64 protein-coding genes and 1 pseudogene (1 of these 65 only partly in view) are annotated in these 53,901 nt (G+C 70.0%); 7 read left to right on the top strand and 58 right to left on the bottom strand.

Annotated features, from left to right (window positions below; translation table 11 throughout):
• The 3 genes in view from tsaD to tsaB are tightly spaced (at most 17 nt apart) and all read right to left on the bottom strand, a layout consistent with a single transcriptional unit that may run on beyond the window.
• Positions 1–717: the 5' portion of a tRNA (adenosine(37)-N6)-threonylcarbamoyltransferase complex transferase subunit TsaD gene (tsaD, locus tag IE217_RS32435; protein WP_190181521.1), read on the bottom strand. Its footprint begins 396 nt before the window's first position; only the first 717 of its 1,113 coding nucleotides appear in the window; its start codon is at positions 715–717; its stop codon lies off the left edge, out of view.
• The gene (rimI, locus tag IE217_RS32430) at positions 710–1,183 is read right to left on the bottom strand and encodes a ribosomal protein S18-alanine N-acetyltransferase (RefSeq protein WP_190181536.1); all 474 of its coding nucleotides are present in this window, start codon (positions 1,181–1,183) and stop codon (positions 710–712) included. The genes tsaD and rimI overlap by 8 nt, the downstream gene beginning before the upstream one ends.
• A 17-nt stretch (positions 1,184–1,200) precedes the next feature.
• A complete protein-coding gene (gene tsaB, locus IE217_RS32425) occupies positions 1,201–1,854 on the bottom strand; it encodes a tRNA (adenosine(37)-N6)-threonylcarbamoyltransferase complex dimerization subunit type 1 TsaB (protein WP_190181520.1) in 654 nt (217 codons plus the stop codon).
• Between the two features lie 362 nt (positions 1,855–2,216).
• On the opposite strand from tsaB, the gene IE217_RS32420 reads away from it, so the two are divergent.
• Entirely contained in the window at positions 2,217–2,780 is a 564-nt protein-coding gene (locus IE217_RS32420; protein ID WP_190181519.1) for a hypothetical protein, read from the top strand.
• 2 nt (positions 2,781–2,782) lie between these two features.
• Here IE217_RS32420 and IE217_RS32415 read toward each other — a convergent pair whose 3' ends face one another.
• The 5 genes from IE217_RS32415 to IE217_RS32395 form a co-directional block, all read right to left on the bottom strand.
• Entirely contained in the window at positions 2,783–2,998 is a 216-nt protein-coding gene (locus IE217_RS32415; protein ID WP_190181541.1) for a hypothetical protein, read from the bottom strand.
• Positions 2,999–3,116: 118 nt separating this feature from the next.
• Positions 3,117–3,638 carry a tRNA (adenosine(37)-N6)-threonylcarbamoyltransferase complex ATPase subunit type 1 TsaE gene (tsaE, locus tag IE217_RS32410; RefSeq protein WP_190181518.1) on the bottom strand — a complete coding sequence of 174 codons (522 nt, stop codon included), beginning with the start codon at positions 3,636–3,638 and terminating at the stop codon, positions 3,117–3,119.
• Positions 3,604–4,836: an alpha/beta fold hydrolase gene (locus IE217_RS32405; protein WP_190181517.1), complete on the bottom strand. Its 1,233-nt coding sequence runs from the start codon at positions 4,834–4,836 to the stop codon at positions 3,604–3,606. The genes tsaE and IE217_RS32405 overlap by 35 nt, the downstream gene beginning before the upstream one ends.
• A gap of 22 nt (positions 4,837–4,858) precedes the next feature.
• Complete coding sequence (gene alr / locus IE217_RS32400) at positions 4,859–6,091, bottom strand: alanine racemase (protein WP_229865784.1); 1,233 nt, start codon at positions 6,089–6,091, stop codon at positions 4,859–4,861.
• Positions 6,092–7,019: 928 nt separating this feature from the next.
• A complete protein-coding gene (locus IE217_RS32395; RefSeq protein WP_190181516.1) occupies positions 7,020–8,492 on the bottom strand; it encodes an NAD(P)H-hydrate dehydratase in 1,473 nt (490 codons plus the stop codon).
• 214 nt (positions 8,493–8,706) lie between these two features.
• On the opposite strand from IE217_RS32395, the gene IE217_RS32390 reads away from it, so the two are divergent.
• On the top strand, positions 8,707–10,509 hold the full coding sequence (locus IE217_RS32390; RefSeq protein WP_190181515.1) for a PP2C family protein-serine/threonine phosphatase: 1,803 nt from the start codon (positions 8,707–8,709) through the stop codon (positions 10,507–10,509).
• Positions 10,510–10,565: 56 nt separating this feature from the next.
• Here IE217_RS32390 and IE217_RS32385 read toward each other — a convergent pair whose 3' ends face one another.
• From IE217_RS32385 to IE217_RS32365, 5 genes and pseudogenes are all read right to left on the bottom strand, one after another.
• The gene (locus IE217_RS32385) at positions 10,566–10,937 is read right to left on the bottom strand and encodes a holo-ACP synthase (RefSeq protein WP_190181514.1); all 372 of its coding nucleotides are present in this window, start codon (positions 10,935–10,937) and stop codon (positions 10,566–10,568) included.
• 38 nt (positions 10,938–10,975) lie between these two features.
• Complete coding sequence (locus IE217_RS32380) at positions 10,976–11,632, bottom strand: contact-dependent growth inhibition system immunity protein (protein ID WP_190181513.1); 657 nt, start codon at positions 11,630–11,632, stop codon at positions 10,976–10,978.
• A gap of 74 nt (positions 11,633–11,706) precedes the next feature.
• Positions 11,707–12,195 carry a hypothetical protein gene (locus IE217_RS32375; RefSeq protein WP_190181512.1) on the bottom strand — a complete coding sequence of 163 codons (489 nt, stop codon included), beginning with the start codon at positions 12,193–12,195 and terminating at the stop codon, positions 11,707–11,709.
• Positions 12,196–12,201: 6 nt separating this feature from the next.
• Positions 12,202–14,292, bottom strand: coding sequence for a PrsW family intramembrane metalloprotease (locus IE217_RS35015; protein ID WP_229865794.1), 2,091 nt, complete (start codon positions 14,290–14,292; stop codon positions 12,202–12,204).
• A gap of 179 nt (positions 14,293–14,471) precedes the next feature.
• Positions 14,472–14,888: pseudogene (locus IE217_RS32365) on the bottom strand (ATP-binding protein); the annotation flags it as partial.
• Between the two features lie 213 nt (positions 14,889–15,101).
• On the opposite strand from IE217_RS32365, the gene IE217_RS32360 reads away from it, so the two are divergent.
• Positions 15,102–15,953 (top strand): helix-turn-helix domain-containing protein, encoded by an 852-nt coding sequence (locus tag IE217_RS32360; protein WP_189703419.1) that lies wholly within the window; start codon positions 15,102–15,104, stop codon positions 15,951–15,953.
• A gap of 8 nt (positions 15,954–15,961) precedes the next feature.
• The gene (locus IE217_RS32355; RefSeq protein WP_189703418.1) at positions 15,962–16,153 is read left to right on the top strand and encodes a DUF397 domain-containing protein; all 192 of its coding nucleotides are present in this window, start codon (positions 15,962–15,964) and stop codon (positions 16,151–16,153) included.
• On the opposite strand, the gene IE217_RS32350 is transcribed toward IE217_RS32355, so the two are convergent.
• From IE217_RS32350 to IE217_RS32340, 3 genes are all read right to left on the bottom strand, one after another.
• Positions 16,134–16,733, bottom strand: coding sequence for an ATP-binding protein (locus tag IE217_RS32350; RefSeq protein WP_190181511.1), 600 nt, complete (start codon positions 16,731–16,733; stop codon positions 16,134–16,136). The two genes, IE217_RS32355 and IE217_RS32350, sit on opposite strands and share 20 nt — an antisense overlap.
• 74 nt (positions 16,734–16,807) lie before the next feature.
• A complete protein-coding gene (gene glmS / locus IE217_RS32345; protein WP_190181510.1) occupies positions 16,808–18,655 on the bottom strand; it encodes a glutamine--fructose-6-phosphate transaminase (isomerizing) in 1,848 nt (615 codons plus the stop codon).
• Positions 18,656–18,760: 105 nt separating this feature from the next.
• Complete coding sequence (locus IE217_RS32340) at positions 18,761–19,543, bottom strand: hypothetical protein (RefSeq protein WP_190181509.1); 783 nt, start codon at positions 19,541–19,543, stop codon at positions 18,761–18,763.
• 267 nt (positions 19,544–19,810) lie between these two features.
• Here IE217_RS32340 and coaA point away from each other — a divergent pair, with 267 nt between their 5' ends.
• The gene (gene coaA / locus IE217_RS32335; RefSeq protein WP_190181534.1) at positions 19,811–20,779 is read left to right on the top strand and encodes a type I pantothenate kinase; all 969 of its coding nucleotides are present in this window, start codon (positions 19,811–19,813) and stop codon (positions 20,777–20,779) included.
• Between the two features lie 46 nt (positions 20,780–20,825).
• Positions 20,826–21,788: a DUF389 domain-containing protein gene (locus IE217_RS32330; protein WP_190181508.1), complete on the top strand. Its 963-nt coding sequence runs from the start codon at positions 20,826–20,828 to the stop codon at positions 21,786–21,788.
• On the opposite strand, the gene glmM is transcribed toward IE217_RS32330, so the two are convergent.
• The 3 genes from glmM to rplM all read right to left on the bottom strand — a co-directional run bounded on the left by glmM (position 21,785) and on the right by rplM (position 24,306).
• Positions 21,785–23,143: a phosphoglucosamine mutase gene (gene glmM / locus IE217_RS32325; RefSeq protein ID WP_190181507.1), complete on the bottom strand. Its 1,359-nt coding sequence runs from the start codon at positions 23,141–23,143 to the stop codon at positions 21,785–21,787. The genes IE217_RS32330 and glmM overlap by 4 nt on opposite strands.
• A 164-nt stretch (positions 23,144–23,307) precedes the next feature.
• The gene (gene rpsI, locus IE217_RS32320) at positions 23,308–23,820 is read right to left on the bottom strand and encodes a 30S ribosomal protein S9 (RefSeq protein WP_190181506.1); all 513 of its coding nucleotides are present in this window, start codon (positions 23,818–23,820) and stop codon (positions 23,308–23,310) included.
• Between the two features lie 42 nt (positions 23,821–23,862).
• Positions 23,863–24,306 (bottom strand): 50S ribosomal protein L13, encoded by a 444-nt coding sequence (gene rplM, locus IE217_RS32315; RefSeq protein WP_030173943.1) that lies wholly within the window; start codon positions 24,304–24,306, stop codon positions 23,863–23,865.
• Between the two features lie 345 nt (positions 24,307–24,651).
• Here rplM and IE217_RS32310 point away from each other — a divergent pair, with 345 nt between their 5' ends.
• Complete coding sequence (locus tag IE217_RS32310) at positions 24,652–25,527, top strand: hypothetical protein (RefSeq protein ID WP_190181505.1); 876 nt, start codon at positions 24,652–24,654, stop codon at positions 25,525–25,527.
• Positions 25,528–25,583: 56 nt separating this feature from the next.
• Here IE217_RS32310 and IE217_RS32305 read toward each other — a convergent pair whose 3' ends face one another.
• From IE217_RS32305 to mycP, 39 genes are all read right to left on the bottom strand, one after another.
• Positions 25,584–26,381, bottom strand: coding sequence for a polyprenol monophosphomannose synthase (locus IE217_RS32305; protein ID WP_190181504.1), 798 nt, complete (start codon positions 26,379–26,381; stop codon positions 25,584–25,586).
• Positions 26,382–26,385: 4 nt separating this feature from the next.
• A complete protein-coding gene (locus IE217_RS32300) occupies positions 26,386–27,714 on the bottom strand; it encodes a UDP-glucose dehydrogenase family protein (protein ID WP_190181503.1) in 1,329 nt (442 codons plus the stop codon).
• A 113-nt stretch (positions 27,715–27,827) separates the two neighbouring features.
• Positions 27,828–28,682, bottom strand: a complete 855-nt coding sequence (gene truA / locus IE217_RS32295; RefSeq protein ID WP_190181502.1) for a tRNA pseudouridine(38-40) synthase TruA — start codon at positions 28,680–28,682, stop codon at positions 27,828–27,830.
• Positions 28,683–28,773: 91 nt separating this feature from the next.
• Complete coding sequence (gene rplQ / locus IE217_RS32290) at positions 28,774–29,280, bottom strand: 50S ribosomal protein L17 (RefSeq protein ID WP_190181501.1); 507 nt, start codon at positions 29,278–29,280, stop codon at positions 28,774–28,776.
• 118 nt (positions 29,281–29,398) lie between these two features.
• The gene (locus IE217_RS32285) at positions 29,399–30,421 is read right to left on the bottom strand and encodes a DNA-directed RNA polymerase subunit alpha (protein WP_003966937.1); all 1,023 of its coding nucleotides are present in this window, start codon (positions 30,419–30,421) and stop codon (positions 29,399–29,401) included.
• Between the two features lie 152 nt (positions 30,422–30,573).
• Positions 30,574–30,978 (bottom strand): 30S ribosomal protein S11, encoded by a 405-nt coding sequence (gene rpsK, locus IE217_RS32280; protein ID WP_003956432.1) that lies wholly within the window; start codon positions 30,976–30,978, stop codon positions 30,574–30,576.
• A gap of 69 nt (positions 30,979–31,047) precedes the next feature.
• On the bottom strand, positions 31,048–31,428 hold the full coding sequence (gene rpsM, locus IE217_RS32275) for a 30S ribosomal protein S13 (RefSeq protein WP_189703407.1): 381 nt from the start codon (positions 31,426–31,428) through the stop codon (positions 31,048–31,050).
• Positions 31,429–31,628: 200 nt separating this feature from the next.
• Positions 31,629–31,742 carry a 50S ribosomal protein L36 gene (gene rpmJ, locus IE217_RS32270; RefSeq protein ID WP_003998809.1) on the bottom strand — a complete coding sequence of 38 codons (114 nt, stop codon included), beginning with the start codon at positions 31,740–31,742 and terminating at the stop codon, positions 31,629–31,631.
• A 79-nt stretch (positions 31,743–31,821) separates the two neighbouring features.
• Entirely contained in the window at positions 31,822–32,043 is a 222-nt protein-coding gene (gene infA / locus IE217_RS32265) for a translation initiation factor IF-1 (RefSeq protein ID WP_003948620.1), read from the bottom strand.
• Positions 32,044–32,204: 161 nt separating this feature from the next.
• The gene (gene map, locus IE217_RS32260; RefSeq protein WP_190181500.1) at positions 32,205–33,041 is read right to left on the bottom strand and encodes a type I methionyl aminopeptidase; all 837 of its coding nucleotides are present in this window, start codon (positions 33,039–33,041) and stop codon (positions 32,205–32,207) included.
• A 124-nt stretch (positions 33,042–33,165) separates the two neighbouring features.
• The gene (locus IE217_RS32255; protein WP_190181499.1) at positions 33,166–33,828 is read right to left on the bottom strand and encodes an adenylate kinase; all 663 of its coding nucleotides are present in this window, start codon (positions 33,826–33,828) and stop codon (positions 33,166–33,168) included.
• Positions 33,828–35,141: a preprotein translocase subunit SecY gene (gene secY, locus IE217_RS32250; RefSeq protein ID WP_190181498.1), complete on the bottom strand. Its 1,314-nt coding sequence runs from the start codon at positions 35,139–35,141 to the stop codon at positions 33,828–33,830. Before secY ends, IE217_RS32255 begins: the two co-directional genes overlap by 1 nt.
• Before the next feature lie 180 nt (positions 35,142–35,321).
• The gene (gene rplO / locus IE217_RS32245; RefSeq protein WP_018564817.1) at positions 35,322–35,777 is read right to left on the bottom strand and encodes a 50S ribosomal protein L15; all 456 of its coding nucleotides are present in this window, start codon (positions 35,775–35,777) and stop codon (positions 35,322–35,324) included.
• 2 nt (positions 35,778–35,779) lie between these two features.
• Entirely contained in the window at positions 35,780–35,962 is a 183-nt protein-coding gene (rpmD, locus tag IE217_RS32240) for a 50S ribosomal protein L30 (RefSeq protein WP_009190145.1), read from the bottom strand.
• Between the two features lie 2 nt (positions 35,963–35,964).
• A complete protein-coding gene (gene rpsE, locus IE217_RS32235; RefSeq protein WP_009190144.1) occupies positions 35,965–36,570 on the bottom strand; it encodes a 30S ribosomal protein S5 in 606 nt (201 codons plus the stop codon).
• 41 nt (positions 36,571–36,611) lie between these two features.
• Positions 36,612–36,995, bottom strand: coding sequence for a 50S ribosomal protein L18 (rplR, locus tag IE217_RS32230; protein ID WP_190181497.1), 384 nt, complete (start codon positions 36,993–36,995; stop codon positions 36,612–36,614).
• A gap of 3 nt (positions 36,996–36,998) precedes the next feature.
• Complete coding sequence (gene rplF, locus IE217_RS32225; protein ID WP_190181496.1) at positions 36,999–37,538, bottom strand: 50S ribosomal protein L6; 540 nt, start codon at positions 37,536–37,538, stop codon at positions 36,999–37,001.
• Positions 37,539–37,562: 24 nt separating this feature from the next.
• On the bottom strand, positions 37,563–37,961 hold the full coding sequence (gene rpsH, locus IE217_RS32220) for a 30S ribosomal protein S8 (protein ID WP_189703402.1): 399 nt from the start codon (positions 37,959–37,961) through the stop codon (positions 37,563–37,565).
• Positions 37,962–38,174: 213 nt separating this feature from the next.
• The gene (locus IE217_RS32215) at positions 38,175–38,360 is read right to left on the bottom strand and encodes a type Z 30S ribosomal protein S14 (protein WP_003948630.1); all 186 of its coding nucleotides are present in this window, start codon (positions 38,358–38,360) and stop codon (positions 38,175–38,177) included.
• A 5-nt stretch (positions 38,361–38,365) separates the two neighbouring features.
• Positions 38,366–38,923 carry a 50S ribosomal protein L5 gene (gene rplE / locus IE217_RS32210; RefSeq protein WP_190181495.1) on the bottom strand — a complete coding sequence of 186 codons (558 nt, stop codon included), beginning with the start codon at positions 38,921–38,923 and terminating at the stop codon, positions 38,366–38,368.
• A complete protein-coding gene (gene rplX / locus IE217_RS32205) occupies positions 38,923–39,246 on the bottom strand; it encodes a 50S ribosomal protein L24 (protein WP_190181494.1) in 324 nt (107 codons plus the stop codon). Before rplX ends, rplE begins: the two co-directional genes overlap by 1 nt.
• A gap of 2 nt (positions 39,247–39,248) precedes the next feature.
• The gene (gene rplN, locus IE217_RS32200; RefSeq protein WP_003998823.1) at positions 39,249–39,617 is read right to left on the bottom strand and encodes a 50S ribosomal protein L14; all 369 of its coding nucleotides are present in this window, start codon (positions 39,615–39,617) and stop codon (positions 39,249–39,251) included.
• A 101-nt stretch (positions 39,618–39,718) separates the two neighbouring features.
• A complete protein-coding gene (rpsQ, locus tag IE217_RS32195; RefSeq protein ID WP_039656223.1) occupies positions 39,719–40,003 on the bottom strand; it encodes a 30S ribosomal protein S17 in 285 nt (94 codons plus the stop codon).
• A complete protein-coding gene (gene rpmC / locus IE217_RS32190) occupies positions 40,003–40,227 on the bottom strand; it encodes a 50S ribosomal protein L29 (protein ID WP_190181493.1) in 225 nt (74 codons plus the stop codon). Before rpmC ends, rpsQ begins: the two co-directional genes overlap by 1 nt.
• Positions 40,227–40,646, bottom strand: a complete 420-nt coding sequence (rplP, locus tag IE217_RS32185) for a 50S ribosomal protein L16 (protein WP_030745246.1) — start codon at positions 40,644–40,646, stop codon at positions 40,227–40,229. Before rplP ends, rpmC begins: the two co-directional genes overlap by 1 nt.
• Positions 40,647–40,651: 5 nt before the next feature.
• A complete protein-coding gene (rpsC, locus tag IE217_RS32180; RefSeq protein WP_009190135.1) occupies positions 40,652–41,482 on the bottom strand; it encodes a 30S ribosomal protein S3 in 831 nt (276 codons plus the stop codon).
• The gene (rplV, locus tag IE217_RS32175; protein WP_189703399.1) at positions 41,482–41,829 is read right to left on the bottom strand and encodes a 50S ribosomal protein L22; all 348 of its coding nucleotides are present in this window, start codon (positions 41,827–41,829) and stop codon (positions 41,482–41,484) included. Before rplV ends, rpsC begins: the two co-directional genes overlap by 1 nt.
• Positions 41,830–41,870: 41 nt before the next feature.
• Complete coding sequence (rpsS, locus tag IE217_RS32170) at positions 41,871–42,152, bottom strand: 30S ribosomal protein S19 (RefSeq protein ID WP_108954814.1); 282 nt, start codon at positions 42,150–42,152, stop codon at positions 41,871–41,873.
• 12 nt (positions 42,153–42,164) lie between these two features.
• Positions 42,165–43,001 (bottom strand): 50S ribosomal protein L2, encoded by an 837-nt coding sequence (rplB, locus tag IE217_RS32165; RefSeq protein WP_190181492.1) that lies wholly within the window; start codon positions 42,999–43,001, stop codon positions 42,165–42,167.
• A gap of 40 nt (positions 43,002–43,041) precedes the next feature.
• A complete protein-coding gene (gene rplW, locus IE217_RS32160) occupies positions 43,042–43,461 on the bottom strand; it encodes a 50S ribosomal protein L23 (RefSeq protein WP_019980875.1) in 420 nt (139 codons plus the stop codon).
• Positions 43,461–44,117: a 50S ribosomal protein L4 gene (rplD, locus tag IE217_RS32155; protein ID WP_190181491.1), complete on the bottom strand. Its 657-nt coding sequence runs from the start codon at positions 44,115–44,117 to the stop codon at positions 43,461–43,463. Before rplD ends, rplW begins: the two co-directional genes overlap by 1 nt.
• Before the next feature lie 8 nt (positions 44,118–44,125).
• A complete protein-coding gene (rplC, locus tag IE217_RS32150) occupies positions 44,126–44,770 on the bottom strand; it encodes a 50S ribosomal protein L3 (protein ID WP_009190129.1) in 645 nt (214 codons plus the stop codon).
• Positions 44,771–44,788: 18 nt separating this feature from the next.
• The gene (rpsJ, locus tag IE217_RS32145; protein WP_003948644.1) at positions 44,789–45,097 is read right to left on the bottom strand and encodes a 30S ribosomal protein S10; all 309 of its coding nucleotides are present in this window, start codon (positions 45,095–45,097) and stop codon (positions 44,789–44,791) included.
• 577 nt (positions 45,098–45,674) lie between these two features.
• The gene (gdhA, locus tag IE217_RS32140) at positions 45,675–47,024 is read right to left on the bottom strand and encodes an NADP-specific glutamate dehydrogenase (protein ID WP_229865790.1); all 1,350 of its coding nucleotides are present in this window, start codon (positions 47,022–47,024) and stop codon (positions 45,675–45,677) included.
• Between the two features lie 296 nt (positions 47,025–47,320).
• Positions 47,321–47,998 carry a serine/arginine repetitive matrix protein 2 gene (locus IE217_RS32135; RefSeq protein WP_190181489.1) on the bottom strand — a complete coding sequence of 226 codons (678 nt, stop codon included), beginning with the start codon at positions 47,996–47,998 and terminating at the stop codon, positions 47,321–47,323.
• Between the two features lie 213 nt (positions 47,999–48,211).
• Positions 48,212–48,715, bottom strand: a complete 504-nt coding sequence (locus tag IE217_RS32130) for a hypothetical protein (RefSeq protein WP_190181488.1) — start codon at positions 48,713–48,715, stop codon at positions 48,212–48,214.
• Between the two features lie 20 nt (positions 48,716–48,735).
• Positions 48,736–50,991 (bottom strand): hypothetical protein, encoded by a 2,256-nt coding sequence (locus tag IE217_RS32125; RefSeq protein ID WP_190181487.1) that lies wholly within the window; start codon positions 50,989–50,991, stop codon positions 48,736–48,738.
• Between the two features lie 55 nt (positions 50,992–51,046).
• A complete protein-coding gene (locus IE217_RS32120) occupies positions 51,047–51,424 on the bottom strand; it encodes a hypothetical protein (protein ID WP_190181486.1) in 378 nt (125 codons plus the stop codon).
• 173 nt (positions 51,425–51,597) lie between these two features.
• A complete protein-coding gene (gene mycP, locus IE217_RS32115) occupies positions 51,598–52,812 on the bottom strand; it encodes a type VII secretion-associated serine protease mycosin (RefSeq protein ID WP_190181485.1) in 1,215 nt (404 codons plus the stop codon).
• Positions 52,813–53,901: the final 1,089 nt, after the last annotated feature.

Raw genomic sequence — 53,901 nt, 5'->3', positions numbered from 1 at the left:
CGGGACCTCCTCGCCGGCCGCCCGCTTCGCCTCGATCCAGCGGGCCACCGCCGTCTTCAGACCGGAGAAGGAGAAGTCGTACGCCGCGTCCCTGGGGCCGGTCAGGCCGCGCGGGAAGGCGATGGCCTCCGGGTCGCCCTCGCGCGCGTAGCGGTCGATGACCGGGCCGCCGGGGAAGCCGAGGTCGAGCACGCGGGCGATCTTGTCGAAGGCCTCGCCGGCCGCGTCGTCGATGGTCGCGCCCATGGGACGCACGTCCGCGGTGATGTCCTCGGACAGCAGCAGGGAGGAGTGCCCGCCGCTGACCAGCAGCGCCATCGTCGGCTCCGGCAGCGGGCCGTGCTCCAGCTGGTCCACGCAGATGTGGGAGGCGAGGTGGTTGACGCCGTAGAGCGGCTTGCCGAGCGCGTAGGCGTACGCCTTGGCCGCCGAGACGCCGACCAGCAGGGCCCCGGCCAGGCCGGGTCCGGCGGTGACCGCGATGCCGTCGAGGTCCTTCGCGCCGACCCCGGCCTCCTTCAGCGCGCGCTCGATGGTCGGGACCATCGCCTCCAGATGGGCCCGCGAGGCGACCTCGGGCACCACACCGCCGAAACGGGCGTGCTCGTCGACGCTGGAGGCGACGGCGTCGGCCAGCAGGGTGGTGCCGCGCACGATGCCGACGCCGGTCTCGTCGCAGGAGGTCTCGATGCCGAGGACGAGCGGTTCGTCAGCCATTGGTCTCGGTTCCTTGTACTGAAGCGGACGGGTCGGTCAGGCGCATGATCAGGGCGTCGACGTTGCCCGGCTGGTAGTAACCGCGCCGGAAGCCGATCGGCTCGAAGCCGAAGCGCTCGTAGAGCTTCTGGGCGCGGACGTTGTCGACCCGGCACTCCAGCATGACCTCGTGGCACTCGAAGGCGGTGGCCGCCTTCAGCAGCTCGGTCAGCAGCCGCCGACCGAGGCCGCTGCCCTGCAGCCCGCGGACCACGGCGATGGTCTGGACGTCCCCCAGGTCGCCGGAGGCGGCGAGCCCGGCGTATCCGACGACCCGGCCGTCCTCCTCCGCCACGACGTACCGCCGGGTCGCCTCGGGGCCCCGCGCGTGGGCCAGTTCGGACCAGAACATGCCCCTGGACCAGGCGTCCTCGGGGAACAGGTCCTTCTCGAGCTCCAGGACCGGGTCGATGTCCCACCAGCGCATCTCGCGCAGTCGCACGGTCACTTCGGGGTGACCACCTTGTAGTTCGCGGGCACCTGGGCGTCGGGCCGGCGCAGGTACAGCGGCCGGGGCGCGGGCAGCTCCTCACCGGCGGCCAGCCGCTCGGCGGCCAGCGAGGCGAGGGCGGCGGCCGAGACGTGCTCGGGCTCGTGCGCCTTGGGGAAGGTGTCCGGGTAGAGCAGGGCGCCCGCGCCGACCGCGGGCAGGTCGCGCACCTCGTCGGCGATGTCGGCGGGCCGGTCCACGGCCGGGTCGGTGACCCGGGTGCGGGAGTCGGCGTAGCGGGCCCAGTAGACCTCCTTGCGGCGGGCGTCGGTGGCCACGACGAAGGGGCCGGGGACGTCGGCCGCGTAGGCGAGGCCGTCGAGCGTGCACACGCCGTGCACGGGGATGCCGAGGGCGAGCCCGAAGGTGTCGGCGGTCATCAGGCCGACGCGCAGCCCGGTGTAGGGGCCGGGGCCGATGCCGGCGACGATGCCCGTGAGGGCGCCGAGACCGAGCCCGGCCTCGGCGAGGACCCGGTCGACGGCCGGCAGCAGCAGCTCTCCGTGCCGGCGCGCGTCCACCTGGCTCGACGAGGCGATGACGGCCGTGCCGTCGTGCAGGGCGACGGTCACGGCGGGGGTGGCGGTATCCAGAGCTAGCAAGAGCACGCGAACAGCCTACGGCTCCGGCGGCGTCGGCACGGCCGCCCGGGTCGTACGCATTCGGGCTGCTACGGTCGCGAGACGGGCAGGACAGGGGCCGGTCGCGCGGTCCTGGCGCACCGGTGCGCCGGCGAACCGGCGGCAGGCCGGTGGCCGGACGTCGGCGTACCGGCGGCGGGCCGTCGGCAGGCCGGAGCCGGGCGTCGCCACACCGGCGGCGGGCCGGTGGCGAACCGGTGGCGGGCAGTCGGCAGGACCCTGGCCGGGCGTCGGCGGGCCGGTGGCGGGCCGCCGGCAGACCGGTCGCGGACCGGTCGTGGACCGTGGGCAGAACGTGGCAGTGAGAGAGATCCGGAAGGCGGGCGAGCGTGGCAAGGAGCAGCTCGGGATTCGTGGCCGGGCTCACCGCGGCCGCCCTCGCCGCGGTCGGCTTCCTCGCCTACCGGGCGCAGGCCACCGTGCCGCACGGCCTGGGCGGCAGGCCCGGCGCGAGCGCGACGCCCGCCGCGAGCGCCAGCAAGGCGCCCCGCGACAAGCGGCACCCCACGGCGCTGCCCGGCGGCTCGGGCACGGGCGAGCGGGTCGTGTACTCCATCGACGACGACCGGGTGTGGCTGGTCGGCGCGGGCAACCGGGTGGAGAACACCTTCCGGGTCAGCCCCGGCAACGTGGACCCGCTCCCGGGCACGTACGCGGTCACCTCGCGCTCGAAGGCGATCACCGGAACCGACGGGCTGCTCGTGGAGCACGTGGTGCGCTTCACCAGCGTGAACGGCGTCGTCATCGGTTTCAGCGCGGCCGTGGAGGAGTCGGCGCCGGACACCGGCACGGGCACCGCGGTGAAGACCGGCGGCATCCGCGAGACGCGGACGGACGGCGAGGCGATGTGGATGTTCGCGACGATCGGGCAGAAGGTCGTCGTCATCCGATAGGTCTACGCGGCTTCCCGGCGCCCTTGCGCCGTACGGGCGGACGGCGTGGCCGGGCAGAGGCCGGCGGCACGGGCTTCCGGACGGCTCTCGGGCAGCGGCTCGGGGGCGCGCGGCGGGCGGGAGACCGCCTCGGCCGCGGCGCAGGAGGCCAGCAGGTCCCGCATGCTCACCCCGGCGGCCGGGACATACGGCCGTGACGGGTTCTCGGCAGCCGGCATGACGCCTCCTCGGAGTCGGGGGCGGACGGAGTTAGGCAAACCTAACCCCGAGCTGGAGACCATGTGACCACGCCCGGGACCTCCGGCGCAAGAAGTCGCCGGCGTCCTGCCGGAACGCTCAGGCGGTGAGAACCGCGAGGTCGACGGCCGCCCACCGCGGCCCGATGCCGGTCACGGTCACGTGCCGCACCTCGTCACGCGTGTCGCCGACCGCGCGGTGGATGACCACCTGGAGGCGTTCGTCGGTCAGCTCCTCGACCTTGCCCTCGCCCCACTCCACGACGATCACGGACTCCGGCAGCGAGACGTCGAGGTCCAGGTCCTCCATCTCGTCGAGCCCGCCGGAGAGCCGGTAGGCGTCGACGTGGACGAGCGGCGGGCCGTCGCCCAGGGACGGGTGCACCCGGGCGATCACGAACGTCGGCGAGGTGACCGCGCCGCGCACGCCGAGGCTCTCGCCGAGCCCGCGGGTCAGCGTGGTCTTGCCCGCGCCGAGCTCCCCGCTCAGCATCACGAGGTCGCCCGCCCGCAGCAGCTTGGCGAGGCGGCGGCCCAGCTCCCGCATCTGCTCGGGCGAGTTGACGGTGATCTCGGCGGACACGGGGTCAGCCGGGCTGTGCGGTGCTGCTGGTGCTTCCATAGCCACCCACGGTAGTGCCTGCCGGGACCGCCCCCGCGCGGGCGAGCAGGTCGGCGAGCCGGTCGGTGACGACCTCGGGGTGCTCCAGCATGACCAGGTGCCCGGCGTCCGGCACCAGCACCAGTTCCGCGTCCGGCAGCAGGTCGGCGATGGCCTCGCTGTGCTCGCTGGGCGTGACCAGGTCCTGGACCCCGGCCAGGACGAGCACCGGCATGTCCTTGAAGAGGGCGAGCGCCTCGGTCTTGTCGTGGTCGGTGAAGGCCGGGTAGAACTCCGCGACCACGTCGATCGGCGTGCTCTCGATCATCCGCTCCGCGAACCGGGCGACGGCCGGGTCGATGTCCCGCCCGGCGAACGAGTACCGCTTGATGATCCCCGCGAACAGGTCGGCGGTGGCCCGGCGCCCCTTCTCCACCAGCTCGGCCCGCTGCCCGAGCGCCTTCAGCACGCCCGGCAGCACCCGGCGCACCGCGTTCACGCCGGCCACCGGCAGCCCGAAGTTGACCTCGCCGAGCCGCCCGGAGGACGTGCCCACGAAGGCGGTGGCGACGACGCGCTCGCGGATCAGCTCGGGGTAGTGAGCGGCCAGCGCCATGATGGTCATGCCGCCCATGGAGTGCCCCACCAGCACGATCGGCCCCTCCGGGGCGGCCGCGTCGATCACGGCGCGCAGGTCGCGGCCGAGCTGGTCGATGGTCAGCGGCACGCCGTCGCGGTTCTGGGCGACCCCGCGCCCGGAGCGGCCGTGGCTGCGCTGGTCCCAGTGCACGGTCCGTACGACACCGCGCAGCGCGGCGCGCTGGAAGTGCCAGGAGTCCTGGCTGAGGCAGTAGCCGTGGCTGAAGACGACGGTCACGGGGGCGGGCGACTTGCGGCCGAACAGGCGCCGGCGGCGCGGGCCGAGGTCCGCGGCCGTGCCGGGTTCGACGTCGTCGACCTCGTAGTACAGCTCGGTGCCGTCGTCGGCGTAGGCCTTGCCGGGGGTGCCGCGCAGCGAGCCGTAGGGGCCCGCCGAGTCCAGGGCCAGCCGGGCCTTCCTGCGTATGCCGCGGCCCACCGTCATCCGCTCTATGGCGACACCGGCCGCCGCTCCGGCGGCCACCACGCCTATCGCCGCGCCGGCGATGCCGGTCGCCCTGCGCCAGCCGCCGGCCGCCCCCACCGCTGAGGCCACGGCCTCCGCACCGCTCTCGCTCACGTACCGCTCCTCCTCGTACGGGTCACCCGTCGTGCGCGGCGCGTGCCCCGTACCGCTCCTCGGCTCGTTCCCCACCCGGTTCCCGGTGCGGTTCCCCGTTCACATAGACGCGGGGAACGCGTGTTCCGATGCGCGTGACGATCTCGTACGCGATGGTGCCCGCGGCCTGCGCCCAGTCCTCGGCGGTGGGCTCGCCGCCGTCGCCGGGGCCGAACAGCACCGCACGCGAGCCCACCTCGGGCTCGTCGCCGCCGAGGTCGACCACGAACTGGTCCATGGCGACCCGTCCGGCGACCGTGCGCCACTTGCCGCCCACCAGGACCGGGCCGGTGCCCGAGGCGTGGCGCGGGACGCCGTCCGCGTAGCCGACCGGGACCAGGCCGAGGGTGGTCCGCCCCGGGGTGACGTAGTGGTGGCCGTAACTGACGCCGTGGCCGCCCGGCACGTGCTTCACCAGGGCCAGCGAGGCGGACAGGGTCATCACCGGGCGCAGTCCGAAGTCGGCCGGGGTGCCCAGCTCAGGGCTGGGCGAGACGCCGTAGACGGCGATGCCGGTGCGGACGAGGTCGAAGTGGGACTCGGGGAGGGTGAGCGTGGCGGGCGAGTTGGCGATGTGCCGCACCTCGGGGCGCACGCCCCGCTCCTCGGCGTGGGCCAGCATCTCGCGGAAGCGGTCGAGCTGGGCGGCGATGGAGGGGTGGCCGGGTTCGTCGGCGCAGGCGAAGTGGGACCACAGCCCGGTGATCCGGACCAGCCCCTCGGCCTCGGCCCGCAGGGCCGCACCGACCAGCTCGGCCCAGTCGCCGGGCTGGCAGCCGTTCCGGCCGAGCCCGGTGTCGGCCTTCAGCTGCACCCGCGCGGGCCGTCCGGCGGCGCGGGCCGCCTCACGGACCTCCGCCAGGGCCCACACGCCGCTCACGGACACGTCGAGGTCGGCCTCGATCGCCTCCCGCCACGGGCCGCCCGGCGTCCACAGCCAGCACATGATCCTCGCCCGCTCGGGCGAGACCCCGGCCGCGCGCAGCGCGAGCGCCTCCTCGGGCGTGGCGGTGCCGAGCCAGGTCGCCCCGGCGGCCAGCGCCGCACGGGCGCACGGCACGGCGCCGTGGCCGTACGCGTCGGACTTGACCACGGCCATCAGCGCGGCGCCGGGCGCCCGCTCGCGCAGGGCCCGCACATTGGCCCGCAGCGCGGCCAGGTCGATCTCGGCGCGGGCGCGCAGCGGGGCGCTCCCCGGGTGTGCTGTCTCATTCATCGCGCCCTCAGTGTCTCAGAGCCCCGAACTGCGACTTGCGGCAGCGGTGCGGGGGGATCCGGGGGGCGGCCCCGGGGCAGTCCCGGGGGGCGGAACCGGGGGCAGTCCCGGGGGCCCGGCCTCGGGGAAGTCCCCGGGGCGGACCCCGGGAGGAGTCCCGAGGGGAGCGGACTCCGGGCGGGGACCCGGGAGGGCGGAACCGGGGGCAGTCCTGGGGGCCCGGCCTCGGGGAGGGGAGCCGGGAGGGCAGAACCCGGGGGCAGTCCCCCCGGGGGCCCGGCTCGGGGCGGGGACCTGTGAGGGCGGACTTGGGGGGCGGGCCCGGGGGCAGTCCCGGGGGGCGGACTCGGGGCCGGGGACCCGGGTCGGCGGACTCGGGGCACGCATGCGTGTGCGCCCGCGCGACAGGGGGCGTACGCACGAGGCGCCTCGCGGGTCCGCACGCCCGGCCCCGTGTCCGTACGCCCAGCCAGCGTCGCGGGTCCGGACGGCCGACCTGCGTCGCGGGTCCCGCACGGCCCCCGCGTTGCGTAGGCCCGGCCCGCGTCGCGGATCCGTGCGCCCGGCCAGCGTCGCGGGTCCATGGCGCGTCCGCATGGCCGGCTCGCCTCGCGCGTCCGTACGGCCCCCAGCGTCGCCGATGCGTAGGCCCGGCCCGTGTCGCGGGTCCGGACGCCCGGTCGCGTCGCCGGTCCATACGGCCAGCCCGCGTCGCGGATGCGTCCCTGCGCCTGCCGCGCGTCGCCGGTGCGTCCGTGCGCCTGGCGCGACCGCCGCGCCCGCGGGGGTGCGCTCGCGGCCGCCGCGCCGGGCGGATCGCGCACGCCACCCGGGCCTCACGGGCGCCCCCCGCCGGGCCCGGCGCCTCGCGGGTGTGCACGCCCGCCGCGGCTCCCGGGTGCGCGCGTCGCCCGCGCCCCGCCTCTGCTCAGTCCCGTACGTCCCGCCATGCCTCCGGGATGGTTTCGGCCACGTCGTGGGCGCCCAGGGGCGCTCCGTCGGCGGCGAAGCGGCCGGCGAGGCCGTGGAGGTAGGCGGCGACGCTCCCGGCGTCCCGGGCGCGCAGGCCGGCGGCGAGCAGGGAGCCGGCGAGCCCCGACAGCACGTCACCGCTGCCCGCGGTGGCGAGCCACGGGGTGCCGGTCGGGTTGACCCGTACGGGCCCGCCGTCCGGGTCGGCGACGAGCGTGGTCGAGCCCTTGAGCAGGACGGTCGCCCGGTAACGGGCGGCGAGTTCGCGTACCGAGGACAGCCGCGCCCCCTCGACCTCCTCGCGCGCCACGCCGAGCAGTGCGGCGGCCTCCCCGGCGTGCGGGGTCATCAGCGTCGGCGCGCTGCGGGCCCGTACCGCCGCGCGGTCGGCCAGCCGCAGCCCGTCCGCGTCGATCAGCACGGGCACGTCGGTGTCCAGCACCTCGGCGACGGTGGCCGCGTCGTCCCCCGCGCCCGGTCCGACCACCCACGCCTGCACGCGCCCCGCCTTGTGCGGCCCCTGGTCGGAGACGAGCGTCTCGGGGAAGCGGGCGACGACCGCCTGCCCGGCCGGTCCGACGTACCGCACCGCGCCCGCACCGCCGCGCAGCGCGCCCGAGACGGCGAGGACGGCCGCGCCCGGGTAGCGGGCCGAGCCCGCCGCGATACCGACGACACCGCGCCGGTACTTGTCGCTCTCGGCGGCGGGCAGCGGGAGCAGCGCGGCCACGTCGGCGTGTTGCAGGGCCTCGAGTTCCGGCTCGGCGGGCAGTTCCGCGCCCAGCCCGATGTCGACGAGCCGTACCGTGCCGGCGTACTCGCGGGCCGGGTCGATGAGCAGCCCCGGCTTGTGCGTGCCGAAGGTGACGGTCAGGTCGGCGCGTACGGCCGCGCCCCGCACCTCACCGCTGTCCGCCTCGACCCCGCTCGGCAGGTCCACGGCGACGACGGCCGCGCCGGAACGGGCGGCGCGCTCGGCCAGCGGGGCGGCGTCGGGACGCAGGCCGCCCTTGCCGCCGATGCCGACGATGCCGTCGACGACGAGATCGGCGCGGTCGATCAGCTCCCCGGCGGCATCGGTGCCGGCAGCGGGGTCCGCACCGGCGTGGTCACCGGGTCGGAGGACACGGCCGCCCGCCCGGCGCAACGCGGCCAGCCCCCCGGGGTGGGTGTGCTCCGGCGCCAGCAGCACCGCCGTGACGCCCGCGCCGCGCCGGGCCAGCCTGGCCCCGGCGTACAGGGTGTCGCCGCCGTTGTCCCCGCTGCCGACCAGGAGCACGACCCGGCGGCCGTAGACCCGCCCGAGCAAGTCCGCGCAGGCGGCGGCGAGTCCGGCGGCGGCGCGCTGCATGAGCGCGCCGTCGGGGAGCCGCGCCATGAGCGCGCGTTCGGCTGACCTGACCGTCTCTACGCTGTACGCGGTTCGCATGCGGACGAGTCTGCCCCGGATCGGCCGGACGCCGCACGCGAACACGTACCCGCCGCGCGCGGCGGCCCCGCGGGCACGGCGGCCCCGCGGGGACCGTCGGTCCGGTCGGCCGCCCGCGCCCGCCGAGTGGCTCCGTCCCGGTGCGTCGCACAGCATGGGATTGACCGACCCGCACGTACGCATGCCGCACACCGCACGGAAGGGGCGCGAGCCCATGGCCGACGATCCGGTCGGACCCGGCGCGTCGCCCACGGCCGGTGACGCCCCCGAAGGCTCCCCCGGTGACGACGGCTCGCGCCGCCCGCTCGAGGCACTGGAACTGTTGCTGGCCGAGCAGCGGTTCCGCGTCGGCCAGTACATCCGCGCGCACGCCGTCCCCGTACCGCCCACCCCCCAACGCCCCCGAACGCCCCCGCGCCCGGGCCCCGTGCCCGAACAGCCCCAGGCCCAGGAACTGTTGGACGCCCTGCCGCTCGCCGCCATGCTGATCCGCCCGGTGCTCGACGAGCGGGGCGCGGTGGAGGACTTCTGCTACGTGGGGCAGAACACCGCGGCGAGGGAGTTCACCGCCCGCACCGTCCCGCCGGAGATCCTGCCGCCGTGGAGCGGGTCGGTGCCGCTGTTCGAGCGGTTTCCGAACCTGGCCGACACGCCCGTACCGCGTCTGCTCTCGGATTCGTACCGGACCGGACGCCCCCAGGGCCCCGAGCCCGCCGAGTGGTCACTGCCCGGAGCGCAGGGGCAACTGGTGCGCGTCAGCAGCGAGGTTCGCGTGGCGCCGTGCGGCGGTCTGCTGCTGCTCACCTGGGAGCGCGGGGAGAGGGACCAAGCCCGGATGGTCCAAGCGGTGCAGCACCTGGCCAAGGTGTGCTGGGCGGAGTGGAACCTCGGCGACGGGACCGTGGAGGAGGCCGGCCTGCGCGAGGTGCTCGGCCTGCCCGCCGGACAGCGGCCGCCCGGCCTGGTGGACCTGGCCCGCATGATGGCGCCGGACAGCCGCGAGCCGCTGTACCGCGCGCTGCGCGACGTACTGCTGGGCGAGCGGGATGTGCTGGACCTGGAGCTGTGCCTGACCTCGCCCGAGGAGCGGATCCTCCGCCTCATCGCCGAACCGGTACGCCCGGAGACGGGACCGGTGTGGACCGTGCGGGCGGTCTGCCGGGACGTGACGGCGGACGTGCGCGCCCGGGTGACGGCCGAGCGGGCGGTGCAGGAGGCACGGGCGCAGCGGGAGCGGGCCGACACGGTCGCCGAGGTGGCCGAACGTCTTCGCGCCGCCGTTCTGCCCGGTTTCCCGGCGGAACTGGCCCGGCGCGGGGTGGAGGCGGCCGCCGTCTACCGTCCCGACTCGCAGACGGCCCGGGTGGGCGGCGACTGGTACAAGACCCGGGTCCTGCCGTCCGGACAGGTGCTGATCGCGCTCGGCGACGCCCGCGGCCACGGACTGGACGCCGTCACCCTGATGGCCAAGCTGCGCCACGCGCTGGCCGGCCTCGCGTTCACCGGTGAGGGGGTGGAGCGGCTGACGTCCTGGCTCAACGAGGTCGCCTGCGACGACGGCGAGGAGTCCACCGCCACGGCGGTCATCGCCCGCTACCACCCCGCCCGCGGTCTGCTGCGCTGGACGTGCGCGGGGCATCCGCTGCCGGTGCTGGTGCGCGACCGGCGGGCACGCCTGCTGGAACCGCCGCCGGGCGGCCCCGGCCTGGCACTGGGCGTCCAGCCCGGCGAGGCCTACACGGCCGCCGAGACGCCCCTGATCCCCGGTGACGTGGTGCTGCTCTACTCGGACGGCCTGATCGAGCGGCGCGGCTCGGACCTGGACCGGGACTCCTCACGGCTGCTGCGCGCGGTCGACGACTCCGCCCGCGACGGCATCCCGCCGGGCGGCGAGGCGCTGGACCAGTACATCCGCGCACTCGTCCGCGCCCTGACCGGCCCGCACGTGGCCGACGACGCGACGGTACTGGCCTTCCGCCTGCTGCGGGCGGAACCCGACGCGAACGACCTCCCCTGACCGGCACTGACCACGGACCCGCCGTCACTCTCACGCGATGACGGACCGGTCGACCGTCACCCCTCCGCGATGACGACCGCCGAGGCGACCCCCGCGTCATGGCTGAGGGACACGTGCCACTCGCGCACCCCGAGTTCGGCGGCGCGGGCCGCGACCGTGCCGCGGACCCTCAGCCTGGGCCGGCCGGAGTCCTCGACGACCACCTCGGCATCCGTCCAGAGCAGCCCGGCCGGCGCGCCGAGCGCCTTGGCCAGCGCCTCCTTGGCGGCGAACCGCGCGGCCAGCGAGGCCATGCCCCGGCGCTCCCCACTGGGCAGCAGCAACTCGTCGGCGACGAACAGCCGTTGCGCGAGCGCGGGCGTCCGCTCCAACGACGCCGCGAACCGCTCCACCTCAGCCACATCGATCCCGACCCCGATGATGCTCATACCGAGCACCCTATGCGCCTCAGTGCCCCGGGCTCACTCTATGCCGCGTCGATCCTACGGCGGACCGCCTCCAGCCATTCCCGCAATGACATTCCCTGCGGCGGCAGAAGATCGAGCCCTAGCGCGGTGGCAGCAATGCGCAGCTCTTCGTCGGAGGACACCATGGCGAGGAGTTCCCCGAGCTGCCGCACAGCTTGCTCACGTTCTCCGGCCTCGGACTGTCCAATGTACTCGTCGAGAGCCTCTTCGCGGGACTCATAGATGTATGAAAAGTCTCGGTGGAAGTAAGCGCCGAGCAATTGACTCAACTCGGGAAACCGCTCGTTCCATTCCCACGAGTTCTGCGGATTCACTTGGGGAATGTGCGACGAGTCCTGCAGCAGCCGATGGAGATGGCCCCTGGCGATGCGCAGGCAGTCCTCCACGCTTTTTCCCACCGGTGGGCTGATTTGCGGCAGGTCCTCCACCTCGTCGGCGATCTCCTCGGAGAAGAGGCCGACCGACAACAGGTCGTCGATCTGCTGAACCGCCCTTCCGGCCCGCGCCGGATCCCGCGCGGCAATCCTGAGATAGGAGGCCAGACCTGGACCCGGAACCTGAGGTGTGTCGGAAAACGTGTAGTCGGCGTACGCGTATGCCTTGAGGAGGTCGGCGAGTTCGAAGAATCGCTGCCCAGGTGGAAGCGGATGACTCACAAGCTGCTCCAGACCATCGCGTCAGGGCTGGGGGGAACCAGGTGAGGACGACTCGAACGGCCACCCCGGAGCGCTCAGCCGCGGTCGCGCCGGGTCAAGGAGTCGTAGAGACCGAATTGAGGGACGGCTTCCCAGTTGCCGGCGACGTCAACGCCGCGGCGACTCTCCCGGAATTCATCCCCGTCGGCCTCCACAGTGCGGCGGATGACACCATCGCGAGTGAACTCGTACGACTCCACCCGCTCCGCATCCGCATATCCACCACGCTCGGGCGAATCACCATAGTCGTAGGACGTGGCCGCTTCCAGGAATAGAGCCCCGTCGACCAAGCCGAAGGTGTAGTCAAGAGAGTCGCGCCCGCATTCGTCCATGAAGATGACCGAGGCATAACCGGTTTCCAGCCGCATCTCCACTCGCAGCACCGGCGAGGACTTCCCGTCGAGGAATGCCACGGCGGTGTACAACTGACCGGACTCATGCCTGCCCCGTGCCTGCTCTGGCGTGAACGGGCCCATGGGCGACTCGGTGAGATTGTTCCACTGCTCACAATACGTCCAGATCATGACAGATCATCCCGTGCCCTTCGGTAGCCTGTAAACGAAGCCCCGCACGTCCCGGATTATCACCCCGTGGTCCGCCGCTTCCCTGATTGCCCATTCTGGCACAGGCTCCGCCTGGACCGGCACTTCCAGGTAATACTTACCCTTCAAGGGTTTCCCGATCAGCTGCGGATACTCTCTGCGCGCTTTCGGCGTGTCCGGTATCTTTGTTCCCACCCTGTACTTCTGATGGATCTCACGTAAGTAATTTCTGAACGTATCCGACTTGAGCCTCCATATCTGCGTCTGCTTGCGCGAAACGATTTCCTTCCCAGGCCGGTAGGAGTCGAGCACTTTCCCGTTGTCCAGATATACTTCATTAGCCGGGTAACGTGGCCAGTTGTCCTCGTTGAACTTCCGCCCCTCGTTCCACTTTTCCCGCAACCATTGCGGAACCCCGTTCCGCTCGCCGCCGATCGACTCACCTCCACCGGCACCCCCTCCCACCGCCATCAGCACGACACCGGCGGTCCCCAGAGCACTGGCATTGAGCGCGGCCTCCGCTGTGAGGACACCGCCTCCGGCCAGGGCCAGGCCGCCCGGAGGAAACAGGGCCAGCAGGGAGAGCAAGAGGAGGGCGAAGCCGAGGTAGACCAGGAAGTTGCCCAGCGCGTCGAGCAGATGGAACGCCCGGATCGCCCTGCCGCCGGGGCCCGCGCTCCCGAATCCGCGCCACAGCAGTGCTGCGCCTGCGCCGGCCGCGCCCACGGCTGTCGCGAGGCGTAAGCGGTGGGCGGCCAGCGGTTCCGCCAATGGCTGGGCCGAGACCGCACGCCAGGTCCTGAGCAGGGTGAAGATCTGGAAGGCGACCCAGACGAGTGCGGCGATGCCGAAGCCCATGAGGATCGCTGGGCCCGAACCGGTGCTGAAGAATCTCTGGAGACCGGCAGTGGAGGTGAATGAGCCGACACCCAGGAAGAGCAGCGAGGGCAGCGACAGAACACACGGGATCAGCAGCAGCCAGCGCCCGCGTGGCGTACGCGCCTTGCGGGTCGCCTTCAACAGAGCCCGGATGTCCAACGCCCGCCAGGCGCGCCGGTTGTCGGACGCGTTCATCCGGACCGCGATTCCGGCGACCACTCCACGGAACTCGGCCGTGCCGGCGAGCGGTGTCGACGCCATGGCGTAGAACAAGGAGCGCCGCGCCCTGACGTATCGCAGTGCGATCAGCAGACTCCAAGGAAGACGCCAGGAGGCGTATCGCAGCAGAGCTCCGAGACTGTCACCGTCGACGCGTTCGGAAGCGAGCAGTACATCCGGTGCGGCGCGCTTGCCGCGGTGGATCTGGCGCAGGTCGACGGTCATGGCGATGCCCAGACACGCGAGCGGCGCCGCCCACGCCTTCCCGTCCAGCAGCGCGAGCCAGTGCGTGGCACCGCTGGTGGGCTTCTGCAGCGCGTAGTTGTTCACCGTGTGATGTACGGCGGCGACCGCGAACGGAAGAACCGCCAGTGCGCGCACCCAACCCCGTGCGCGCCACAACAGCCCGGCCCCGAAGCCGGCGAGGGCCGTCCACACCAGATGCGTGAAGGTCTCGGTGCCCGGCGGGCCGAGCATGTCCGACTGGCTGAACGGCGCCGGGAGCCAGGCGGTCAGCACCTGCCCGAACCCCGGCACATAGGGCGGGGACAAGCTGTCCGGGATGATCCAGCCGCCGCCGCGGGAGATCGCCCGGTGCGCGTCCAGTCCGTACCGCAGCACCGCCTCCAGCAGCCCGAACCCGGCCCCCAGCGCGGCGCCGACCACCGTGAAGTCGGTCAGCCCCCACTGCCGACGGACCTTCGCGCTCAGCCCGACCAGCAACAGGGGGGAGGCCTTGATCAGCTCCTCCACCCAGGGAGCCACGGTGTAGCTGGTGGTGCTCACCACGGTGACCAACGGCTGCCCCGACTGGTGGGCGTAGGCGCGGGTGTAGGCGAGCTGCACCAACGCCGTCGCCGTGCCGCACCCGTACACTCCGACCGCGAATGCCAGCAGCACGGTGGACAGACGCACCGAACGCGTGGGCCAGGCGACGGCGAACAGTTGCAGCACACCCCAGACGGCCGCCACCGCCATCATCAGCGTCACACCAGGCCCCCGCCCCGCCGAGACAACCTCTATTCGCAACAGCGAACGCAATGCTAGGCGGGTAAGTCCGCACAGGACAACGGAGTTGCGAGACGCGGCGAGTCAGTCACAGAACCGTGCAAATCCTTCCCCGCACGGGGGCACCTGTGCGGCGGGGCTGGCGTGCTCTGGGCCGCGCCAAGCTCACACCACACGACCTTGCCCCGGTTCCCCTCCCGGGCCAGCGGCTGCCACCCCCACAGGTCGGCGCACGCCCGCACCAGCGCGAGCCCGCGCCCCTCCTCCGCCTCACCCACCCGCTCCAGCGGCACGGGTGGCTCCGGCGGTGCGGGGTCCGCGTCCCAGGCCCCGATCCGCAGTACGCCGGCCGACCGGCGGACCCGCAGCGCGGCCGGCCCCTTCGTGTGCCGCACGGCGTTGCCCACCAGCTCGGCGGCGAGCAGCTCCGCCACGTCCACCTGCCCGATCAGCCCATGCATGGTGAGGATCAGCCGCAGGGTGCGACGGCTGACGGTGACGGCGCGGAGGTCGTTGGGAATGTAGAGGCAGTACTCCCAGGGGTCGGGGATGCCGACGGTTTCGGGCATGGGTCAACTCCATCCGGCGGCAGGGACTGTTGGGGTTCGCGCCACTTGGTGGCTCTGCCGCAGCCGCCATGGCAGGACGGAGCGGTGCACTTCCTTAGCGTGTGCGCTGCGTCACCGACGGTAGGGCATAAATTTATGACGCCGCAAGCCGGTCGCGTAACCTGCCCCTCGAACGAGTCGGCTCGCGAACGCTGTTGAAGGAAGAAGGACACCGTGCCAGCACGACGGCACCCGACCGCACGCCAAGTGCGCCTGGGCGCAGAGCTGCGCAAGTTGCGTGAAGCCTCAGGACTCAAAGCCACCGAGGCGGCGAGCCTGCTGGGCACGAACTCCGTCCAGATAAGCCAGATCGAGTCCGGCATCGCCGGAGTCAGCGAGCAGCGGCTGCGCCGCCTCGCAGCCAATTACGCCTGCACTGACGCTGAGTTGATCGACGCCTTGGCGGCCATGGCCACTGACCGGACGCGAGGCTGGTGGGAGGAGTACCGAGGTGTCCTGCCAGCCGCGTACCAAGACCTCGCCGAGTTCGACCACCACGCGACGTTCCGCCACGACGTGGCCGTCATCCACGTGCCAGGGCTCTTCCAGACGGAGGACTACGCCCGAAGCCTCTTCGCCTACATGAACCCGGAGTTCCCCCAGGAGGAGGTTGAGCTGCGGGTGGAGCACAGGATGAAGCGCAAGGTCGTCATCGAGGGCCCTGTCCCCCTGCCGTACGAAACGGTGATCCATGAAGCGGCGCTGCGCATCAAGGTGGCCGGACGCGCCGCCACCCGCACTCAGCTCTTGCGCATCCTCGAGTTGTCCGAGGCGGACCACATCACGGTTCAGGTCGTCCCGTTCGCGCTGGACGACTTCGCGGGCGCCGGGAGCGCCATGGTGCACTTGGGCGGCGCGCTGCCCCGCCTCGACACGGTGATCCGAGACGCCCCGCACGGCACCGCGTTCGTGGACTCCGAAGCTCAACTGGACCACTTCCGAACACTCTTCCGTAAAGTGAGAGCGGAGTCCCTCTCCCCCGGTCAGTCACGCGACCTGATCCACGAGTTGGCCAAGGACCTGTGAGGAGCAGCATGCCCACCCCTACCCAGTGGCGGAAGTCTTCCTACTCCGGCGGCGGCGAGGGCAACGACTGCGTCGAAGTCGCGGACGTGAGTCCCGAGATAGCCATACGTGACTCGAAGGCCCCGGGCAGGGCCGCTCTGTGGGTTCCTGCTCGGGTCTTCGGGACCTTTCTCGGCGCGGTCAAGCGCGGTCGGCTCTAGGCGTTCGCTGGTCGTCAAGTCGTACGGACAGGTGGGGCCAGTGCTGGACCCACCGGGTCAGGTCGGCCCGGGTCAGGTCGGCCCGGGTCGGGGCGCACGCACTCGTGCGCAACCGCGCGTCGGGGATGAAGTGGACGGCGGTGCCCGTGGTGCCGTCAGGGGGCAGTGGTACCAGGCCGGACACCGGGACGCCGTGTTCGTAGCGTTGCGTCCGGGCGCCGTTGGCGCGGCGGTTGGTGTGGAGCAGCCACTCGCTGAGGGCCGCCACGACCGACATGCCGCGACGGGGGTGCCCGTCCGGCAGCCGCTCGGCGTCCGGTGAGTCGAAGAACCGCAGGTCCTTCGTCGCCATGACCGGCTTCTTCACCAGCCTGCCGTGTTCGTCGACGCGCGTGTCGGTGCCCCGGCCGTCGTCCGCCACGGACACCGAGCCGTCGGTGTGCAGGGTGATCACGCATCGGCCTCCGCCGCGGCTCTCCGCCTCGTCGGCGGCGTAGGCGAGCACCTCGAGGACGAGGTGTCCCACGCCGCCGGGCGCGAACTGCGCCGGGCGGCCGGCGATGTGGCGCAGGTGGTCCATGTCCACCGTGGCCGCCCAGTCGTGCGTCGTGTTCCTCCAGGACGTCCGGGGGGACCGGGGGGACCCGGGGCCGGTCACTCGACCGTGACCGACTTCGCCAGGTTGCGCGGCTGGTCGACCTCGTTGCCGCGGGCCGTGGCCAGTTCGCAGGCGAAGACCTGGAGGGGGACCGTGGCCACCAGGGGCTGGAGGAGCGTGGGGGTGGCCGGGATGCGGATGAGGTGGTCGGCGTACGGGACGACCGCCTCGTCGCCCTCCTCCGCGATGACGATCGTACGGGCGCCCCTCGCCCGGATCTCCTGGATGTTGGAGACGATCTTGTCGTGGAGGATCGAGCGGCCGCGCGGTGAGGGGACGACCACGACGACCGGCAGGTCCTCGTCGATCAGGGCGATCGGGCCGTGCTTCAGCTCGCCGGCGGCGAAGCCCTCGGCGTGCATGTAGGCCAGCTCCTTGAGCTTCAGGGCGCCTTCGAGGGCGACCGGGTAGCCGACGTGGCGGCCCAGGAAGAGGACGGTGTTCTTGTCGGCGAGGGAGCGGGCGAGTTCGCGTACCGGCTCCATGGTCTCCAGGACCCGCTCGACCGAGTCCGCGATCCGGGAGAGGTCGCGGATGACGTCCTGGATCTCGTCGCCCCACTTGGTGCCGCGGACCTGGCCGAGGTAGAGGGCCACGAGGTAGCAGGCGACGAGCTGGGTGAGGAATGCCTTGGTGGAGGCGACGGCCACCTCGGGGCCGGCGTGGGTGTAGAGCACCGCGTCCGACTCGCGCGGGATGGTGGAGCCGTTGGTGTTGCAGATCGCCAGCACCTTGGAGCCCTGCTCACGGGCGTGCCGCAGCGCCATGAGGGTGTCCATGGTCTCGCCGGACTGGGAGATGGCGATGACGAGGGTCTGCGCGTCGAGGATCGGGTCCCGGTAGCGGAACTCGCTGGCGAGTTCGACCTCGCAGGGGATGCGCGTCCAGTGCTCGATGGCGTACTTGGCGATGAGGCCCGCGTGGAAGGCCGTACCGCAGGCGACGATGACGACCTTGTCCATCTCGCGCAGCTCGGAGGCGGAGATGCGGACCTCGTCGAGGGTGAGGGAGCCGCCGGCGTCGATACGGCCGAGCAGGGTGTCGGCGACCGCCTTGGGCTGCTCGGCGATCTCCTTGAGCATGAAGTAGTCGTAGCCGCCCTTCTCGGCGGCGGCCGCGTCCCAGTCGACGTTGTAGGAGCGTACGTCGGCGGGGCGCCCGTCGAAGCCGGTGACCGTCACCCCGTCGCGGCGCAGTTCGACCACCTGGTCCTGGCCGAGCTCGATCGCCGAGCGGGTGTGGGCGATGAAGGCGGCGACGTCGGAGGCGAGGAAGGCCTCGCCCTCGCCGACGCCCACGACGAGCGGGGAGTTGCGGCGGGCGCCCACGACGACGTCGGGCTCGTCGGCGTGCACGGCGACGAGCGTGAAGGCGCCGTCCAGGCGGCGGCACACCATCCGCATGGCCTCGGCGAGGTCGGCGCAGGAGGAGAACTCCTCGGCGAGCAGGTGCGCGACGACCTCGGTGTCGGTCTCGGAGGTCAGTTCGTGGCCGCGCTCGGCCAACTCGGCGCGCAGGGCGGCGAAGTTCTCGATGATGCCGTTGTGGACGACGGCGACCCGGCCCGCGTTGTCGAGGTGCGGGTGGGCGTTGGCGTCGGTGGGGCCGCCGTGCGTGGCCCACCGGGTGTGCCCGATGCCCGTCGAGCCGGTCGGCAGCGGCCGGTCGACGAGTTCCTTCTCCAGGTTGACCAGCTTGCCGGCCTTCTTCGCCGCGGCCAGTCCGCCGTCGGCGAGCACGGCGACACCGGCCGAGTCGTAACCCCGGTACTCCAGCCGCTTCAGCCCGGCCATCACGACCTCGAGCGCCGACTGCGAGCCTACGTATCCCACGATTCCGCACATGAGCGGCAGCCTACGGGCCGACGCCCGCCGAAAGTGGCCTCCGTGTGCCCGGAATCGGAAATTCCCACCGGGGCGGCACGCCGTGGAAGCCCCGGTGGGCGGGGGTCACTTCAGCTTGCCGAGCTGGGCCTGGACCAGTTCCGCGGGGAAGTCGAAGTCCTTGCCGGTGGCCGCGGCGGCGAGGTTGACCGCGGGGAAGTAGGCGAGGGTGGCGCCCTTGCGGACGACGACCGCCTTGACGGGGGCCTTCACGCCGTCGGCCGCCATGGTGAGCGTCAGCGCGAGCGCGTCGTCGCCGCCGGCGGGGGCCTGGGTGGTGGCGACCTTCTCGTACTCGCTCTTGGTGCCGGTCACGGTGTAGGAGAAGCCGCCGGCGCACTTCTGCGCGGCCGCCTTCAGGTCCTTCATCGCCTGCTCGGCGCCGCCGTTGTCGTAGGAGGCGAGGGTCTCGATCACCTTGGCCCGGTCGAGGCCGGCCATCAGCTTCTCCTCGGCGCTCGCGCCGGCGGCGGGCTTCTTCGGGTCGCCGACGTAGGTGCGCTTGACCGAGGCGGCGGGCTTGCCGACGTAGCTGCCGACCATGAGGTACGTCAGCGGGGCGCACGCCGGGTCCCCGGCCTTGGCCTTGTCCTGCGCGACGTCGTCCTTGGCCGCGACCTTGCTCACCTTGCCGCTCTTGACGTCGGCCTGGGCGAGCGCGGCCTTCTCCAGCTCGGCGGCGGTGAGCGCCTTGGCGGGGGCGGCGGACGGGGTCTTCCCGGCCTGAGCGGTCTTGGTGTCACCGCCCTTGTCCCCACTGTCGGACGAACCGCCGCAGGCAGTGGCCAGCAGGGCGAGGGTGGCGGCGGAGGCCGCGAGGGCGGTGCGGCGCAGGGCGGTGGTCCTCAACGGAGCGGTACCTTCTCTTCGGCTGACACTGGCTTTCCCAGTGCTTTGCCCGCACTTTATGCACAGGGCACACACAGTTGATCAAGAGACCACCACCCGGTACCCGACCGTGACCGGGACGTGATCTCGCCCGGGGAGGGCGGGCGGCCCGGCTGGACGTCCTTTCCCCGGGCTGGGCACCGGCCCGCCGGTCCGACGTGACCGACCCCACCCCCCACCCCGTTCAAACTCCGTTAACAATGGAATGTGATCTCTCCGGTCCCCTCGATGCCCCGGAGCGCCCACCGGCAGCGGCCGGAGGCGACTCCCTACGTCGACCTCACCCGTGCCGAGTGGAGCGCGCTGCGTGACAAGACGCCGTTGCCGCTGAGCGCCGAGGAGGTGGAGCGGCTGCGCGGGCTCGGTGACGTCATCGACCTCGATGAGGTACGGGACATCTACCTGCCGCTGTCGCGGCTGCTGAACCTGTACGTCGGCGCGACCGACCGCCTGCGCAGCGCGCTGAACACGTTCCTCGGTGAGCAGGGGTCCCAGTCGGGGACGCCGTTCGTGATCGGCGTCGCGGGGTCGGTCGCCGTGGGGAAGTCGACCGTGGCCCGGCTCCTCCAGGCGCTGCTGTCGCGGTGGCCCGAGCATCCGCGCGTGGAGCTGGTGACGACGGACGGGTTCCTGCTGCCCACGCGGGAACTGGAGGACCGCGGGCTGATGTCCCGCAAGGGGTTCCCGGAGTCGTACGACAGGCGGGCGCTGACCCGGTTCGTCGCCGACATCAAGGCGGGCAAGGGCGAGGTCTCCGCGCCCGTCTACTCCCACCTGATCTACGACATCGTGCCCGGTGAGCGGCTCGTCGTGCGGCGGCCCGACATCCTGATCGTCGAGGGCCTCAACGTCCTCCAGCCCGCCCTGCCCGGCAAGGACGGCCGCACCCGGGTCGGCCTCGCCGACTACTTCGACTTCAGCGTGTACGTCGACGCCCGCACCGAGGACATCGAGCAGTGGTACCTCAACCGGTTCCGCAAGCTGCGCGCGACCGCCTTCCAGGACCCGTCCTCGTACTTCCGCAGGTACACCCAGGTCTCCGAGGACGAGGCGCTCGACTACGCCCGCACCATGTGGCGGACCATCAACAAGCCCAACCTGGTGGAGAACATCGCCCCGACCCGCGGCCGGGCCACCCTCGTGCTGCGCAAGGGCCCCGACCACAAGGTGCAGCGGCTCAGCCTGCGCAAGTTGTGAGCGGGCGGCCCACGGGCGGGGATCACCGGCGTCTACGCTGCCCTCCATGCTGCATCTGCGACTGATCACCCCCGCCGACCGCACCGACGACGTGGTGCGGCTGGTCGAGAAGACGGTGGGCACCACGCATCTCGTCGTGCTGCGCGGCGCGGCGCGGATCCCGGCCGGGGACGTGGTGATGTGCGACGTCGCACGCGAGGCGGGGGACGAACTCCTGAGCGCGCTTCAGGAGTTGGGGATCGACCGGTCCGGTTCCATCGCCGTGGAGAACATCGACCTGTCGCTGTCCGAGCGGGCGGCGGAGGCCGAGGAGGAGGCGCCCGGTGAGGGCGCGGACGCGGTGCTCTGGGAGCACCTGACCGACGCCACCCACGAGGAGTCGGCCCTGTCGGTGACCTACCTCGCGTTCATCACGCTGGCCACCATGATCGCCGCCTGCGGTGTGCTGCTGGACAACGCCGTCCTGATCGTGGGCGCGATGGCGGTGGGCCCGGAGTTCGGGCCGCTCGCCGGCGTGAGCACCGCGCTGGTGCAGCGGGCCCCGCGCCTGGCGCTGCGCTCGCTGGTCGCGCTGCTGGTGGGCTTCGCGCTGGCGATGGCCGCGACGGTGGGCTTCAGCCTGTTCATGGACGCCGTCGGGCTGTTCAGCAAGGACAAGCTGGAGGGGGCGCGGCCCAACACCAGCTTCGTCTACGCCCCCGACGCGTTCGCCTTCGTCGTGGCGCTCCTCGCCGGCGCGGCCGGCACGCTGTCGCTGACCTCCGCCAAGTCCGGCGCGCTGGTGGGTGTGGCCATCTCGGTGACCACCGTCCCGGCCGCCGCCAACGCGGCCGTCGCCCTCGCCTACGGCGACACCCGGCAGACCTGGGGGTCCACCGAGCAGCTCCTGCTCAACCTGTTCGGCATCGTGCTGGCCGGCACGCTCACCCTGCTCGCCCAGAAGTGGTTCTGGGGCAGGCAGCGCGAGCGCGTCCGGCAGGGGGCTCCGCGCGCTCCGGAACTCGGTTAGCCCAGCGCCGACTTCACGGCGTCCGCCAGGCGGCTCGCCACCGAGCGGGCCTGCTCGATGTCGGCGGCCTCGACCATGACCCGTACCAGCGGCTCGGTGCCGGAGGGGCGCAGCAGCACGCGGCCGGTCTCGCCGAGCTCGCGCTCGGCCTCGGCGACGGCCGCGGCGAGGTCGGCGGAGGTCTTCACGCGGGACCTGTCCACGTCGGGGACGTTGATCAGCACCTGCGGCAGCCGCTCCATGACCGAGGCGAGGTCCCGCAGCGTACGGCCGCTGCCGGCGACACGGGCGGCCAGCAGCAGGCCGGTCAGCGTGCCGTCGCCGGTGGTGGCGTGGTCGAGGATGATGACGTGCCCGGACTGCTCGCCGCCGAGGGCGTAGTCCTTGTCCTTCATCTCCTCCAGGACGTACCGGTCGCCGACGGCGGTCTGCACGAGGTGGATGCCCTCGCGCTCCATGGCCAGCTTGAAGCCCAGGTTGGACATCACGGTCGCGACGACGGTGTCGGAGCGCAGTGCGGAACGCTCCCGCATCGCCAGCGCGAGCACGGACAGGATCTGGTCGCCGTCGACCTCCTCACCGGTGTGGTCCACGGCCAGGCAGCGGTCGGCGTCGCCGTCGTGCGCGATGCCGAGGTCGGCGCCCTGCTCGACCACGGCGGCCTTGAGCTTGCCGAGGTGGGTGGAGCCGCAGCCGTCGTTGATGTTCAGGCCGTCCGGCTCGGCGCCGATCGTCACGACCTGCGCACCGGCCCGCGTGAACGCCTCCGGGGAGACCCGCGAGGCGGCGCCGTGCGCCTCGTCCAGGACGATCCGCAGGCCGTCGAGACGGTTGGGGAGGACGCTGAGGAGGTGGCCGACGTAGCGGTCGGAGCCCTCGTCGTAGTCGCGCACCCGGCCCACGCCGGCGCCGGTCGGACGGTCCCAGGGGGCGCCGGTGCGGTGCTCCTCGTAGACCTTCTCGATGCGGTCCTCCAGCTCGTCGGCGAGTTTGTGGCCGCCGCGCGCGAAGAACTTGACGCCGTTGTCCGGCATGGCGTTGTGGCTGGCCGACAGCATCACACCGAGGTCGGCGCCGAGCGCGCCGGTGAGGTACGCCACCGCCGGGGTCGGCAGCACGCCCACCCGCAGCACGTCCACGCCCGCGCTCGCCAGGCCCGCGACCACCGCGGCCTCCAGGAACTCCCCGGACGCGCGCGGGTCCCGCCCGACCACGGCGGTCGGCCGGTGGCCCTCGAAGGTGCCCGCCTCGGCCAGTACGTGCGCCGCCGCCACGGACAGGCCGAGCGCCATCTCGGCGGTCAGATCCGCGTTGGCGACGCCGCGCACGCCGTCCGTGCCGAAGAGTCGTCCCACTTGTCCTCCTGAGGAAGCTGCAGTTCATGCGGGCCCGGGCATTCCATCACACCGGCCACTGAGCACCTTGTGCCGTTATACGCCCAAGTCCTGTGATAAACGAACGCCCCGACGGCACAGTGGCGTGCCGCCGGGGCGTTCGGAGTACGAGCAGGCAGCCCGATTTAGCGCTTGCTGTACTGCGGGGCCTTGCGGGCCTTCTTCAGACCGGCCTTCTTGCGCTCGACCGCACGGTCGTCGCGGCGCAGGAAGCCGGCCTTCTTCAGCGGGCCGCGGTTGTTGTCGACGTCGGCCTCGTTGAGGGCGCGGGCGACACCGAGGCGCAGGGCGCCGGCCTGGCCGGAGACACCGCCGCCGGAGATGCGGGCGACGACGTCGTAACGGCCCTCGAGCTCCAGCACCTTGAAGGGCTCGTTGACTTCCTGCTGGTGCACCTTGTTCGGGAAGTAGTCCTCGAGGGTGCGACCGTTGATCTTCCACTTGCCGGAGCCCGGGACGATCCGGACGCGGGCGATGGCGTTCTTGCGGCGGCCCAGGCCGGCGGCCGGCTGGGGCTCGCCGAAGCGGGAGGCCAGGGACTCCGAGGTGTACTCGCCCTCGACGGGCACCTCGGACTCGGTGGTGTAGCTGTCGATGTCAAGCTCTTCGAGCGGCTGCTCGGCAGTGGTCTCGGCCACGATTCTCCTCAGATTCTCTTCAGTCTTAGGGGGTGGCCGGACTTACTGCGCGACCTGGGTGATCTCGAACGGCACCGGCTGCTGGGCGCCGTGCGGGTGCTGGTCACCCTTGTAGACCTTCAGCTTCGAGAGCATCTGACGGCCCAGGGAGTTCTTGGGGAGCATGCCCTTGACGGCCTTCTCGATGGCCTTCTCGGGGTTCTTGTCGAGCAGCTCGTCGTAACGGACGGACCGCAGACCGCCCGGGTAACCGGAGTGGCGGTACGCCATCTTCTGGGTCCGCTTGTTGCCGGAGAGGTGCACCTTGTCGGCGTTGATGATGATGACGAAGTCACCAGCGTCGACGTGCGGCGCGTAGATCGGCTTGTGCTTTCCCCGCAGAAGGGTGGCGGCGGTGGACGCCAGGCGGCCCAGGACGACGTCCTGGGCGTCAATGACGTGCCACTGGCGCGTGATGTCGCCGGGCTTGGGGCTGTACGTACGCACGGTTCGTAGCCTTCGCTTCTTCAGTGAGTGGTCCTGACAAGGTCACCGAAGACGATCACGACAGCCCTGACCGCACCGCGGTGACGCAAACCGCGTGCTGGTCGCTGGTCATCGGCCCGGTGGACCGGTGTAAGGGCCGGTTCCGTGAGAAGAGCCAAGCCAATACACAACGAAGATGCAGGATACCCGCGCGGCCACGCAGGGGTCAAAACGAGGTCGCCGGCGCCGGTCCCGCGTGTCCCGCCGAGGCGCGCCGGCCGCTTTGTACCGGGGTGCACGGAAGGTGCCCCGCGGGCCCGCCGCGGACGGCGTGGGCGCCCTCAACCCCCGTCTAAGATGCGCCCCATGAGCTACGGGCAGGGGGGCTCCCAGTCCCAGTGGGATCCCTGGAAACCGAATTCCCAGCAGCCGTGGAGCGCCGGCGGCAGCGACCAGACTCCGGACTGGGCCGCGCTCGCCGAGGCGTCCGAGACGCGCAACAAGAGGCGCAAGCTGCTGTTCATCGGCGGCGGCGTGCTGGCCACCGCCGGGATCGGCGCCGCCGTCGCCATGGCCGTGATGTCGGCGAACGGCGACAACGACGCCAAGGGCGGTCCGTCCCGGCTGCCCGCCACCGCGGCCCTGCCGAGCGGTTCGGCCACGGCGCCGTCCTTCGCGCCGACCACCGCCCCTCCCCCGCTGGACCCCAAGGACTTCATATCCAGCGCCAAGAAGGACACCGCCCCGCTGAGCCCGGACACCCTCTTCCCGGGCGCCCAGCTGACCATGGGCGCCAACGTCTACAAGAAGGGCCCGACGGCCGACACCAAGGACTGCGCCTCGGCGGCGCAGGGCACCCTCGGCAAGGTCCTCACCGCCAACGGCTGCGGCCGTCTGATGCGGGTGACCTACACCAAGGACGGCATCGCCGTCACGCTGGGTGTCGCCGTCTTCGACAGTGAGGCACAGGCCACCAAGGCCAAGGGCCAGGCCGACAAGAAGAGCATCGTCAAGCCGCTTTCCGGCGGCGGCGTGAAGGCGTTCTGCAACGGCGCCGTCTGCCGCTCGACCACCAACTCCTACGGCCGCTACGCCTACTTCACCCTCGCCGGCTTCCCCACCGGCAAGGACGTGACGCCCAAGGACACCAAGGTGTTCCGCACCGGCGACGACCTCGCCGAGTTCGCCTTCACGCAGATCCGCCGGCGCGGCGAGGCACAGGCCTCCGCGGCCGCCCAGTAGGCCGGGGCCCGCAGCGGCCGGCCCCCGCGGGACCGGCCGCACGCACCGCCCGCCCGCTACCTGTCGCCCCGCAGCCGCAGCCGGATCGGCAGCACCGCCGACTCCAGCTGCGTACGCAGCGTCATCTTCGACGCACCCTCGGTGCGCTCCGCGAACCGGATCGGTATCTCCACCGCCCGGTGCCCCGCGCGCACGGCCCGGTACTTCAGCTCGACCTGGAAGCTGTAGCCCGCGCTGTCCAGGGTGCTCAGTCCCACGTCCCGCAGGGTCCGCTCCGACCACAGGTTGAAGCCGGCGGTGATGTCGCCGATGTCCGTGCCGAGCACAGCACGGACGTAGGTGTTGGCGAAGCGGGAGAGCAGCGCCCGGTGCGCGCCCCAGTCCTCGTCCAGCGAGCCCCCCGCCACGTAACGGCTGCCGACCACCAGCCCGGCGCCGGTGGCGAGCGCCGCCTGAAGCATCCGCGGCACCGCCTCCACCGGATGGCTGCCGTCGGCGTCCATCTGCACGACGTAGGACGCGCCGTCCTCCAGCGCCGCCGTCATGCCGGCCGCGTACGCCCGGCCCAGGCCGTCCTTCTGCGTACGGTGCAGCACGCCCATGCGGACCTGGCCCGCCGCGTTGTGCTTCTCGGCGAGTTCGTCGGCGACACGGCCGGTGCCGTCCGGGCTGGAGTCGTCGACGACCAGCAGCCGGAGCCCGCGAAGCGGCAGGGCCAGCACCGCCTCGGCCATCCGCGGCAGGTTCGCCGCCTCGTTGTACGTCGGCATCACCACGGTGACGCGCACGCCGTCCAGGTCGTGCGAGCCGTCCGGAGGACCCGTCCGCTCGCCTTGGGCCGGCCGGTCGGTCATCCCGTCATCTCCCCTCCGCCTCCCCCGTCCACCCGGTCTCCCCCTGCGGCACCGGTCTGCCCAGCGCCCTGAACCGCCACCCGGCCGCCGTCCAGCGGTCGGCGTCCAGCACTCCCCGGCCGTCCACGATCCGCGGACGGTACACCAGTTCCCTCGCCCACCCGGGGTCCACCTCACGGAACTGCGGCCACTCCGTCAGGTGCAGCACCAGGTCCGCTCCGCGCAGCGCCTCCTCGAGGGACAGCGCGTACCCGAGGAGCGGGAACGCCTTGCGGGCGTTGTCCATCGCCTCCGGGTCGTAGACCGTGACGTCGGCGCCGTCGAGCCCGAGCCGCGCGGCCACGTTCAGCGCGGGCGAGTCGCGCACGTCGTCCGAGTCCGGCTTGAAGGCCGCGCCGAGCACGGCCACCCGCGCTCCGAGCACCGTACCCCCGCACAGCTCGCGGGCCAGGGTGATCACCCGGTCCCGGCGCCGCATGTTGATCGCGTCCACGGCACGCAGGAAGCCCAGGTCCACGCCCAGCTCGGCGGCGCGGTGCGCGAAGGCGCGGATGTCCTTGGGCAGACAGCCGCCGCCGAAGCCCACCCCGGCCCGCAGGAAGGTGTGCCCGATCCGGTCGTCGTAGCCGAGCGCCTCGGCCAGTCTCCGCACGTCGCCGCCCGCCGCCTCGCACACCTCGGCCATCGCGTTGATGAAGGAGATCTTGGTGGCGAGGAAGGAGTTCGCGGCCGTCTTCACCAGCTCGGCGGTGGCGAAGTCGGTCACCACCAGCGGGGTCCCGGCGTCGAGTACGGGGGCGTGGACCCGGCGCAGCAGCCGTTCCGCCCGCCGCGTGCGCACCCCGAACACCAGCCGGTCCGGCCGCAGCGTGTCCTCGACGGCGAAGCCCTCGCGCAGGAACTCCGGGTTCCACGCCACCTCGGACCCGTGGGCGGCGGCGAGCCGGGCTGCCGTGCCGACCGGGACGGTGGACTTGCCCACCAGCAGGGCGCCCTCGCGCGCGTGCCGGGCGATGTCCGCGAAGGCCGCCTCTACACAGGTCAGGTCGGCCGCGTCGCCGTCCTTGCGCTGCGGGGTGCCGACGCACACGAAGTGCACCTGCCCGAACGCGCCGGCCTCCTCGTACGACGTCGTGAAGCGCAGCCGTCCGCCCGCCGTGTGCCGGGCGACCATGTCCGCCAGCCCCGGCTCGTGGAACGGCACCCTGCCCGCGCGCAGCGCGGCGACCTTGCCGGCGTCGACGTCGACCCCGACCACCTCGTGTCCCAGTTCCGCCATGCAGGCGGCGTGCGTGGCACCCAGGTAGCCGGTGCCGATGACGGTGAGCCGCATGGGACCGCCTTTCTCGCCGTACGGCAGCAAGTAAGTACGGCGAGTTCCCGCGCGGCCGCATCCGTACCGTCACGAGCCGTGACGGGCGGCGCGGCCGGCCGCGAAGGCCCTGCTCAGCAGCAGCCTGCCCCCGGCAGGGTCCGCTTGTTGCGCGCCTGGCTGCTGCGGGCGGCGAGCAGCTCGTCGGCCGGGTAGCCGACCTCCTCCAGGGTCAGCCCGTGCGGCCGTACGACGTGCACCGCTGAGTCCCGTACGCCCGCGGCCAGCACCTTGGCGGGCCAGTCGGGCGCGCGGTGCCCGTCGCCGACGAACAGCAGGGCCCCGATGAGCGAGCGCACCATGTTGTGGCAGAAGGCGTCGGCGCGCACGGTGGCCGTGACGATCCCGTCGTCCCCGCGCTCCAGGCTCAGCTCCTGGAGGGTGCGGATGGTGGTGGCGCCCTCGCGCTTCTTGCAGTACGCGGCGAAGTCGTGCTCGCCCAGCAGGCCGCGGGCGGCCTCGTTCATGGCGTCCACGTCGAGCGGCCAGTCGTGCCACAGCACATGGCCGCGCAGCAGCGGGTCGACGCCGCCGGGGTTGTCGGTGACGCGGTAGGCGTAGCGGCGCCAGACGGCCGAGAAACGGGCGTTGAAGCCGCTGGGAGCGGGCCGGAGCGCCCACACCCGCACATCCCTGGGCAGGCGCCCGGCGAGCCGCTTGAGCAGCTTCTCGTGGTGCTCGCGCCAGACCTCCTCGGGCAGGTCCACGTGGGCCACCTGGCCGCGCGCGTGCACCCCGGCGTCGGTCCGCCCGGCCACCGTCAGCTCGTACGTCTCCCGCGACCGCGTGACCGTGCGCAGCGCGTCCTCGATCTCCCCCTGCACGGTCCGCTTCCCGCCGGCCTGCTTGGCCCAGCCGTGGAATCCGCCGCCGTCGTAGGACAGGTCGAGGCGGACACGGACATGACCGGGCTGTACTTCGTCACTCACGTACTGATCCTCTCAGGCCGGTACCCCCGGCGGACACGCGAAAGCGGGCCCGCCCCCGAAGGGACGGACCCGCTCAGCGCGAGGTTGTGCCTCAGGCGTCCTTCGACTCCTGGGCGGCCTCCTCGGCCGGAGCCTCGGTGGCGTCCTCGGCCTTGGTCTCCTCGACCTTGGCCTCGTCGGCCTCCTTGACCGCACGCTTGGTGGCGGCCTCGGCCTCACCCACGGCCTTCTGCTGCACCGTCAGCGCCTCGACCAGCTCGATGACCGCCATGGGCGCGTTGTCGCCACGACGGTTGCCGATCTTGGTGATGCGGGTGTAGCCACCGGGACGGTTCTCGTAGCGCGGGCCGATCTCGGTGAAGAGCGTGTGCACGATGCCCTTGTCCGTGATGACCTGGAGCACCTGGCGGCGGTTGTGAAGGTCGCCCTTCTTCGCCTTGGTGATCAGACGCTCCGCGTACGGGCGCAGGCGGCGGGCCTTCGCCTCGGTGGTGGTGATGCGGCCGTGCTCGAACAGCGACTTCGCGAGGTTCGCGAGGAGCAGCTTCTCGTGCGCGGCGCTGCCGCCCAGACGGGCACCCTTGGTGGGCTTCGGCATTGTTCTTCTCCTGTGTGTCTGCCCCGGCCGTGTCAGGTACCGGGGTCAGTATCTGAGCAGACGGTTGTCTGTCAGAGATCCGGGGTCCGCGTGACGCGGACCCCGGAGGCTGTGGAGATCAGTACTGCTCGGTCTCCACGAAACCCGCGTCCGCGTCGTCGTCGGCGCCGAAGGCGTCGGCAGCGGCGGTCGGGTCGAATCCGGGCGGGCTGTCCTTGAGGGCCAGGCCCATGCCGGCCAGCTTCGCCTTGACCTCGTCGATGGACTTCGCACCGAAGTTGCGGATGTCCAGCAGGTCGGCCTCGGAACGGGCCACGAGCTCACCCACGGAGTGGATGCCCTCGCGCTTGAGGCAGTTGTAGGAGCGGACCGTGAGCTCCAGCTCCTCGATCGGCAGCGCGAGGTCGGCGGCCAGGGCGGCGTCCGTGGGGGACGGGCCCATGTCGATGCCCTCGGCGTCGATGTTGAGCTCGCGGGCCAGACCGAACAGCTCGACCAGGGTCTTGCCGGCCGACGCCATGGCGTCACGCGGACGCATGGCCTGCTTGGTCTCGACGTCGACGATCAGCTTGTCGAAGTCGGTGCGCTGCTCGACACGCGTGGCCTCGACCTTGTACGTGACCTTGAGCACCGGCGAGTAGATGGAGTCGACCGGGATACGGCCGATCTCCTGGCCCACCTGCTTGTTCTGCACGGCGGAGACGTAGCCGCGACCGCGCTCGACGGTCAGCTCCATCTCCAGCTTGCCCTTGCCGTTGAGCGTGGCGAGGACCAGGTCGGGGTTGTGCACCTCGACACCGGCCGGGGGCGCGATGTCGGCGGCGGTGACCAGACCCGGGCCCTGCTTGCGCAGGTACATCACGACCGGCTCGTCGTGCTCCGAGGAGACGACCAGCTGCTTGATGTTGAGGATCAGGTCGGTGACGTCCTCCTTGACGCCCGGCACGGTGGTGAACTCGTGCAGGACGCCGTCGATGCGGATGCTGGTGACAGCGGCACCGGGGATCGACGACAGGAGGGTGCGGCGGAGCGAGTTGCCGAGGGTGTAGCCGAAGCCCGGCTCCAGCGGCTCGATCACGAACCGGGAGCGGAACTCGTCGACGACCTCTTCGGTCAACGAGGGGCGCTGAGCGATCAGCATGTGTGGATCAGATCCTTCTTTCGTGGACGCCCGCTATTTGACGTCCGACGGAAACCGCACCCGTGGAAAAGTGCGGGTACTGCAAGGGTACGGGCGGTACGGCGCCCGCAGGTGCCGTACCGCCCGGAACCAGCCGCGAAAGCGGCGTCGCGTCAGACGCGGCGGCGCTTGGGCGGACGGCAGCCGTTGTGCGGGGTCGGGGTGACGTCCTGGATGGAGCCGACCTCGAGGCCCGTGGCCTGCAGGGAGCGGATCGCGGTCTCACGACCGGAGCCCGGGCCCTTGACGAACACGTCGACCTTGCGCATGCCGTGCTCCTGGGCGCGGCGGGCGGCCGACTCGGCGGCCATCTGCGCGGCGAACGGCGTGGACTTCCGGGAGCCCTTGAAGCCGACGTGGCCGGCGGAGGCCCAGGAGATCACGTTGCCGCTCGGGTCGGTGATCGAAACGATGGTGTTGTTGAACGTGCTCTTGATGTGCGCGTGGCCGTGAGCGACGTTCTTCTTTTCCTTGCGGCGCACCTTCTTGGCAGCGCCCTGACGTCCCTTGGGGGGCATGTCGAAAACTCCTACGGGAGGTGGTCGGTCCTACAGCGAAGACCGCTGGAAGGCGAGAGTCGCTGCGGACTACTTCTTGCCCGGCTTCTTCTTGCCGGCGATGGCGCGACGCGGGCCCTTGCGGGTACGGGCGTTGGTGCTGGTGCGCTGACCGCGGACGGGCAGGCCACGGCGGTGACGCAGGCCCTGGTAGCAGCCGATCTCCACCTTGCGGCGGATGTCGGCCTGGATCTCGCGACGGAGGTCACCCTCGGTCTTGATGTTGTTGTCGACGTACTCGCGGATCGCGACGAGCTGCTCTTCGCTCAGGTCGCGGACGCGGGTGTTCGGGTCGATGCCGGTGGCGGCCAGCGTCTGCTGGGACAGGGTCCGGCCGATGCCGAACACGTAGGTGAGGGCGACCTCCACGCGCTTTTCGCGCGGGATGTCAACACCGGAAACGCGTGCCATTCAATGGCTCCAGTTGATCTTCGGAGGTCTTCCGCAGGACCGTGTCCCGGCCGCCGTACGAGGTACGAACCGGGTCCCCGGCCTCCGAACCGGGGGTGTCAGACCTGATGGCTCAGGTCCGGGCCCTGCGTATGAACATATTCAGCTCGCGTCGCGCGAATCTCTGCGATGGAGGTGCAGAGGGAACGGTCGTTCGTGCGTCAGCCCTGGCGCTGCTTGTGGCGCGGGTTCTCGCAGATGACCATGACCCGCCCGTGACGGCGGATCACCCTGCACTTGTCGCAGATCTTCTTGACGCTCGGCTTGACCTTCATGGGATGTGAGGTTCTCCGGGTCAGTTGCCGGCGGCCCCACGGCGCGGCTTGCGCTGCGGTCGCGGGACGTGGGCAAGATCTACTTGTACCGGTAGACGATCCGGCCACGCGTCAGGTCGTACGGAGACAGCTCCACCACGACCCGGTCGTCAGGGAGGATGCGGATGTAGTGCATGCGCATCTTGCCGCTGATGTGTGCCAGGACCTGGTGGCCGTTCTGGAGCTCGACCTTGAACATGGCGTTCGGCAGAGACTCGACGACAGTGCCCTCGATCTCGATGGCACCTTGCTTCTTGGCCACGCTTCGCCCTTCGAATCGACTACCTTGATCGACTCTCGGGCGTTCCCCTTTTCCCCTCACGGGGGCATGCAGGCATGCGGGTGCACGAGAGCCGACGAGTCAGTCTACGCCAGCGCACCAGGAAACACGAATCGCAGGATTCTGCCCCGTGCGGGTGATCCTTACGCCAGCGGATCCGGGGCCGCCGTCACGCCGAGCTCCGCCAGCTTGGCCTTGCCGCCGTCGGGGGCCGTGAGGACCAGGGGGCCCGCCTCGGTGAGCGCCACCGAGTGCTCCCAGTGGGAGGACCAGGTGCCGTCCGTGGTGATGACCGTCCACTCGTCGTCCAGCACCCGGGTCTTCGGGGTGCCCAGGGAGACCATGGGCTCGATGGCGAGGCAGAAGCCGGGGACCAGCTTGGGGCCCTTGCCGCGGCGGCGGTCGACGTAGTTCAGCAGGTGCGGGTCCATGTGCATCTCGGTGCCGATGCCGTGGCCGCCGTAGTCCTCGATGATGCCGTAGCGGCCGCCGCCGGGCTTGGGCTGGCGGCGGATGTACGTCTCGACCGCGCGCGAGATGTCGACGAGCCGGTTGCCCTGCTTCATCGCCGCGATGCCGGCCCACATCGACTCCTCGGTCACCCGGGAGAGCTCGATCAGCTCAGGGGCGTGACCGGAGCCGACGAACGCGGTGTACGCCGCGTCCCCGTGCCAGCCGTCCACGATCGCGCCGCAGTCGATGGAGATGACGTCGCCGTCCTTGAGGACGACCTCGTCGGAGGGGATGCCGTGGACCACGACCTCGTTCACCGAGGTGCAGATCGTCGCCGGGAAACCGCCGTAGCCGAGGAAGTTCGGCTTGGCGCCGTGGTCGGCGAGCACCTTGCGCGCCACCTGGTCCAGGTCCTTCGTGGTCGCGCCGGGCACCGCCGCCTCCCGCGTGGCCGCGTGGATCGCGGCGACGACCAGCCCCGCCGCACGCATCTTGGCGATCTGCTCGGGGGACTTGATCTGCACCATGGGGACTACGGCCTTTCTGGGACCGGGAAGCTCGGACTCTTCCAACGATACGGGGGCCCGCGCCCGCCCCCACAGCACAGCCGCGGCCCCCGACCGGGAACCGCGGCTGAGAGCTGCGCGGAGACTACTGGGTGGCGTCCTCGCGCTTGAGTGCCTCCAGCGCGCGCCGCGTGATCTCGTCCACCGGGCCCAGGGCGGAGATCGTCACGACCAGCCCCTGCGCCTTGTAGTAGTCGATGATCGGCTCGGTCTGCGTGTGGTAGACCTCCAGCCGCTTGCGGACGGTGTCCTCGGAGTCGTCGTCGCGCTGGTAGAGCTCGCCGCCGCAGACGTCGCAGACGCCCTCGACCTTCGGCCGGCTGTACGTCACGTGGAAGACGTGCGAGGAGTCCTTGCGGCAGATGCGCCGGCCGGCGATCCGCTTCACGACCTCTTCCTCGGGCACCTCGAGGTCGAGCACCGCGTCGAGCTTGATGCCCTCGCCCTCGAGCAGTTCGTCCAGCGCCTCGGCCTGCGAGACGTTGCGCGGGAAACCGTCCAGCAGGAAGCCGTTCTCGGCGTCCGGCTGCTCCATGCGGTCCTTGGCCATGGCGATGGTGACCTCGTCGGGCACCAGGTTGCCTGCGTCCATGTAGGACTTCGCGAGCTTGCCGAGCTCCGTCTGCCGGCTGATGTTGGCGCGGAACAGGTCGCCCGTGGAGATGTGCGGAATGCGCAGCTTCTCGGCCAGGCGGACGGCCTGCGTTCCCTTACCGGCACCCGGCGGGCCGACGAGGACGATTCGCATCAGCGGAGGAACCCTTCGTAATTGCGCTGCTGGAGCTGGCTCTCGATCTGCTTCACCGTCTCGAGGCCGACACCCACGATGATCAGGATGCTGGTCCCGCCGAAGGGGAAGTTCTGGCTTGCGCCGAACCCGACCAACGCCATTGTTGGCACGAGAGCGATCAGACCCAGGTACAGCGAACCCGGCCAGGTGATCCGGTTGAGCACGTACGACAGGTACTCAGCGGTCGGTCGGCCAGCCCGGATGCCCGGGATGAAGCCACCATACTTCTTCATGTTGTCCGCGACTTCCTCGGGGTTGAACGAGATCGCCACGTAGAAGAACGCGAAGAAAACGATGAGCAAGAAGTACATCGTGATGTAAATCGGGTGATCGCCCTTGGTCAGATTCTGCTGGACCCAGGTCTTCCACCCGGAGTTGCCGCCGGAGAACTGAGCGACCAGCGCCGGAATGTAGAGCAGCGACGAGGCGAAGATGACGGGAATCACACCCGCCTGGTTCACCTTGAGCGGGATGTACGTCGACGTACCGCCGTAGGAACGGCGGCCGATCATGCGCTTGGCGTACTGGACCGGGATGCGGCGCTGGGCCTGCTCGACGAAGACGACCAGACCGACCATGACCAGGCCGACCAGGATGACCGTGCCGAACTCGATCCAGCCGCCGGCCAGGGTGCCCTGCTTCTTGATGGCCCACAGCGCCGACGGGAAGGTCGCGGCGATCGAGATGAACATCAGGATCGACATGCCGTTGCCGATGCCGCGGTCGGTGATGAGCTCACCGAGCCACATCACGACGGCCGTACCCGCGGTCATGCAGACGACCATGGTGATCGTCGAGAAGATCGCCCGGTCCGGCACGATGTTGCCGGCGACCGTGCAGCCGCTGAACAGCGCGCCGCTGCGGGCGGTGGCGACCAGGCCCGTGCCCTGGAGGATGGCCAGCGCCACCGTCAGGTACCGGGTGTACTGGGTGATCTTCGCGGTGCCGGCCTGGCCCTCCTTCTTGAGGGCTTCCAGGCGCGGGATCACCACGGTCAGCAGCTGGAGGATGATGCTCGCCGTGATGTACGGCATGATCCCGAGCGCGAAGACCGTGATCTGGAGCAGCGCGCCGCCGCTGAACATGTTGACGAGACCGAACAGGCCCTGGTTGCCGGAGGCCTCGGTCACACACGTCTGGACGGCCTTGTAGTTGACGCCCGGGATCGGAATGTGCGTACCGAGGCGGTACACCACGATGATGCCGAGTGTGAAGAGCAGCTTCTTGCGCAGGTCGGGCGTCCTGAACGCCCGGGCGAAGCCGGTGAGCACGGTGCCTCCTGCGACCCCCGCGCAAGTGCGTCAAGGGTGACGGTCTTGAGGTTCGATGAAAAGAGCAGTGCAGGCCACCTTACCGGCGACACTGCCCCCCTAGGAACGACCAACCGGGGATACCTCATTGTGAGGTATCCCCGGTCGGGATGGTTTACGTCATCGAGGCGCCTGAGAGACTCAGACGAGCTCGGTGACCGAACCGCCGGCGGCGGTGATCTTCTCCTTGGCGGAGCCGGAGACGGCGTCGACCGTCACCTGCAGCGCCACGGAGACCTCGCCCTGGCCCAGGACCTTGACCAGGCTGTTCTTGCGAACGGCGCCCTTGGCGACCAGGTCCTCGACCGTGACCTCGCCACCCTCGGGGTAGAGCGCGGCCAGCTTGTCGAGGTTCACGACCTGGTACTCGGTCTTGAACGGGTTCTTGAAGCCCTTCAGCTTCGGGAGGCGCATGTGCAGCGGCATCTGGCCGCCCTCGAAGCGCTCCGGAACCTGGTAGCGGGCCTTGGTGCCCTTCGTACCACGACCGGCCGTCTTACCCTTCGACGCCTCACCACGACCGACACGGGTCTTGGCGGTCTTGGCGCCCGGGGCGGGACGGAGGTTGTGGATCTTCAGCGGGTTCTGCTCCGCCATGATCAGTCGACCTCCTCGACCGTCACGAGGTGGCGGACGGTGTGCACCATGCCGCGGAACTCGGGGCGGTCCTCCTTGACGACCACGTCGCCCAGGCGCTTGAGGCCCAGGGAACGCAGGGTGTCACGGTGGTTCTGCTTGCTGCCGATGTAGGACTTCGTCTGCGTGATCTTGAGCTGCGCCACGATTACGCACCCGCCCCGGCACGCGCACGCAGCAGGGCCGCGGGGGCGACGTCCTCGAGCGGCAGACCGCGGCGGGCCGCGATCTCCTCGGGACGCTGCAGGCCCTTGAGGGCCTCCACGGTCGCGTGCACGATGTTGATCGCGTTGTCGGAGCCGAGCGACTTCGACAGCACGTCGTGGATACCGGCGCACTCGAGCACGGCGCGCACCGGACCACCGGCGATAACGCCGGTACCGGGGGACGCGGGCTTGAGCAGCACGACGCCGGCAGCCTTCTCACCCTGGATCGGGTGCGGGATGGTGCCCTGGATCCGGGGGACCTTGAAGAAGTGCTTCTTGGCCTCCTCAACGCCCTTGGCGATGGCGGCCGGCACCTCCTTGGCCTTGCCGTATCCGACACCCACGGTGCCGTCACCGTCGCCCACCACGACCAGCGCGGTGAAGCTGAAGCGACGACCACCCTTCACAACCTTGGCGACGCGGTTGATCGCGACGACGCGCTCAACGTACGCGGTCTTCTCGGCGGCAGCTGCGCCGCCGTCACGGCCCTTCCGGTCCCGCCGCTCGCCGCCACCGGCACCGCCACCGCGGCGCTGGGGTCCAGCCATTGGAATTACCTCTCTCTGTCTCCGCTAGCTACGGAACCGGCTCAGAACTTCAGGCCGGCTTCGCGGGCGGCGTCGGCCAGGGCGGCGATGCGCCCGGCGTACTGGTTGCCACCACGGTCGAACACGACGGCCTCGACACCGGCGGCCTTGGCACGCTCGGCGACCAGGGCGCCGACCTGCTTGGCCTGCGCGGACTTGTCGCCCTCGCCACCGCGGATCGAGCTGTCCAGGGTGGACGCCGACGCCAGGGTGTGGCCCTTGAGGTCGTCGATCACCTGCGCCACGATGTGGCGGTTGGAGCGGGTCACGACCAGACGGGGACGCTCCGCCGTACCGGCGATCCGCTTGCGGATCCGGATGTGACGGCGCTTGATCGCGGCGCGCTTGTAGGCGTCGCCCTTGAGGATCTTCTGCCCGTATGCCATGGCTTACTTACCCGCCTTTCCGACCTTGCGGCGGATGACTTCGCCCTCGTACTTGACGCCCTTGGCCTTGTACGGGTCGGGCTTGCGCAGCTTGCGGATGTTGGCCGCGACCTCGCCGACCTTCTGCTTGTCGATGCCCTCGACCGAGAAACGGGTCGGGGTCTCCACCTTGAAGGAGATGCCCTCGGGGGCCTCAACGGTGATCGGGTGGCTGTAACCGAGCGCGAACTCGAGGTTCGAGCCCTTGGCCGTGACGCGGTAACCGACACCGCTGATCTCGAGCTTCTTCACGTAACCCTGGGTCACGCCGGTGATCATGTTCGCCACCAGCGTGCGGGACAGGCCGTGGAGAGCCTTGTTCTGACGCTCGTCGTTGGGGCGGGTGACGTTCAGAACGCCGTCCTCACCCTTGACGATCTCGATCGGCGCGGCGACGGTGTGGGTCAGCTCGCCCTTGGGGCCCTTGACCGAGACCGTACGGCCGTCGATGGTGACGTCCACGCCGGCGGGAACCGCGATGGGGAGCTTGCCGATGCGCGACATAGCTGTTTCCTCCGTTCCCTTCCGCTACCAGACGTAGGCGAGGACTTCCCCACCCACGCCCTTCTTGCCGGCCTGCTTGTCGGTGAGGAGCCCGTGCGACGTGGAGATGATCGCCACGCCGAGGCCGCCGAGCACCTTCGGCAGGTTGGTGGACTTCGCGTACACCCGGAGACCGGGCTTGGAGATCCGCTTGATGCCCGCGATGGAGCGCTCACGGTTCGGGCCGTACTTCAGCTCGAGGACGAGGTTCTTGCCGACCTCGGCGTCCTCGGTCTTCCAGCCCGTGATGAAGCCCTCCTGCTGGAGGATCTCCGCGATGTGCGACTTGATCTTCGAGTGCGGCATCGACACGGTGTCGTGGTATGCCGAGTTCGCGTTCCGCAGACGCGTGAGCATGTCTGCGATCGGATCAGTCATGGTCATGAATTGGCCTTCGGCCTCTCTCGCCGGGGTTTCCTGGTGCGCCATCCCTCTCCCCGATCCGAGACGGGACGGGTGCGGCGCGGTGGACCTACGGCGTAGTAAGTCGTTTAGGGCGCGGCAGGCGCCCAACCCCACAAGCCTAAGGCATGTGGGGTGGGCATCCTGCCTACCCCAGTTGCTTACCGAGAGTCCTGATGCAACCCAAGTGGGTTGTTACCAGGAGCTCTTGGTCACGCCCGGCAGCTCGCCACGGTGAGCCATCTCACGAAGGCACACGCGGCACAGGCCGAACTTGCGGTACACGGAGTGCGGGCGGCCGCAGCGCTGGCAGCGGGTGTAGCCACGCACACCGAACTTGGGCTTGCGAGCAGCCTTGGCAATCAGAGCCTTCTTCGCCATCTCGCTCACGCCTCCTTGAACGGGAAGCCGAGGTGACGAAGGAGCGCGCGGCCCTCAGCGTCGTTGGTCGCCGTGGTGACCACGGTGATGTCCATACCCCGGACGCGGTCGATCTTGTCCTGGTCGATCTCGTGGAACATGACCTGCTCCGTGAGACCGAAGGTGTAGTTGCCACGGCCGTCGAACTGCTTGGGGGACAGGCCGCGGAAGTCGCGGATGCGCGGCAGCGCGAGCGACAGGGTGCGGTCCAGGAACTCCCACATGCGGTCGCCACGGAGCGTGACGTGGGCACCGATCGGCTGGCCCTCACGCAGCTTGAACTGCGCGATGGACTTGCGGGCCTTGGTGACGGCCGGCTTCTGACCGGTGATCGTGGTGAGGTCGCGGATGGCGCCCTCGATCAGCTTGGAGTCGCGGGCGGCGTCGCCCACACCCATGTTGACCACGATCTTGACGAGGCCCGGGATCTGCATGACGTTCTCGTACTTGAACTCGTCACGCAGCTTGGGGGCGATCTCGTCGCGGTACTTCTGCTTCAGACGCGGCGAAGTGGTGGTAGCCATCAGATGTCCTCACCCGTCCGCTTGGCAACGCGGATCTTGTTGCCTTCGTCGTCGAAGCGGTAACCGACGCGGGTCACGACCTTCTGCCCGTCCTTCTCCACGACCAGCTGGACGTTGGAGACGTGGATCGGGGCCTCGGTGGTGACGATGCCGCCGGCCTGCGAACCTCCGGCGGTCGGCCCGGCCTTGGTGTGCTTCTTGACCCGGTTGACACCCTCGACCAGGACACGCTCCTCGCGCGGGTAAGCGGCAATGACCTTGCCCTGCTTGCCCTTGTCCTTGCCGGTGATGACCTGGACCAGGTCGCCCTTCTTGATCTTCATGCTCACAGCACCTCCGGCGCGAGGGAGATGATCTTCATGAACTTCTTCTCGCGCAGCTCACGGCCCACCGGGCCGAAGATACGGGTGCCACGAGGGTCGCCGTCGTTCTTCAGAATGACGGCGGCGTTCTCGTCGAAGCGGATGTACGAGCCGTCCGGACGGCGGCGCTCCTTGACGGTGCGAACGATGACCGCCTTGACGACGTCACCCTTCTTCACGTTGCCACCGGGGATCGCGTCCTTGACGGTGGCGACGATGACGTCACCGATGCCCGCGTAGCGGCGACCGGAGCCACCGAGCACACGGATGCAAAGGATCTCCTTCGCACCAGTGTTGTCGGCGACACGCAGTCGCGACTCCTGCTGGATCACGTCTATCTCCTGTTTGTCTGCCGGTTCCCGGCAGGGGTTCCTTCACGGAACCCCTGCCGAGCCTGGCGGAACTGTCCTGCGAGGAATGCCCCGCAGGAGATTTACTTGGCCTTCTCGAGGATCTCGACGACGCGCCAGCGCTTGGTCGCGGACAGCGGCCGGGTCTCCATCAGGAGGACGCGGTCGCCGACACCCGCGGCGTTCTGCTCGTCGTGCGCCTTGAGCTTGTTGGTACGGCGGATGACCTTGCCGTACAGCGCGTGCTTGACGCGGTCCTCGACGGCGACGACGACGGTCTTGTCCATCTTGTCGCTGACGACCAGACCCTCACGGGTCTTGCGGAAACCGCGGGCTTCCTTGTTCTCAGTCACGTTGCTCTCGCTCATCAGGCGTTCTCCACCGACTCGATGCCGAGCTCACGCTCACGCATGAGGGTGTAGATCCGGGCGATGTCCTTGCGGACCGCCTTGAGACGGCCGTGGTTCTCGAGCTGACCGGTCGCCGCCTGGAAGCGGAGGTTGAACAGCTCTTCCTTGGCCTCGCGGAGCTTGCCCAGAAGCTCCTCGTTGCCCAGCTCGCGCAGCTCGGACGCCTTGGTACCGGCCGACATCACGCTTCACCTGCCTCGCGCTTGACGATCCGGCACTTCATCGGCAGCTTGTGGGCCGCACGGGTCAGCGCCTCACGGGCGATCTTCTCGTTGGGGTACGACAGCTCGAACATCACGCGTCCGGGCTTGACGTTCGCGATCCACCACTCCGGAGAACCCTTACCGGAACCCATGCGGGTCTCGGCCGGCTTCTTGGTGAGGGGACGGTCCGGGTAGATGTTGATCCAGACCTTGCCGCCACGCTTGATGTGACGGGTCATCGCGATACGGGCCGCCTCGATCTGGCGGTTGGTCACGTAGGCCGGGGTCAGCGCCTGGATGCCGTACTCGCCGAACGCAACCTGCGTGCCACCCTTGGACATACCGCTGCGCTTCGGGTGGTGCTGCTTGCGGTGCTTGACCCTACGGGGGATCAGCATGTCGGTCAGGCCTCCGTTCCGGTGCTCTCAGCCGGAGCGGCAGCGGCCGGCGCCTCGGCCTTGGGGGCCTCGGCGGCGGGAGCCGACTGCTGCTGCGGCTTGCGACCGCGCCGCTCGCCACCACGGCCACCACGGGCCGGGCGGTCTGCACCACCGCGAGCCGGGCGGTTGCCCGCACGGGCGGCGGCGTTCTCGGCGCGGACCTCGGCGATGTTCTTCACGTCGCCCTTGTAGATCCAGACCTTCACACCGATGCGGCCGAAGGTCGTCTTGGCCTCGAAGAAGCCGTAGTCCACGTTCGCGCGGAGCGTGTGCAGGGGCACGCGGCCCTCGCGGTAGAACTCCGAGCGGGACATCTCGGCGCCGCCGAGGCGGCCACCGCACTGGATCTTGATGCCCTTGGCGCCCGCCTTCATCGCCGACTGCATGCTCTTGCGCATGGCGCGGCGGAAGGAGACGCGGGAGGAGAGCTGCTCGGCGACGGCCTGGGCCACGAGCTGAGCGTCCGTCTCGGGGTTCTTGACCTCGAGGATGTTCAGCTGGACCTGCTTGCCCGTGAGCTTCTCGAGGTCACCGCGGATGCGGTCGGCCTCGGCGCCACGGCGGCCGATGACGATGCCCGGACGAGCGGTGTGGATGTCCACACGCACGCGGTCACGGGTGCGCTCGATCTCGACCTTGGAGATGCCGGCGCGCTCCATGCCGGACGTCATCATCCTGCGGATGGCGACGTCTTCCTTGACGTAGTCCTTGTACAGCTTGTCGGCGTACCAACGCGACTTGAAGTCGGTCGTGACACCGAGCCGGAACCCGTGCGGGTTTACCTTCTGGCCCATTACCGGGTTCCTTCCTTGCTGCTGACGACCACGGTGATGTGGCTGGTCCGCTTGCGGATCCGGTAGGCACGGCCCTGGGCACGCGGCCGGAACCGCTTCAGGGTCGGGCCCTCGTCGACGTAGGCCTCGGAGACGTAGAGGCTGTCGACGTCGGTGTGGTCGTAGTTGTGCGCGGCGTTGGCGATGGCGCTGTCCAGCACCTTGCCGACCGGCACGCTCGCGGCCTGCGGGGCGAAACGCAGGACCGCCTGAGCCTCCGCGGCGCCCATGCCGCGGATGAGGTCCACCACACGGCGGGCCTTCATGGGCGTGACGCGGATGTACCGCGCCTGGGCCCTGGCTTCCATGGTTGTCCCTTCAGTGTTTGTCATGGTCAATCACCCCGCGACTAGCGGCGCTTCGACTTCCGGTCGTCCTTGACGTGACCCCGGAAGGTGCGGGTCGGCGAGAACTCGCCGAGCTTGTGGCCGACCATCGACTCGGTGACAAACACCGGGATGTGGGTCTTGCCGTTGTGCACCGCGATCGTGTGGCCCAGCATGGCCGGGACGATCATCGAGCGGCGGGACCAGGTCTTGATGACGTTCTTGGTGCCGGCTTCGTTCTGGACGTCCACCTTCTTCATCAGGTGGTCGTCGACGAAAGGCCCCTTCTTCAAGCTACGCGGCATCTCAACCCGTCCTTAGCGCTTCTTGTTCGTCTTGCGGCGGCGGACGATGTACTTGTTGCTCGCCTTCTTGGGAGAACGAGTACGACCTTCCTTCTGACCCCAGGGGCTGACCGGGTGGCGGCCACCCGAGGTCTTGCCCTCACCACCACCGTGGGGGTGGTCAACCGGGTTCATCGCCACACCGCGAACGGTCGGGCGGACGCCCAGCCAGCGCTTGCGGCCGGCCTTGCCCCAGTTGATGTTGCTCTGCTCGGCGTTGCCGACCTCGCCGACCGTGGCGCGGCAGCGCTGGTCGACCAGGCGGATCTCACCGGACGGCATGCGGAGGTGGGCCATCGAGCCCTCCTTCGCGAGCAGCTGCACGGAGGCACCGGCGGAGCGGGCGAACTTGGCGCCGCCACCGGGACGGAGCTCGATCGCGTGGATCGTGGTACCGACCGGGATGTTGCGGAGGGCCAGGTTGTTGCCCGGCTTGATGTCGGCCCCGGGACCGTTCTCGACGCGGTCGCCCTGCGACAGGCCACGCGGCGCGAGGATGTAGCGCTTCTCGCCGTCCGCGTAGTGCAGCAGCGCGATGCGCGCGGTGCGGTTGGGGTCGTACTCGATGTGCGCGACCTTCGCCGGCACGCCGTCCTTGTCGTGACGACGGAAGTCGATCACGCGGTAGGCGCGCTTGTGTCCGCCACCCTGGTGGCGAACGGTCACACGACCGGAATTGTTACGGCCGCCCTTGCTGTGCAGGGGACGGACCAGCGACTTCTCCGGCGTGGACCGCGTGACCTCGACGAAGTCGGCGACGCTGGCGCCACGACGGCCAGGAGTCGTCGGCTTGTACTTGCGGATACCCATTTCTCAGTCCTCGTCCGATATCGGACGATCCGGACCGCCGTCAGGCGGTCGGACCGCCGAAGATGTCGATACGGTCGCCCTCGGCGAGGGTCACGATCGCGCGCTTGGTCGCGGCACGCTGGCCGAAACCGGTGCGGGTCCGCTTGCGCTTGCCCTGGCGGTTGATCGTGTTGACCCCGGTGACCTTGACCTCGAAGACCGCCTGGACGGCCTGCTTGATCTGGGTCTTGTTGGCGTTCGGGTCGACGATGAACGTGTACTTGTTCTCGTCGAGGAGCGCGTAGCTCTTCTCCGACACGACCGGCTTGAGCAGGACGTCACGGGGGTCCGTGTACGACTTGCTCAGCGGGGTCTCGACGGTGTTCTTGCCCTCGGCGGCGTGACGGCGCGCCTTGGCGACGCGCGCGGCCTTGGCGGCCTTGGCGGCCTTCGAGGCGATGGAGGGGTGACGCGTAGCCATCAGGCCTCGCTCCCTTCGTTGTCGTTGGCCTTGTTCGGGCCGGCGACGAAGGACTCGAAAGCGGCCTTGGTGAAGACCACGTCGTCCGAGACGAGAACGTCGTACGTGTTCAGCTGGCCCGGCTCCAGGATGTGGACCTGGGGCAGGTTGCGGGCGGACAGCCACGCGGCCTCGTCGGAGCGGTCGGCGACCAGGAGCAGGTTCTTGCGCTCGCTGATCTTGCCGAACAGGCTCTTGGCGGCCTTCGTGGAGATCTCGCCCTCGACCACGCCGGAGACGACGTGGATGCGGTTGTGGCGGGCCCGGTCGGTGAGGGCGTGGCGCAGGGCCGCGGCCTTCATCTTCTTCGGGGTCCGCTGCGAGTAGTCGCGCGGCACGGGGCCGTGCACGACGCCACCGCCGGCGAACTGCGGCGCGCGGGTCGAACCCTGACGGGCGCGACCGGTGCCCTTCTGGCGGTACGGCTTCTTGCCGCCGCCGCGGACCTCGCCACGGGTCTTGGTCTTGTGCGTGCCCTGGCGGGCAGCGGCCAGCTGTGCGACGACGACCTGGTGGATCAGCGGAACGCTGACCTTCTCAACGCCGAAGATCTCCGCGGGGAGCTCGACGGTACCGGCCTTCTCGCCCGCCGGCGAAAGGATGTCAACAGTGCTCATCGGTTACCTCAGGCCCCCTTGGCCGCGGTGCGGACCAGGACGAGGCCGCCGTTCGGACCGGGAACCGCGCCCTTGATGAGCAGCAGACCCTTCTCCGCGTCAACGGCGTGGACGGTCAGGTTCTGGGTGGTGACCCGCTCGTTGCCCATGCGACCCGCCATGCGCAGGCCCTTGAACACACGGCCCGGGGTGGCGCAGCCGCCGATGGAACCGGGAGAGCGGTGCTTGCGCTGGGTACCGTGCCCGGCGCCGAGGCCACCGAAGTTGTGGCGCTTCATGACACCGGCGAAGCCCTTGCCCTTGCTCTTGCCGGTGACGTCGACCTTCACGCCGGCCTCGAACACCTCAGCGGTGATCTCCTGGCCGAGGGTGTACTCGGCGGCGTCCGCGGTGCGGATCTCGACGAGGTGACGACGGGGGGTGACGTCGGCCTTCGCGAAGTGGCCCTTGAGGGGCTTGTTCACCTTGCGCGGGTCGATCTCGCCGAAGGCGATCTGGACCGACTCGTAGCCGTCGACGTCGTTGGTACGAACCTGGGTCACGACGTTGGGGCCGGCCTTGACGACGGTGACCGGGACGACACGGTTGTTCTCGTCCCACACCTGCGTCATGCCGAGCTTCTCGCCCAGGATGCCCTTGATCTGCTTAGCCATCTCTCAGATCACCGCGCCTCAGAGCTTGATCTCGATGTCGACACCGGCCGGGAGGTCGAGTCGCATCAGAGAGTCAACGGTCTTGGGGGTGGGGTCGAGGATGTCGATCAGGCGCTTGTGCGTGCGCATCTCGAAGTGCTCGCGCGAGTCCTTGTACTTGTGCGGCGACTTGATGACGCAGTACACGTTCTTCTCAGTGGGCAGCGGCACCGGGCCCGCGACCGACGCACCAGTGCGGGTCACCGTCTCGACGATCTTCTTCGCCGAGGAGTCGATGACCTCGTGGTCGTAGGCCTTGAGCCGGATGCGGATCTTCTGTCCCGCCATGGCTACTCAGCAGTCCTGTCTCTCATACGCTCTGGAACCCGGTGTTCCCTTGACCTCTATCCGACCCACGCGGTCGGGCGTGTCGCGCTCCCGCTGACATGGATGTCCCTTGTTCGAACATCCCTGCTGGGAAATGACACGGCCGTTGCCGGAACCGCGGACCGGGGCCTTGGGCCCACCGGATGCCTGGCCGGTGCCGCGCCCACGCTTCCCGGAAGATTCCCGTACGTCCGCCCCAGCGCTGCCGTGAGGCAGTTAAGGCGACGAGTACTGTGGGACTCGCTTCCGGTCCTCCCGGCGGGAGGCGCGCAGCATCAACACTCGACCGAGCAACTCGGACAGTCTGCCATATGCGACGGGGGCCTGGCCAATCGGGCGGAAGACCTTACCCGGCCGGGGGCACGGGTCAAACGCGGGGCGACTCGGGGGTGGGTGGGGCGTGCCGACGCGTGCGGGCGGGGACGGATGCACGCGAGGGCACGGAACGGACGCCCGCGGAGGTACGGAACGGACCCGCGGGCTGACCGGATCACGGGATGGCGCTGTGGCGGGATAGCGGGATGGCGGGAGGGCGGGATCAGATGACGCCCTGGGCGAGCATCGCGTCGGCCACGCGCTCGAAGCCGGCGATGTTGGCGCCGGTCACGTAGTCGCCGGGGGCGCCGTAGCGGTCGGCGGTCTCGTGGCAGGTGGCGTGGATGTCGGTCATGATCCGCGCCAGTTCCTCCTCGACGCGGGCCGACGACCACGCCGTACGGGAGGCGTTCTGCGCCATCTCCAGCGCGCTGACCGCGACCCCGCCCGCGTTCGCCGCCTTGCCGGGTCCGAAGGCGACCCCGGCCTCCCGGAAGAGGCGTACCGCTTCCGGGGTGGTCGGCATGTTGGCCCCCTCGGAGACGGCCTTCACACCACCCCGTACCAGCAGCGCCGCGTCCTTCTCCCCCAGCTCGTTCTGCGTGGCCGAGGGCAGGGCGATGTCACCCGGCACCTCCCAGACCCGCCCGCCCGGCACGAACCGCGCGGAGCCGCCCCGCCGCTCGGCGTACGTGCTGATCCGCCCGCGCTCGACCTCCTTGACCTGCTTGAGCAGGTGCACGTCGACGCCCTTCTCGTCGACGACGTACCCGCTGGAGTCCGAGCAGGTCAGCGGGTGCGCGCCGAGGGCCACCAGCTTCTCGATCGTGTAGATGGCGACGTTCCCGGAGCCGGAGACGACGGCCGTCTGGCCCTCCATCTCCTCGCCCCGCACGCGCAGCATCGCCTCGGCGAACAGCACGTTGCCGTACCCGGTCGCCTCCGGCCGGATGGCGGAGCCGCCCCAGCCGGGCCCCTTGCCGGTGAGCACGCCGGCCTCCCAGCGGTTGGTGATCCGCCGGTACTGCCCGAAGAGGTAGCCGATCTCGCGGCCGCCGACACCGATGTCACCGGCCGGCACGTCGGTGTTCTCGCCGATGTGCCGCTGCAGTTCCGTCATGAAGGACTGGCAGAACCGCATGACCTCGGCGTCGGAGCGGCCGTGCGGATCGAAGTCGCTGCCGCCCTTGCCGCCGCCGATGCCGAGTCCGGTGAGCGCGTTCTTGAAGACCTGCTCGAAGCCGAGGAACTTGATGATCCCGAGGTTCACGGACGGGTGGAAGCGCAGCCCGCCCTTGTACGGCCCGAGCGCGCTGTTGAACTCGACCCGGAACCCCCGGTTGACGTGCACCTGCCCGTGGTCGTCCTGCCAGGGCACCCGGAAGATGATCTGCCGCTCCGGCTCGCAGAGCCGCTCGAGCAGCCCCGGCTCGGCGTACTCCGGCCGGGCCGCGAACACGGGCGTGAGCGTCTCCAGCACCTCCCGCACCGCCTGGTGGAACTCCGGCTGGGCGGGATTGCGGTGCTCGATCTCGGTCCGCAGGAGGTCCAGGTCGGACGACGAGGACAGCAGCGTGGGCGAGATCCTGGCATCGGGTCGGTTGGTCACGGGGCCCCTTCCTGGCACGGCTGCGCGCCACCGCACGCATCCGGTGGCGTACTGATCGGCGCTCGGCGCCGTTGCCGCGCGCGGGACGGGAGCCGCCCGGGGCCGAATGGCCATCCGGAAGCGGCCGACTCCCAAGTGTTACTCCTGTGTAAACCCCGAGGCCAGTACGGCTCCGCCGTCGTCCGGCATCTGAGACCGATCCGCCCGGCGCAGGAGGCGAGAGGGCGGGACCGCGGGCCGGAGGCGTGAGGTGGGTGTGCCTAGTGCACCGGGCCGAACGGAGGACCCGGGCCGGGGCCGGGCGGCGGGCCCCACTGCGGTGCGGGGGCCCATGCGGCGGCGAGGCGGCGGCGGTGGCGGCCGCGGCGGACCGCGGTGACGACGACGATGGTCACCGACGAGGCGAGCGCGGCGAAGAGGCAGCCGATCCCCGCGACGATGCTGCCGACCGTGGCCCCCACCCGTGGCCGGTCTCCGAGCGCGAACTCGGCCGGCAGCTGTGAGGTGCAGGTGAGCGAGTAGTCGCCGCTGCGGCCGGACTTCACCTCGAAGACCCGCTCCCAGACGCGGGACCCGACGGTGATGCGGAACGTGCTGCGCGGCTGGGTCATCGCCCCGGACGGCATTTCCGGGATACGGCACTCGACATGCCCCCGCCCGGACTGCGAGACGTAGATCGCCTTGGTCTCCCCCTCGGCGAACCGGAACGTCCGTGACTCACCACTGGGGAAGCTCCGGGTCGTGTCGATCGAGTGGATCGCATCCGTAACTCCCGTCACGAGAAAGGCGATCCCGGCACCGCTCAGGACGATCCCCAGCAACGCGGCCACCACGTACCAGACACGCCGGGGCCGCAGCTCCTTCGCCGGAATCCTGGGCGGGGGCGCCGGCGGCCCGCCGTACGGCGGTCTCCACGGGTACGGGTTCTGTATCGCCACGGTGGCGCATCGTACGGCAAGGGCGCCAACGAGGCCTGTCACGCCGTCACTTGAGCTGCCGAAGGGCGTTGCCACGGCTGCTGGACGCGTAGTCACGCGCCTCGTTGACGAATGCTCGGTCAGACGGGACGGAACCGCCCGGTCCCAGCCGTCCCCATCCCCCTGCCCCGCCCGCACCTTCTCGCCACGGCATCGAGATCGCCGAGCACGCGGCTAGGTGGTGCAGCCGAACTTCTTGGTTTGCTTGGGGACGAAGTCATCGACGAAACGCAGAAGTTTTTTATATCCGGTCGGGGTGTCATCGACACGGTCGCCGAAGAAGTACAGCGAAACGGTCAGGTAGCCAGTGTTTTTGCTGCAAGTGGCCTCCACAATGGCGTGGTCACTGCCGATCGCGGCATGCCCAGGGAAGGCTACTTTGCGCTGCGCGACATGCTTGTACTGGGTGCCGACCTTGTTCCAGTTCGTCGGTTCCGGTGCGCGAGTCGAGAGCGTCACGTCGGCGTACAGGATGTTGTGACCGTCCACCCACAGATTGCATGCTGCGCCGGGGGTTGCCTCCAAGGCCCTGTAATCCTGTTTGAGGGAGTCGCCATCTGGAACAAGCGGCGACAGAGTCTGTACAGGCACGTGACAGAAATTATCGGGAATGGCCAGCGACTTCTTACTGCAGGCTGTAGCCGTTCCCATCACAGACGCACAGATGATGGCCACCACGGCCCCACGAAGCTTACTCATCAGTGACTCCCAGCCAACCCGCGGAACCGGGTGCCGCCGTCGTCGGCGAAACCGGCAATCTGCTTGTACACCCCGTCATCACGCGAGTACCCGGTATGACTCGAAGCCCAGTCCGAATTGGCGGAGTACCATTGGTCGGCGATTCCATTGAGTTGATTCTTTCGCAGTTCATACGTCGCCTGACTGTCGCTGGCCAGTTTCTCAGCCTGACGCTGCTGCTCATCCATGATCCACGCGCTGGTGACAACGTCGGCGCCGCGTTGCGCGACATCCCCATAGACCGGGATGAAATTGAGCAGCGCCCCGGAAACGTGGTAACTCCACGCTTTGTCCCAGGTGTAGTCGTGCTGGTCGCCTTTGAGTGCGGCGTATCGAGCGTCTTCCATGAAACCCACCGCATAGCCGGCTGAACTAAGAGTGTCTTCCGGCCTTCGATCGCTGTTGTGGATGTCCTCCATGATGGCGTAGTTCATGCCTTGATGCAGCAGGCCGTAAGAACCCTCGCTGCGAGAGATCTGCTTGGCCATCTCCATGACCTGCGCGCCTTCCAGGGTGGGACCGACGTCGGGATGCCGTCTGCCGCTCGGATCGCTCATCGCGACATACGTCTCGTGCCCGTGATTGGTCATGATCTTCGCCATGTCGTCGCGGAGCGAGGCCGGCATGTCGTCGCCCTGCTTGGAAAGGACGTCGAGCGCGTGAACGAACACGCGGTTGTTGGCGTCCGTGTGCGGTGTCGGGCCCAGTGGGCGGGACCCGTGCGGGTCGATGCCGGTGGCTGCTGCGGTCAGGGCGTCGCCCAGCCCCTTGCGGTCGTCGGTGTCTTGCACATCCGGTCCCGGAGCCTCGACCTTGGCCTGATCGTGGGTGGTGTTCACGACGTTCCAGTCCCGGCTGTCGTGGCCATTGCCCAGGAGGTAGTCGATGCGCTCCTTCCCGGCGGCCGTGCCGGGGTCGAGATAGCCGGCCGCTCCTTCCGGAGTGCGCGACATGACCTCGAGCGCACCGTCGACCGGATCGTTCGCGAACCAGCCGGTGCCGTCCTTCTCACTGAACTTTCCGTACAGGTCCCAGACGTTCGCGTGCTTCTTCTCCAGGGAGATCACGTCGTCGGTGACGTCCGCCACGAACTGAGGTGAGTAGCCGTGCCCCTGCTGCATCAGCGTGACCAGACTCTGGTACCCACGGACCTTCTGACCGGCTCCCATGCCGACCAGCTTCTTCTTCCCCGCAGCATCGAGGGAGTATTCGTCGCCACCGTGTGAACGCAGGCCCTCGTGCCACTTGTTGTAGAAGCGTGCGTCATCCGTCTTCGTCCACGCCTGGAACGCCTCGTTGTACGCCTCGGTACCGAAGCGCAGATGCCTGCCGTCGGCATCCTTGAAGTCGGGCACCTTCGTGGCGGTTGCCAGGCTGTCGGCAAGGCCGCCGTTGATCTCGAGGTAGGTGCTCTTGTGCTTCGTGTCGTCCAAGTACGCCAGGTCGTCGAGCCTGTTGGTCAACCTGATCGTGCCGTCCGGCCCCAGGCCGTCCAGGAAAGTCCGGCTGAAAGCCTTGTCCTGCTTGTTGTCCCGCAAGGCGCGCTGCAGTTCGGCCAGGTCGGCCGCGGAGACCTTGTCGCCCTTCGCGACCCGCCGGGCGATGTCGTCCGCCTCCTGGGCCTCGTACTTCTCGATGTCGCCCTGCGCCTTGCCGTTGAAGCCAGGGACCCCGTCGCCCATGTCGGGGCCCTTCACCACGGCGGTGAAGGCGACCTCGACGCCTTTGTCGGCATCGTTCACGTCCTTCACGCACTGGTCGATGCGGGCCTGCCAGGATGCGACGGACTTGCGGACGCTCTCCTGGGAGTCGGGGTCGTGTGCCAGTTCCTGCCGCTCCCCGGGGCTGAGCTTCCCGGTGTCGTACGAGACGACGCCCTGGTCCGAAACCTTCATGCCCTTGGCGATGGCGTCGTCCCGGGCCGATTCCAGCTTCTTGCGCAGGTCCACGAACTGGGTGTGCGCGTCACGAAGGAGCGAGGCGATCGCCCTGGCCTCGGTCTGAGCGCTCTGGAACTCCGTGAGCCGGACGCCGAAGCGCGCGTTGGCGGCCTGCTGGCTCTCCCCCGCCCACGTCGGGCGCAAGGTGATGCCGTGCACGTCCCGCCGGTACGCCGTCTCCTGCTTGTGGAGCTCCTTGGCCATGCCGTCCCAGCGCTCGGCGGCCGTGGTGAGCGTGGACAGGTTGGTCGTCAGGATCTCGTGGTAGGTCGGCATGGGTCCCCGTTGCATGCGGTGAATCCGGTGGTGTGCGAGAAGCCGCGGTCGATCGTCAGCGGGCCTGCGGCGGTGAGTACTTGTCGAAGACGGACACCTTGCGGGCCTTACCGGCCACTTCGACATCCGTACCGGTCAACAGAGAGTCGTCGTACCGCAGGGCCGCTTCATCTCCCGCCAGCCGGTTCGCAAGGTTCTGTACCTGCTCGCTCCAGATCTTGTGCGCCTTGCTCACGGCAGTGGAGGTGAGCCAGCCGTGCCCGTCCTTGGCGTCGAACGCCTTCACCACGGCGCCCGTCTCGTCATCCGCCCACTTCCCCGCCGTCTTGGTGTGCGGTTCGATGGTGTCGTGGAGGGTGCGCGCTGCGGCTTTCTTTTCGGCGGGAGAGGATGCGAGGTCGGGTCGACCACCGCCCTGCGTACTTTCTGCCACGTGCCAACCCCCGTACTACGCTCTGGCGTGCCCGCGTCACGGTAGCAAAAGGCTTCCGGCGCACGGCTGTTGGGCACTTGGACCAGCCCGCCGTCAGCCTGCGGCTGCCCAGGAGGGGTGAGCATGGCCAGCCCCACTGCCAAGACACGGCTGCGCCTTCCTCAACGATCGCCTCAGACCACGGACCGCCGCCGCCTACCGACGGCGAACGCGGCCACAACGCCACCGATGACCACGGCCGCTCCGGCACCCAGCCCGATCCACAGCATGCCGTCGCTGTCGTCGTTCTTGGGAGCCGCGGCGGCGGCAGCATGGGCATTCGGCGATGCGGAGACCGTCCCGGAAGGGGCAGGCGAGGCGGCGACCGCCAGGTCCGGGAGCGGGTACACGTCCGCAGGGCCCGGGTCACCGGGGTCCTGCAGCGCGACGCGCGGCCGTACGATCCCGTATCCGATGGAGTCGTTGCGCTTGGCGCCGTTGGTCGGGGCGCCGATGGTGTTCAGCATGACCCGGAGGACCTGGTTGTTGGTCCAGTTCAGGTGCTTGGACCAGATCAGCGCTGCGCTGGCGGAGGCGATGGCGGTGGCGTCACTGGTACCGCTGGTCTTGCAGAGACCGGTCTTGCCGCCGCAGGCGTGGACCATGTCTTCTCCGGGGGCGGCGACGTCGACTTGGGGGCCGTACTGAGAAAAGGAAGCCCGCTTCAGACCCTTGTCCACGGCGGCCACTCCGACTACGCCTGGCGTCGCCGCCGGATAGTCGATCTTGGCTGCCTTTCCGGCGTCATTCCCCACTGCGGCAAAAATCAGCGATCCCTTGCGGATGGCGTACCTGACTGCGTCGGTCAGTTCCGCAGTGTCCGTGGCACCACCCATCGAGATATTGATGACTCGAGCTTTGGAATCAGCAGCGTAACGAATGGCCTTGCTGAAGAATGCCGAAGTCGCAAAGGGATTGACGTCACCGGGTTCAGGCATTCGAACCGGGAGGATCTTGACTCCGGGAGAAAGGCCGAACGCCCCGTTGCCGCCGCCATACGCCCCTGTGCCCGCGATGAGCCCGGCCATCCCGGTGCCATGCCCGGCATAGTCCGTGTGTTCGTCACCGGGGCGGCTCGAGGGAGCGAAGTCCTTGCCGTCCAAGACCCGGCCCTGCAAGTCGGGGTTTGTCGGATCGACCCCCGTGTCGATCACAGCGACCGTGATGCCCTTGCCGGTACTCGTCCGCCACATCTCCTCGGCATGCATGGCGTCCAGGTACCACTGCTGGGAACGCGTGGAGTCGGCGTGAGCCTGCACGGCCGCACCACCCACCAGCAGAAGACCTGTGGTCGCTGAAGCCGCGGCTCGTACTCCTTGGCGCCATATCTTGCCGATGGGCACGTGCATCTGTCCCTGTCTCGCGATCTTCAGTCGACGGTTGGTGTTTCGTCGCGACGGTCGTTCCGTTGTTGGTCCCGTCGCTTTCGCGCTGCGGCAGTTGAGCGCTCGGAAGCATGCTGAGTTCGGTTCCGGGCGTCGGGACCGCTGGGCACACCGCCGGACACGCCTCCCCGCGTCGGTGCGGAGGGTACCGGTGTGCCGGGGCTCGCCGGGGTACGGCCTGTCCGCTGCGGTGCGCCGCCAACAATGCCCTCGCGAGTCGTAGGCGTTGAACGACCGGTGGTGGTCGGTCCACCTGCGCGAACAGCCGACTGGCCATATGAGCCGCCCGCGGTACGGCCGCCCCCTCCACTAGTTGCCGCGGCGTTGCCGCCGACCACTCCTCCAGGCGGTCGCCCCATGGACCTGCCTGTGTTGCCATTGCCGACGGGAGTGCCGACCGGGCGTCCACCGGTGATCCCGGGAGTCGGAGCCCCGCGGGAAGGCACCGCACCGGAGCGCGGAATGCCACGGCCCGGGTCAGGGCCGGCTCCCATGGCTCCATGGCCGGGGAGGGAACTGATCGGCCCCCTTCCGGACTGCACGGGTCCACGACCGCCGGCGGTTGGCCCGCCCACCTCGGCAGAAGCCGAGGGCGCACGTCCTGGGTTAACGGGAAGAGGCGGAATCGCGCCACGGGTCTGCGGAAGCGCTCCCGGATCCGGGCTCGTGGGTCCGGGGGTGTTGCCAGTGGGGGCAACGGTTGGCAGGTGAGCCTCCGGCAATGTGGTCACTGAGTCGATACCCACGTGCGTTGTCGTTCCGGAGACTTCCGGGTGCGGGTGGCTGGACGGTGTTGTGTGCGTCGTGGGTGCCGTACTCGTCGGCGACACTGCCGGGGAATGGACCTCAGCCACCGGATGCCCATGCGTCCCAGCACCGGTTTTGGCGCGGGACGGGTTGATGCCAGTAGATGCTCCGCCGCCGGACGTTGTCCCTTGCGGCCGGGCCAGATCAGTACTCGCCTCCGGCACGTCACGCACGATCGCGGCCGGCGGTGGTGGGAATTTGGGGCGTTGGAGGGTGTTCATCTGGGTGGCGGACAGGTCGTAGGAC

The sequence above is a fragment of the Streptomyces naganishii JCM 4654 genome, from assembly GCF_014650575.1.
GTDB classification, from domain to species: Bacteria; Actinomycetota; Actinomycetes; order Streptomycetales; family Streptomycetaceae; genus Streptomyces; species Streptomyces naganishii.
The sequence above is the reverse complement of the archived record's forward strand: the minus strand, read 5'-3'. Positions and strand labels throughout refer to the sequence as shown.

What these genes read in the sequence shown, in the direction of transcription:
- IE217_RS32285 (WP_003966937.1), bottom strand. Translation starts at nt 30,421, where the DNA reads ATGCTGATCGCTCAGCGCCCCTCGTTGACCGAAGAGGTCGTCGACGAG.
- glmS (WP_190181510.1), bottom strand. Translation starts at nt 18,655, where the DNA reads ATGTGCGGAATCGTGGGATACGTAGGCTCGCAGTCGGCGCTCGAGGTC.
- IE217_RS32305 (WP_190181504.1), bottom strand. Translation starts at nt 26,381, where the DNA reads ATGACCGACCGGCCGGCCCAAGGCGAGCGGACGGGTCCTCCGGACGGC.
- rimI (WP_190181536.1), bottom strand. Translation starts at nt 1,183, where the DNA reads ATGCGCTGGTGGGACATCGACCCGGTCCTGGAGCTCGAGAAGGACCTG.
- rpsJ (WP_003948644.1), bottom strand. Translation starts at nt 45,097, where the DNA reads ATGGCGGGACAGAAGATCCGCATCCGGCTCAAGGCCTACGACCACGAG.
- rplV (WP_189703399.1), bottom strand. Translation starts at nt 41,829, where the DNA reads ATGGAAGCCAGGGCCCAGGCGCGGTACATCCGCGTCACGCCCATGAAG.
- alr (WP_229865784.1), bottom strand. Translation starts at nt 6,091, where the DNA reads ATGAATGAGACAGCACACCCGGGGAGCGCCCCGCTGCGCGCCCGCGCC.
- IE217_RS32390 (WP_190181515.1), top strand. Translation starts at nt 8,707, where the DNA reads ATGGCCGACGATCCGGTCGGACCCGGCGCGTCGCCCACGGCCGGTGAC.
- rplR (WP_190181497.1), bottom strand. Translation starts at nt 36,995, where the DNA reads ATGGCATACGGGCAGAAGATCCTCAAGGGCGACGCCTACAAGCGCGCC.
- rpsQ (WP_039656223.1), bottom strand. Translation starts at nt 40,003, where the DNA reads ATGAGCGAGAGCAACGTGACTGAGAACAAGGAAGCCCGCGGTTTCCGC.
- rpsM (WP_189703407.1), bottom strand. Translation starts at nt 31,428, where the DNA reads ATGGCACGCGTTTCCGGTGTTGACATCCCGCGCGAAAAGCGCGTGGAG.
- rpmC (WP_190181493.1), bottom strand. Translation starts at nt 40,227, where the DNA reads ATGTCGGCCGGTACCAAGGCGTCCGAGCTGCGCGAGCTGGGCAACGAG.
- rplP (WP_030745246.1), bottom strand. Translation starts at nt 40,646, where the DNA reads ATGCTGATCCCCCGTAGGGTCAAGCACCGCAAGCAGCACCACCCGAAG.
- rpsH (WP_189703402.1), bottom strand. Translation starts at nt 37,961, where the DNA reads ATGACCATGACTGATCCGATCGCAGACATGCTCACGCGTCTGCGGAAC.
- IE217_RS32255 (WP_190181499.1), bottom strand. Translation starts at nt 33,828, where the DNA reads ATGCGAATCGTCCTCGTCGGCCCGCCGGGTGCCGGTAAGGGAACGCAG.
- IE217_RS32350 (WP_190181511.1), bottom strand. Translation starts at nt 16,733, where the DNA reads ATGGACCACCTGCGCCACATCGCCGGCCGCCCGGCGCAGTTCGCGCCC.
- IE217_RS32355 (WP_189703418.1), top strand. Translation starts at nt 15,962, where the DNA reads ATGCCCACCCCTACCCAGTGGCGGAAGTCTTCCTACTCCGGCGGCGGC.
- coaA (WP_190181534.1), top strand. Translation starts at nt 19,811, where the DNA reads ATGCCCCGGAGCGCCCACCGGCAGCGGCCGGAGGCGACTCCCTACGTC.
- IE217_RS32300 (WP_190181503.1), bottom strand. Translation starts at nt 27,714, where the DNA reads ATGCGGCTCACCGTCATCGGCACCGGCTACCTGGGTGCCACGCACGCC.
- rplE (WP_190181495.1), bottom strand. Translation starts at nt 38,923, where the DNA reads ATGGCTACCACCACTTCGCCGCGTCTGAAGCAGAAGTACCGCGACGAG.
- IE217_RS32375 (WP_190181512.1), bottom strand. Translation starts at nt 12,195, where the DNA reads ATGATCTGGACGTATTGTGAGCAGTGGAACAATCTCACCGAGTCGCCC.
- mycP (WP_190181485.1), bottom strand. Translation starts at nt 52,812, where the DNA reads ATGCACGTGCCCATCGGCAAGATATGGCGCCAAGGAGTACGAGCCGCG.
- rplD (WP_190181491.1), bottom strand. Translation starts at nt 44,117, where the DNA reads ATGAGCACTGTTGACATCCTTTCGCCGGCGGGCGAGAAGGCCGGTACC.
- IE217_RS32215 (WP_003948630.1), bottom strand. Translation starts at nt 38,360, where the DNA reads ATGGCGAAGAAGGCTCTGATTGCCAAGGCTGCTCGCAAGCCCAAGTTC.
- IE217_RS32385 (WP_190181514.1), bottom strand. Translation starts at nt 10,937, where the DNA reads ATGAGCATCATCGGGGTCGGGATCGATGTGGCTGAGGTGGAGCGGTTC.
- IE217_RS32125 (WP_190181487.1), bottom strand. Translation starts at nt 50,991, where the DNA reads ATGCCGACCTACCACGAGATCCTGACGACCAACCTGTCCACGCTCACC.
- IE217_RS35015 (WP_229865794.1), bottom strand. Translation starts at nt 14,292, where the DNA reads ATGATGGCGGTGGCGGCCGTCTGGGGTGTGCTGCAACTGTTCGCCGTC.
- rpmJ (WP_003998809.1), bottom strand. Translation starts at nt 31,742, where the DNA reads ATGAAGGTCAAGCCGAGCGTCAAGAAGATCTGCGACAAGTGCAGGGTG.
- rplO (WP_018564817.1), bottom strand. Translation starts at nt 35,777, where the DNA reads ATGGCGGAGCAGAACCCGCTGAAGATCCACAACCTCCGTCCCGCCCCG.
- rplC (WP_009190129.1), bottom strand. Translation starts at nt 44,770, where the DNA reads ATGGCTAAGCAGATCAAGGGCATCCTGGGCGAGAAGCTCGGCATGACG.
- IE217_RS32415 (WP_190181541.1), bottom strand. Translation starts at nt 2,998, where the DNA reads ATGCCGGCTGCCGAGAACCCGTCACGGCCGTATGTCCCGGCCGCCGGG.
- rplF (WP_190181496.1), bottom strand. Translation starts at nt 37,538, where the DNA reads ATGTCGCGCATCGGCAAGCTCCCCATCGCGGTTCCCGCCGGCGTGGAC.
- IE217_RS32330 (WP_190181508.1), top strand. Translation starts at nt 20,826, where the DNA reads ATGCTGCATCTGCGACTGATCACCCCCGCCGACCGCACCGACGACGTG.
- IE217_RS32395 (WP_190181516.1), bottom strand. Translation starts at nt 8,492, where the DNA reads ATGCGAACCGCGTACAGCGTAGAGACGGTCAGGTCAGCCGAACGCGCG.
- rplW (WP_019980875.1), bottom strand. Translation starts at nt 43,461, where the DNA reads ATGGCTACGCGTCACCCCTCCATCGCCTCGAAGGCCGCCAAGGCCGCC.
- rpsS (WP_108954814.1), bottom strand. Translation starts at nt 42,152, where the DNA reads ATGCCGCGTAGCTTGAAGAAGGGGCCTTTCGTCGACGACCACCTGATG.
- IE217_RS32310 (WP_190181505.1), top strand. Translation starts at nt 24,652, where the DNA reads ATGAGCTACGGGCAGGGGGGCTCCCAGTCCCAGTGGGATCCCTGGAAA.
- rplX (WP_190181494.1), bottom strand. Translation starts at nt 39,246, where the DNA reads ATGAAGATCAAGAAGGGCGACCTGGTCCAGGTCATCACCGGCAAGGAC.
- rpsE (WP_009190144.1), bottom strand. Translation starts at nt 36,570, where the DNA reads ATGGCTGGACCCCAGCGCCGCGGTGGCGGTGCCGGTGGCGGCGAGCGG.
- rpsC (WP_009190135.1), bottom strand. Translation starts at nt 41,482, where the DNA reads ATGGGCCAGAAGGTAAACCCGCACGGGTTCCGGCTCGGTGTCACGACC.
- tsaE (WP_190181518.1), bottom strand. Translation starts at nt 3,638, where the DNA reads ATGGAAGCACCAGCAGCACCGCACAGCCCGGCTGACCCCGTGTCCGCC.
- rplB (WP_190181492.1), bottom strand. Translation starts at nt 43,001, where the DNA reads ATGGGTATCCGCAAGTACAAGCCGACGACTCCTGGCCGTCGTGGCGCC.
- rpsK (WP_003956432.1), bottom strand. Translation starts at nt 30,978, where the DNA reads ATGCCCCCCAAGGGACGTCAGGGCGCTGCCAAGAAGGTGCGCCGCAAG.
- map (WP_190181500.1), bottom strand. Translation starts at nt 33,041, where the DNA reads ATGGTGCAGATCAAGTCCCCCGAGCAGATCGCCAAGATGCGTGCGGCG.
- rplQ (WP_190181501.1), bottom strand. Translation starts at nt 29,280, where the DNA reads ATGCCGAAGCCCACCAAGGGTGCCCGTCTGGGCGGCAGCGCCGCGCAC.